Annotated in this window: 48 protein-coding genes, 2 tRNA genes and 1 pseudogene (2 of these 51 only partly in view); 23 read left to right on the top strand and 28 right to left on the bottom strand. The window is 63.1% G+C overall.

The features are described 5' to 3' along the window. From hflX to DNK06_RS00490, 6 genes and pseudogenes are all read left to right on the top strand, one after another. Positions 1-15 (top strand): annotated as a pseudogene (hflX, locus tag DNK06_RS00515) (ribosome rescue GTPase HflX); it begins 1,288 nt to the left of the window's first position. 97 nt (positions 16-112) lie between these two features. Beyond that, positions 113-1,300: an FtsH protease activity modulator HflK gene (gene hflK / locus DNK06_RS00510; protein WP_131178095.1), complete on the top strand. Its 1,188-nt coding sequence runs from the start codon at positions 113-115 to the stop codon at positions 1,298-1,300. Continuing rightward, positions 1,300-2,169 (top strand): protease modulator HflC, encoded by an 870-nt coding sequence (hflC, locus tag DNK06_RS00505; RefSeq protein WP_131178094.1) that lies wholly within the window; start codon positions 1,300-1,302, stop codon positions 2,167-2,169. Before hflK ends, hflC begins: the two co-directional genes overlap by 1 nt. A gap of 347 nt (positions 2,170-2,516) precedes the next feature. Beyond that, complete coding sequence (locus DNK06_RS00500) at positions 2,517-3,701, top strand: ATP phosphoribosyltransferase regulatory subunit (protein WP_131178093.1); 1,185 nt, start codon at positions 2,517-2,519, stop codon at positions 3,699-3,701. 79 nt (positions 3,702-3,780) lie between these two features. After that, the gene (locus tag DNK06_RS00495) at positions 3,781-5,073 is read left to right on the top strand and encodes an adenylosuccinate synthase (protein WP_131178092.1); all 1,293 of its coding nucleotides are present in this window, start codon (positions 3,781-3,783) and stop codon (positions 5,071-5,073) included. Between the two features lie 189 nt (positions 5,074-5,262). Continuing rightward, complete coding sequence (locus tag DNK06_RS00490; protein WP_131178091.1) at positions 5,263-7,197, top strand: methyl-accepting chemotaxis protein; 1,935 nt, start codon at positions 5,263-5,265, stop codon at positions 7,195-7,197. A gap of 243 nt (positions 7,198-7,440) precedes the next feature. Here DNK06_RS00490 and DNK06_RS00485 read toward each other — a convergent pair. After that, positions 7,441-7,527: transfer RNA gene (locus DNK06_RS00485), tRNA-Leu, on the bottom strand. Between the two features lie 75 nt (positions 7,528-7,602). Next, positions 7,603-7,689, bottom strand: a tRNA-Leu gene (locus tag DNK06_RS00480). A 201-nt stretch (positions 7,690-7,890) separates the two neighbouring features. On the opposite strand from DNK06_RS00480, the gene rnr reads away from it, so the two are divergent. From rnr to DNK06_RS00440, 8 genes are all read left to right on the top strand, one after another. Beyond that, positions 7,891-10,383, top strand: a complete 2,493-nt coding sequence (gene rnr / locus DNK06_RS00475) for a ribonuclease R (RefSeq protein WP_131178090.1) — start codon at positions 7,891-7,893, stop codon at positions 10,381-10,383. Then, positions 10,380-11,147 carry a 23S rRNA (guanosine(2251)-2'-O)-methyltransferase RlmB gene (gene rlmB / locus DNK06_RS00470; RefSeq protein WP_131178089.1) on the top strand — a complete coding sequence of 256 codons (768 nt, stop codon included), beginning with the start codon at positions 10,380-10,382 and terminating at the stop codon, positions 11,145-11,147. The genes rnr and rlmB overlap by 4 nt, the downstream gene beginning before the upstream one ends. Positions 11,148-11,477: 330 nt before the next feature. Next, positions 11,478-11,900, top strand: coding sequence for a 30S ribosomal protein S6 (gene rpsF / locus DNK06_RS00465; protein WP_070880841.1), 423 nt, complete (start codon positions 11,478-11,480; stop codon positions 11,898-11,900). A 28-nt stretch (positions 11,901-11,928) separates the two neighbouring features. Further along, positions 11,929-12,159 (top strand): 30S ribosomal protein S18, encoded by a 231-nt coding sequence (rpsR, locus tag DNK06_RS00460; RefSeq protein WP_003246847.1) that lies wholly within the window; start codon positions 11,929-11,931, stop codon positions 12,157-12,159. A 36-nt stretch (positions 12,160-12,195) separates the two neighbouring features. Next, a complete protein-coding gene (locus DNK06_RS00455) occupies positions 12,196-13,089 on the top strand; it encodes a YybS family protein (protein ID WP_131178088.1) in 894 nt (297 codons plus the stop codon). Positions 13,090-13,110: 21 nt separating this feature from the next. Beyond that, positions 13,111-13,557, top strand: a complete 447-nt coding sequence (gene rplI, locus DNK06_RS00450) for a 50S ribosomal protein L9 (protein WP_131178087.1) — start codon at positions 13,111-13,113, stop codon at positions 13,555-13,557. 115 nt (positions 13,558-13,672) lie between these two features. Then, complete coding sequence (dnaB, locus tag DNK06_RS00445) at positions 13,673-15,067, top strand: replicative DNA helicase (protein WP_084308384.1); 1,395 nt, start codon at positions 13,673-13,675, stop codon at positions 15,065-15,067. 370 nt (positions 15,068-15,437) lie between these two features. Next, positions 15,438-17,771 carry a YgiQ family radical SAM protein gene (locus DNK06_RS00440; protein WP_131178086.1) on the top strand — a complete coding sequence of 778 codons (2,334 nt, stop codon included), beginning with the start codon at positions 15,438-15,440 and terminating at the stop codon, positions 17,769-17,771. Between the two features lie 203 nt (positions 17,772-17,974). Here DNK06_RS00440 and DNK06_RS00435 read toward each other — a convergent pair whose 3' ends face one another. The 5 genes from DNK06_RS00435 to DNK06_RS00415 all read right to left on the bottom strand — a co-directional run bounded on the left by DNK06_RS00435 (position 17,975) and on the right by DNK06_RS00415 (position 22,452). Further along, positions 17,975-18,700, bottom strand: coding sequence for a class I SAM-dependent methyltransferase (locus DNK06_RS00435; protein WP_131178085.1), 726 nt, complete (start codon positions 18,698-18,700; stop codon positions 17,975-17,977). A gap of 71 nt (positions 18,701-18,771) precedes the next feature. Then, the gene (locus tag DNK06_RS00430) at positions 18,772-20,037 is read right to left on the bottom strand and encodes an Hsp70 family protein (protein WP_131178084.1); all 1,266 of its coding nucleotides are present in this window, start codon (positions 20,035-20,037) and stop codon (positions 18,772-18,774) included. Positions 20,038-20,105: 68 nt separating this feature from the next. Further along, a complete protein-coding gene (locus DNK06_RS00425; RefSeq protein WP_131178083.1) occupies positions 20,106-21,059 on the bottom strand; it encodes a lysylphosphatidylglycerol synthase transmembrane domain-containing protein in 954 nt (317 codons plus the stop codon). 211 nt (positions 21,060-21,270) lie between these two features. After that, positions 21,271-21,711: a YqaA family protein gene (locus tag DNK06_RS00420; protein ID WP_207389978.1), complete on the bottom strand. Its 441-nt coding sequence runs from the start codon at positions 21,709-21,711 to the stop codon at positions 21,271-21,273. A 12-nt stretch (positions 21,712-21,723) separates the two neighbouring features. Next, entirely contained in the window at positions 21,724-22,452 is a 729-nt protein-coding gene (locus tag DNK06_RS00415) for a VC0807 family protein (RefSeq protein ID WP_131178082.1), read from the bottom strand. Positions 22,453-22,747: 295 nt separating this feature from the next. On the opposite strand from DNK06_RS00415, the gene DNK06_RS00410 reads away from it, so the two are divergent. The 3 genes from DNK06_RS00410 to DNK06_RS00400 all read left to right on the top strand — a co-directional run bounded on the left by DNK06_RS00410 (position 22,748) and on the right by DNK06_RS00400 (position 24,972). After that, positions 22,748-23,503, top strand: coding sequence for a substrate-binding periplasmic protein (locus DNK06_RS00410; protein ID WP_131178081.1), 756 nt, complete (start codon positions 22,748-22,750; stop codon positions 23,501-23,503). A gap of 207 nt (positions 23,504-23,710) precedes the next feature. After that, positions 23,711-24,574, top strand: coding sequence for an isocitrate lyase/PEP mutase family protein (locus tag DNK06_RS00405; RefSeq protein ID WP_131178330.1), 864 nt, complete (start codon positions 23,711-23,713; stop codon positions 24,572-24,574). 131 nt (positions 24,575-24,705) lie between these two features. Further along, on the top strand, positions 24,706-24,972 hold the full coding sequence (locus tag DNK06_RS00400) for a DksA/TraR family C4-type zinc finger protein (RefSeq protein WP_131178080.1): 267 nt from the start codon (positions 24,706-24,708) through the stop codon (positions 24,970-24,972). Positions 24,973-24,984: 12 nt separating this feature from the next. On the opposite strand, the gene DNK06_RS00395 is transcribed toward DNK06_RS00400, so the two are convergent. Continuing rightward, positions 24,985-25,515, bottom strand: a complete 531-nt coding sequence (locus tag DNK06_RS00395) for a GNAT family N-acetyltransferase (RefSeq protein WP_131178079.1) — start codon at positions 25,513-25,515, stop codon at positions 24,985-24,987. After that, on the bottom strand, positions 25,512-26,030 hold the full coding sequence (locus DNK06_RS00390) for a GNAT family N-acetyltransferase (protein ID WP_131178078.1): 519 nt from the start codon (positions 26,028-26,030) through the stop codon (positions 25,512-25,514). Before DNK06_RS00390 ends, DNK06_RS00395 begins: the two co-directional genes overlap by 4 nt. Positions 26,031-26,257: 227 nt before the next feature. Here DNK06_RS00390 and DNK06_RS00385 point away from each other — a divergent pair, with 227 nt between their 5' ends. Then, positions 26,258-28,252 (top strand): methyl-accepting chemotaxis protein, encoded by a 1,995-nt coding sequence (locus DNK06_RS00385; RefSeq protein ID WP_131178077.1) that lies wholly within the window; start codon positions 26,258-26,260, stop codon positions 28,250-28,252. Positions 28,253-28,343: 91 nt separating this feature from the next. Further along, on the top strand, positions 28,344-29,069 hold the full coding sequence (locus tag DNK06_RS00380; RefSeq protein ID WP_131178076.1) for a sulfite exporter TauE/SafE family protein: 726 nt from the start codon (positions 28,344-28,346) through the stop codon (positions 29,067-29,069). A 93-nt stretch (positions 29,070-29,162) separates the two neighbouring features. On the opposite strand, the gene DNK06_RS00375 is transcribed toward DNK06_RS00380, so the two are convergent. From DNK06_RS00375 to DNK06_RS00355, 5 genes are all read right to left on the bottom strand, one after another. Then, complete coding sequence (locus DNK06_RS00375; RefSeq protein ID WP_131178075.1) at positions 29,163-29,924, bottom strand: SDR family NAD(P)-dependent oxidoreductase; 762 nt, start codon at positions 29,922-29,924, stop codon at positions 29,163-29,165. A 60-nt stretch (positions 29,925-29,984) separates the two neighbouring features. Beyond that, a complete protein-coding gene (locus DNK06_RS00370) occupies positions 29,985-30,746 on the bottom strand; it encodes an amino acid ABC transporter ATP-binding protein (protein ID WP_131178074.1) in 762 nt (253 codons plus the stop codon). Further along, complete coding sequence (locus DNK06_RS00365) at positions 30,739-31,401, bottom strand: amino acid ABC transporter permease (protein ID WP_131178073.1); 663 nt, start codon at positions 31,399-31,401, stop codon at positions 30,739-30,741. The genes DNK06_RS00370 and DNK06_RS00365 overlap by 8 nt, the downstream gene beginning before the upstream one ends. A gap of 12 nt (positions 31,402-31,413) precedes the next feature. Next, positions 31,414-32,055: an amino acid ABC transporter permease gene (locus DNK06_RS00360; RefSeq protein WP_131178072.1), complete on the bottom strand. Its 642-nt coding sequence runs from the start codon at positions 32,053-32,055 to the stop codon at positions 31,414-31,416. 94 nt (positions 32,056-32,149) lie between these two features. After that, positions 32,150-33,049 carry a transporter substrate-binding domain-containing protein gene (locus DNK06_RS00355; protein ID WP_165493605.1) on the bottom strand — a complete coding sequence of 300 codons (900 nt, stop codon included), beginning with the start codon at positions 33,047-33,049 and terminating at the stop codon, positions 32,150-32,152. Between the two features lie 191 nt (positions 33,050-33,240). Here DNK06_RS00355 and pdxR point away from each other — a divergent pair, with 191 nt between their 5' ends. Beyond that, positions 33,241-34,728 (top strand): MocR-like pyridoxine biosynthesis transcription factor PdxR, encoded by a 1,488-nt coding sequence (pdxR, locus tag DNK06_RS00350; protein WP_131178328.1) that lies wholly within the window; start codon positions 33,241-33,243, stop codon positions 34,726-34,728. A gap of 177 nt (positions 34,729-34,905) precedes the next feature. On the opposite strand, the gene DNK06_RS00345 is transcribed toward pdxR, so the two are convergent. After that, positions 34,906-36,231 (bottom strand): aspartate aminotransferase family protein, encoded by a 1,326-nt coding sequence (locus DNK06_RS00345; RefSeq protein ID WP_131178071.1) that lies wholly within the window; start codon positions 36,229-36,231, stop codon positions 34,906-34,908. Between the two features lie 213 nt (positions 36,232-36,444). Here DNK06_RS00345 and DNK06_RS00340 point away from each other — a divergent pair, with 213 nt between their 5' ends. Then, a complete protein-coding gene (locus tag DNK06_RS00340) occupies positions 36,445-37,236 on the top strand; it encodes an aldolase (RefSeq protein ID WP_131178070.1) in 792 nt (263 codons plus the stop codon). 259 nt (positions 37,237-37,495) lie between these two features. Here DNK06_RS00340 and urtE read toward each other — a convergent pair whose 3' ends face one another. From urtE to yrfG, 9 genes are all read right to left on the bottom strand, one after another. Then, positions 37,496-38,194 carry an urea ABC transporter ATP-binding subunit UrtE gene (gene urtE, locus DNK06_RS00335; RefSeq protein ID WP_131178069.1) on the bottom strand — a complete coding sequence of 233 codons (699 nt, stop codon included), beginning with the start codon at positions 38,192-38,194 and terminating at the stop codon, positions 37,496-37,498. A 144-nt stretch (positions 38,195-38,338) separates the two neighbouring features. Next, the gene (urtD, locus tag DNK06_RS00330) at positions 38,339-39,178 is read right to left on the bottom strand and encodes an urea ABC transporter ATP-binding protein UrtD (protein WP_131178068.1); all 840 of its coding nucleotides are present in this window, start codon (positions 39,176-39,178) and stop codon (positions 38,339-38,341) included. Next, complete coding sequence (gene urtC, locus DNK06_RS00325; RefSeq protein ID WP_131178067.1) at positions 39,175-40,263, bottom strand: urea ABC transporter permease subunit UrtC; 1,089 nt, start codon at positions 40,261-40,263, stop codon at positions 39,175-39,177. The genes urtD and urtC overlap by 4 nt, the downstream gene beginning before the upstream one ends. 112 nt (positions 40,264-40,375) lie before the next feature. Continuing rightward, on the bottom strand, positions 40,376-41,947 hold the full coding sequence (gene urtB / locus DNK06_RS00320; protein WP_131178066.1) for an urea ABC transporter permease subunit UrtB: 1,572 nt from the start codon (positions 41,945-41,947) through the stop codon (positions 40,376-40,378). 134 nt (positions 41,948-42,081) lie between these two features. Further along, a complete protein-coding gene (urtA, locus tag DNK06_RS00315) occupies positions 42,082-43,347 on the bottom strand; it encodes an urea ABC transporter substrate-binding protein (protein WP_131178065.1) in 1,266 nt (421 codons plus the stop codon). A gap of 66 nt (positions 43,348-43,413) precedes the next feature. Beyond that, a complete protein-coding gene (locus DNK06_RS00310) occupies positions 43,414-44,136 on the bottom strand; it encodes a GntR family transcriptional regulator (protein WP_131178064.1) in 723 nt (240 codons plus the stop codon). 1 nt (position 44,137) lies between these two features. Continuing rightward, entirely contained in the window at positions 44,138-47,764 is a 3,627-nt protein-coding gene (uca, locus tag DNK06_RS00305) for an urea carboxylase (protein ID WP_131178063.1), read from the bottom strand. A gap of 195 nt (positions 47,765-47,959) precedes the next feature. After that, complete coding sequence (gene atzF, locus DNK06_RS00300) at positions 47,960-49,756, bottom strand: allophanate hydrolase (RefSeq protein WP_207389979.1); 1,797 nt, start codon at positions 49,754-49,756, stop codon at positions 47,960-47,962. A 348-nt stretch (positions 49,757-50,104) separates the two neighbouring features. Then, positions 50,105-50,764 carry a GMP/IMP nucleotidase gene (gene yrfG, locus DNK06_RS00295; RefSeq protein WP_131178061.1) on the bottom strand — a complete coding sequence of 220 codons (660 nt, stop codon included), beginning with the start codon at positions 50,762-50,764 and terminating at the stop codon, positions 50,105-50,107. Between the two features lie 405 nt (positions 50,765-51,169). On the opposite strand from yrfG, the gene nudE reads away from it, so the two are divergent. Beyond that, complete coding sequence (nudE, locus tag DNK06_RS00290) at positions 51,170-51,736, top strand: ADP compounds hydrolase NudE (RefSeq protein ID WP_131178060.1); 567 nt, start codon at positions 51,170-51,172, stop codon at positions 51,734-51,736. Then, a complete protein-coding gene (cysQ, locus tag DNK06_RS00285; RefSeq protein WP_131178059.1) occupies positions 51,733-52,554 on the top strand; it encodes a 3'(2'),5'-bisphosphate nucleotidase CysQ in 822 nt (273 codons plus the stop codon). The genes nudE and cysQ overlap by 4 nt, the downstream gene beginning before the upstream one ends. Before the next feature lie 24 nt (positions 52,555-52,578). Here cysQ and DNK06_RS00280 read toward each other — a convergent pair whose 3' ends face one another. The 4 genes from DNK06_RS00280 to dctP form a co-directional block, all read right to left on the bottom strand. Further along, a complete protein-coding gene (locus DNK06_RS00280; protein ID WP_131178058.1) occupies positions 52,579-54,495 on the bottom strand; it encodes a beta-ketoacyl synthase in 1,917 nt (638 codons plus the stop codon). A gap of 288 nt (positions 54,496-54,783) precedes the next feature. Beyond that, positions 54,784-56,064: a C4-dicarboxylate TRAP transporter large permease protein DctM gene (dctM, locus tag DNK06_RS00275; RefSeq protein ID WP_131178057.1), complete on the bottom strand. Its 1,281-nt coding sequence runs from the start codon at positions 56,062-56,064 to the stop codon at positions 54,784-54,786. Continuing rightward, positions 56,061-56,693 carry a TRAP transporter small permease gene (locus tag DNK06_RS00270; protein ID WP_131178056.1) on the bottom strand — a complete coding sequence of 211 codons (633 nt, stop codon included), beginning with the start codon at positions 56,691-56,693 and terminating at the stop codon, positions 56,061-56,063. The genes dctM and DNK06_RS00270 overlap by 4 nt, the downstream gene beginning before the upstream one ends. Positions 56,694-56,871: 178 nt before the next feature. Next, positions 56,872-57,144 carry the final stretch of a C4-dicarboxylate TRAP substrate-binding protein DctP gene (gene dctP, locus DNK06_RS00265; protein WP_131178055.1) on the bottom strand. Its footprint extends 723 nt past the window's final position, so only the last 273 of its 996 coding nucleotides appear in the window; its start codon lies off the right edge, out of view; it ends in the stop codon at positions 56,872-56,874.

The raw sequence follows: 57,144 nt of genomic DNA, 5'->3' as shown, positions 1-57,144 counted from the left end.
CACACTTTGCAATAAAGCCTGCAGCGGTGATTTTGCCGCTGGAAGCGGGCATTCTGTAGCATTGGTGGGCGCGCCGTTGGCGCGTCTTTGCTTTATCAGTATGGAGAGCGCTATGGCTTGGAATGAGCCGGGTGGCAATTCGAACAATCAGGATCCCTGGGGTGGCGGCGGCCGTCGTGGTAACGGCGGCGGTGGCGGCGGTGACCGCAAGGGACCACCGGATCTCGACGAAGCCTTCCGCAAGCTGCAGGACAGCCTCAATGGTTTGTTCGGTGGCGGCAAGAAACGCGGCAGTGACAACAATGGTTCCAGAGGCAAGGGGGGCGGTTTCGGCCTGCTGTTCGTTGCGCTGGCCGTAGTGGGCGCCTTTTGGCTGTACAACGCTATCTATGTGGTCGATGAGCAGGAACAGGCCGTCGTGCTGCGTTTCGGTAAATACCACGAGACGGTCGGTCCGGGTCTGAACATCTATTTCCCGCCGATCGATCGCAAGTTCCAGGAAAACGTCACCCGTGAGCGTGCTTACAGCAAGCAAGGGCAGATGTTGACCGAAGACGAAAACATCATCGAAGTACCGCTGACGGTGCAGTACAAGATCAGCAACCTGCAGGACTTCGTACTCAACGTCGACATGCCGGAAACCAGCCTGCAGCACGCGACCGACAGTGCCGTGCGCCACGTGGTGGGTTCCACCGAGATGGATCAGGTGCTGACCGAAGGCCGTGAGCAGATGGCTGGTGATGTGCGCGAGCGTCTGCAGCGTTTCCTCGACACTTATCGCACCGGTATCACCGTGACTCAGGTGAACCTGCAGAGTGCCGCGGCGCCGCGTGAAGTGCAGGAAGCTTTCGATGACGTGATTCGTGCCCGTGAAGACGAGCAGCGCGAGAAGAACCAGGCAGAAACCTATGCCAATGGCGTGGTGCCGGAAGCCCGTGGTCAGGCTCAGCGCCTGATCGAGGATGCCAGTGGTTACCGCGATGAAGTGATCTCCCGCGCCCAGGGTGAGGCGGATCGTTTCACTGCGCTGGTGGCCGAGTACCGCAAGGCGCCCGAGGTGACGCGTGAGCGTCTGTATCTGGATACCATGCAGCAGATGATGAGCAACACCAGCAAGGTGCTGGTGACTGGCGACAAGGGGCAGAACAACCTGCTTTACCTGCCGCTGGACAAGATGATCGATAGCCGTGGTGGCAGCAGCTCGTCCAGTAGCGTTTCTGGCGCTGGCGCGGCTGATCTCGGCGCGCGCGTAGGTAACAATCTGGGGCAGGCCGACCTGCGCACAAGGGAGAGCCGTTGATGAGCAATAAATCACTGGTGACCCTGATCGTAGGGGTGGTGCTGGCGCTGATCGCCTGGAGCAGCTTCTATATCGTGGCGCAAACCGAGCGTGCAGTGCTGCTGCAGTTCGGTCGGATTGTCGAGCCGGACGTGCAGCCTGGTCTGCACATGAAGATTCCGTACGTCAACCAGGTGCGCAAGTTCGATGCCCGTTTGCTGACGCTCGATACCGTCAACTCGCGCTTTCTGACGCTTGAGAAGAAAGCGCTGATGGTCGATGCCTACGCCAAATGGCGTGTGCTGGATGCCGAGCGTTACTACACCGCGACGTCGGGTATGAAGCAGATCGCCGATGAGCGCCTGTCGCGTCGTCTCGAGGCATCGCTGCGTGACCAGTTCGGTAAACGCACCTTGCACGAGTCGGTATCCGGCGAACGTGATGCGCTGATGGCTGACGTGACGGCATCGCTCAATCGTGCGGCGCAGCGTGAGCTGGGCATCGAAGTGGTGGACGTTCGCGTCAAGGCCATCGACCTGCCCAAGGAAGTCAACCGCAGCGTATTCGATCGTATGAGTTCGGAGCGTGAGCGCGAGGCTCGTGAGCATCGCGCCAAGGGTAAGGAGCTGGCAGAAGGTATTCGCGCAGACGCCGATCGTCAGCAGCGTGTACTGCTCGCTGAAGCCTATCGGCAGGCCGAGGAGCTGCGTGGTGAGGGTGATGCCCAAGCCGCTGCTATCTACTCCAGGGCCTACGGTCAGGATCAGGAGTTCTACTCCTTCTATCGCAGCCTGAACGCCTATCGCGAGAGCTTCTCCGACAAGCGTGACGTGCTGGTGCTGGATCCGAGCAGCGACTTCTTCCGTTACCTGGAAAAATCGCGACCCTGACAAGGCGGCCGCGGGCCACAGGCAACAGGCGACAAACAGGGCGGGTGACCGCTTGTAGCCTGAAGCTTGTGGCCTGTGGCCTCAGCCGTGGTATGATGCAGCAGCCGGGAAAATCCCGGCTTTTTTGCGCCTGTGGGAATCATGCGGCACGAACTGAGCGTTACGTTCTGTCTTTCAAGGTTCATGACCTTGCCTCTTTCCGCGCCCCTGGCGTGGGGGCTTCGTGCAATCAATTCACTGATCGTCTCGATGCCCGTTCCTGGAGCTGACCGGCCTGTTGCCGGGTTCGGCTTTCCATCCGCTTCACTGAAGGCTTGTGCCGCCCGAATCAAGAGGGAAATGGCGAAATGGCAACGGTAGACCGCTGGCTGCTGCCAGATGGGATCGAGGAAGTATTGCCTCCGGAGGCGGCGCGCATCGAAGTCGCGCGTCGTCAGGTGCTGGATCTGTTCCAGCGCTGGGGCTATGAATTCGTGGTAACCCCCCATATCGAGTACCTGGAGTCGCTGCTGACCGGTGCTGGCCAGGATCTGGATCTGCGCACCTTCAAGGTGACCGATCCACTGTCCGGCCGGCAGATGGGCTTTCGCGCCGACATCACCCCGCAAGTGGCACGCATCGATGCGCATACGCTGCGTCGTGAAGGCCCGAGCAGGCTGTGTTATGCCGGCAGCGTGCTGCATGCGCAGCCGCGTGCGCTGACCACTTCGCGTAGTCCGATTCAGCTTGGCGCCGAGTTGTATGGCGACGCCAGCCCGGCCAGCGATGTCGAAGTGATCAGCCTGCTGGTCGATACGCTGGAGCTGGCCGAGGTGCCGGATGTGCACATGGATCTTGGTCATGTCGGTATCTACCGTGGCCTGGCGCGTGCCGCCGAGCTGTCTGGCGAGGTCGAGCAGCAGCTGTTCGATGCGCTGCAGCGCAAGGCCATGGACGAGATCGATGCGCTGACCGAGGCCCTGCCCGACGCGCTGCGCCGCATGCTGCGTTCGCTTGGCGAGTTGTGTGGCGGTCGTGAAGTGCTGGATCTGGCTCAGGCTTGTCTGGTCGAGGCGCCGGATGACGTGCATGAAGCCCTGGATGACCTGTTGGCCATCGCCGATGCGCTGAGCGTGCGTTATCCGGAGCTGCCGCTGTACTTCGATCTCGGTGAGCTGCGTGGTTATCACTACCACACCGGCGTGGTGTTCGCAGCGTTCGTACCGGCCGTCGGTCAGGCGATTGCCCAGGGCGGCCGCTATGACGACATCGGTGCCGATTTTGGGCGGGCGCGTCCGGCCACTGGTTTTTCCACTGATCTGAAAACCCTGGTGAGTCTCGGCCGTATGCCGCTCGGCGAAGAGCCGGCAGGCATCTGGGCGCCGGACAGCCATGACGTTTACCTGTGGCAGGCGGTTCGCCGTCTGCGTGCCGAAGGTGAGCGAGTGGTGCAGGCATTGCCGGGACAGGCGCTGGCCGAGGCTGCAGACGCTCGCTGTGATCGCCAGTTGTTATTGCGTGACGGTCGCTGGCAAGTGCTGGCGCTGGACTGAGCGACCGCTGTGGTCGTCTATTCTGAATTACTTTCGCCGGCCGTGACCGGCTCAAGCTTGCGCGAAGAGGACAAGTGTTATGGGTAAGAATGTCGTCGTCCTGGGCACCCAGTGGGGTGATGAGGGCAAAGGCAAGATCGTCGATCTGTTGACCGAGCATGCTGCCGCCGTAGTGCGTTACCAGGGCGGCCACAATGCTGGTCACACCCTGGTGATCGACGGTGAGAAGACCGTGCTGCACCTGATCCCGTCGGGCGTGCTGCGTGAAGGCGTGCAATGCCTGATCGGCAACGGCGTGGTGGTTGCGCCCGATGCGCTGCTGCGCGAGATCAACAAGCTGGAAGAAAAAGGCGTGCCGGTGCGCGAGCGTCTGCGTATCAGCCCGTCCTGCCCGCTGATCCTGTCCTATCACGTCGCTCTGGATCAGGCGCGCGAGAAAGCCCGTGGCGAACTGAAGATCGGTACTACCGGTCGTGGCATCGGCCCGGCCTACGAAGACAAGGTCGCACGTCGTGGCCTGCGTATCGGTGATCTGTTCCACCGCGAGCGTTTCGCCGCCAAGCTGGGCGAGCTGCTGGACTACCACAACTTCCAGCTGGTGAATTACTACAAAGAGCCGGCCATCGACTTCCAGACCACTCTCGACGAGTGCATGGAATACGCCGAACTGCTCAAGCCGATGATGCTCGACGTCACCGCCGAGCTGCACAACCTGCGTCGCGCCGGCAAGGACATCATGTTCGAAGGCGCCCAGGGTTCGCTGCTGGACATCGACCACGGTACCTACCCGTACGTCACCAGTTCGAACACCACTGCGGGCGGCATCGCTACCGGTTCTGGCGTTGGCCCGATGTACCTGGATTACATTCTGGGTATCACCAAGGCCTACACCACCCGCGTCGGCTCGGGTCCGTTCCCGACCGAGCTGTTCGATGATATCGGTGTCTTTCTGGCCAAGCGTGGTCACGAGTTCGGTGCCACCACTGGCCGCGCCCGTCGTTGCGGCTGGTTCGATGCCGTGATCCTGCGTCGCGCCATCGACGTCAACAGCATCTCGGGCCTGTGCCTGACCAAGCTGGACGTGCTCGACGGTCTGGAAACCATCCGCATCTGCGTGGGTTACAAGAACGAGAACGGCGCGGTCATCGATGCACCGACCGATGCCGACAGCTACATCGGCCTCGAGCCGGTCTACGAAGAGATGCCGGGCTGGAGCGAGTCGACCCTGGGTGCCAAGACTCTGGAAGAGTTGCCAGCCAACGCTCGTGCCTATATCAAGCGTGTGGAAGAGCTGGTCGGTGCGCCGATCGATATCATCTCCACCGGGCCGGATCGCAACGAGACCATCGTACTGCGTCATCCTTTTGCCTGAGCAATGGCGGCTCCCCATGGAGCCGTGAGTGGGTAACGAAAACGGGTCGCCTTTGTGCGGCCCGTTTTCATTTGACGGGCACTCTTGCTCGGGCGCAATCTGGCAATATGCCGTCATTCGGCACGCGCCTTGCTTTGTCTTGATCCTACCTTGAAGTTGCCGCTTCCCTGGCGGTCGGAGGATTTGCCCGTGGTTGCTGTTCTGTCGCTATTTCGTAGTCGTCTGTTGCTGCCAGTGTTCATTGCGCTGGGTATTGCGCTGTTCGTTCAGGTGCTGCTGGTGCTGGCGCTGACCCGCAGTACGGTAGACGGCCTGGTGACCGATCTGGAGCGGCAACTGGGCAACGATGCCGGGCGCCTTTCCAGCGAGCTGGAGCAAGCCAATCAGGAAGTTTCCGCCAGCCTGGGTGGTCTTTCGGTGCGCACCCGTGAAAGCCTCTCCGCGGGCCTGTCGAGCCGATTGGGTGAAGAGCGCGTGCAGATGCGCGCCAGTCTGGAGAAGAGCCTGAAGGATTCCGCCAATGATCTGGCGCAGTTGCTCGCGGCTGTCGCGCCACGGGCCATGTGGGATTCCGATACTCCGGCGCTGTCCGAATTCGCCCGACGTGCGCAGCGTAATCCCAATGTGTTGTTCGTCGTCTACGACGATGCCGAAGGTAACCATCTGACCCGCTACCTCAACCGACAGAACGAGCAGATCAAGACCATGCTCGAGAAGGGGGCGGGTGAGCGCGCGCTGGACAAGGTCATCGACGCTGCCAAAAGCGATCCCACCGTGTACTTCGTCGAGGCCGGTATCAGCCCCAACGGCGTGGAAATCGGCAAGGTGCTGATGGGCGTGTCCACCTCAGCCATCGATGCCGAACTGGCGGCCATCGATTCGCGCTTCGAGGCGCTGCTGGCCAGTGGCGGGCAGCTGGTCGCCGATAGTCTGGCGGGTGCGTCCACCGAAAGTGCCGCGGCGTTGTCGGCACGCCTGGCGGCGGCGCAACAGGCGGCGCAAGGTATGTCGGCCAATACCGGGGCGGCGGTCGATGCGGCTGCCTCGAACCTGCGCTGGCGTATTGGCCTGGGGTTGGCGGTGGTCGGTTTCGGTGTGCTGCTGGCGTTGGCTATCGTGCTCGGTCGCAGCGTGGTGGTGCGCCTGCGCACCTTGATCGCGGCCCTCGACGATCTGGCGGCGGGTGAGGGTGACCTGACCCGGCGTATCGAGATCGACAGTCGCGACGAAATCGGTGAAATGGCCTCGGCGGTCAATCGTTTCGTCGCCAAATTGCAACCCATCGTGCGTGAGGCTGGCGAAGTGGCGGTGCGTACCGGCCAGGAAATCAGTGCGTTGACGACCCGTAGTGCTGCGGCGGAATCGGCGGCCAAGAGGCAGCGTGATGAAGTGGCCGCCAGCCTGCAGGCGCTGGCGGCGATGGCGGACGAGGCGCAAGCCGAGAGTCGCGCCATGCAGGAGGCCTTGCAGCGGGTCGAGGCGATCCGCCAGGCGACCCAGGAAAATGCCACCATCGCCAATCGTGTGGGCAGCTCCATTGAAGAGCTGGTGCAGCGTGTCGATGCCGGTTCAGCCGTGATCGAGCGATTGGCCAAGCAGAGTGAGCAGATCGAGGTGGTGCTGACCGTTATCCGCTCGATTGCCGAGCAGACCAATCTGCTGGCGCTGAATGCCGCCATCGAGGCGGCGCGGGCAGGGGAGAGCGGCCGCGGTTTCGCCGTGGTCGCTGACGAGGTGCGGGCGTTGGCCAGCAAGACCCAGCAGTCGACCGGCGATATCCAGTCGCACATCGTTGCCCTGCAGCAGGGGGCTCGTGAGGCGGTCGGCGCGATTGGTCAGGCTGGTCAGCAGGCTGATCAGGGCCTGGCGGCGCTACGTGAGAGTGCGCGCCTCCAGCAGGCGGTGCAGCGTTCGGTGGAGGATGTACACGGTGCGATCAATGCAGCGACTCAGGCGGCGGCTCATCAGGCCGAAGGCGCCGATGCGGTGCGCGGGCGGGTCGAGGTGATTCATTCCGAAGCTCAGCGCGCGGCCGAGGCGGTGGCGGCAACGGCGAACAGTGGTCGTGTGCTCGACGGTCTGGCGGGGCAACTGAAGGCCAGCCTGGGGCAGTTCAAGGTCTGAAAGGGCAGCGGCAAGCTACAAGCCATAAGCTTCAAGTGAAAGCAGAGGCTTGACTGACGGGCTGCGGGGCGCTGCATGCTAGCTTGCAGCTTGCAGCTTGCAGCTTGCAGCTTGCAGCTTGCAGCTTGCAGCTTGCAGCTTGCAGCTTGCAGCTTGCAGCTTGCAGCTTGCAGCTTGCAGCTTGCAGCTTGCAGCTTTATTGCAGGCAATAAAAAACCGAGCCATTGGCTCGGTTTTTTGAATTGGTGCCCAGGAGAAGACTCGAACTTCCACGACCGTAAGGTCACCAGCACCTGAAGCTGGCGTGTCTACCAATTTCACCACCTGGGCGTGCAATCTTCGTCGTTTCCGACACGGAGCATTGCGTCCGTTATCCGAAGCACGATCAGATCATGCTTCTAAATTTGGTGCCCAGGAGAAGACTCGAACTTCCACGATCTTGCGATCACTGATACCTGAAACCAGCGCGTCTACCAATTCCGCCACCTGGGCACTGAAACGGATGATTGCTCATCTGTTCCGTGTTACAACGTCTGCTCGACGCTGTGGGCGCGAACTATACGGTCGTGCTTTTACCTTGTAAACCCCCGTCAGCGAAAAATTATTCGCGTCGAAAGCTGACCCGAAGGGCGCTTTCGCGCTTCAATAGACACATGGCAAAACCGACTCTATAGATAAGGTGAACAGGTTCTAATGGCCGATTGGCAATCCCTCGATCCCGAGGCCGCTCGTGAAGCGGAAAAGTATGACAACCCCATTCCTAGCCGCGAGCTGATTCTTCAGCACTTGGCCGAGCGCGGCTCGCCCGCCAACCGTGAGGAGCTGCTCGACGAGTTCGGGCTGACTACCGAAGATCAGGCCGAGGCGCTGCGCCGCCGACTGCGCGCCATGGAGCGCGATGGCCAGTTGATCTACACCCGTCGTGGCACGTACGCGCCGGTGGATAAGCTCGATCTGATCCTCGGTCGCGTCAACGGTCACCGCGATGGCTTCGGCTTCCTGGTGCCGGATGACGGCAGTGACGATCTGTTTCTCAGCCCGGCGCAGATGCGTCTGGTGTTCGATGGCGACCGGGCGCTGGCCCGGGTTTCCGGTCTCGACCGTCGTGGTCGCCGTGAGGGCGCTATCGTAGAAGTGATCTCCCGTGGTCACGAGACCATCATCGGTCGTTATTACGAAGAGAGCGGTATCGGCTTCGTGATTCCCGACAACCCGAAGATCCAGCAGGAAGTGCTGGTCACGGCGGGACGCAACGGTGGCGCCAAGCAGGGGCAGTTCGTCGAAGTGGCTATCACTCACTGGCCGACGCCGCGCTTCCAGCCCCAGGGCGACGTGACCGAAGTGGTTGGCAACTACATGGCGCCGGGCATGGAAATCGACGTGGCGCTGCGCAGCTACGATATTCCTCACGTCTGGCCCGAGGCCGTGGTCAAGGAAGCGCGCAAGCTCAAGCCGGAAGTCGAAGAGAAGGACAAGGAGCATCGCGTCGACATGCGCCATATCCCCTTCGTCACCATCGACGGTGAAGATGCGCGGGATTTCGACGACGCGGTGTACTGCGAGAAAAACGGCAGCAACTGGCGGCTGTTCTCCGGCGGCTGGAAGCTTTATGTCGCCATCGCCGACGTTTCTCATTACGTGAAAGTCGGTTCGGCGCTGGATGCCGAGGCGCAGGTGCGTGGCAACTCGGTGTACTTCCCGGAGCGGGTCATCCCCATGCTGCCGGAAGAGCTGTCTAACGGTCTGTGCTCGCTGAATCCGAAAGTCGACCGTCTGGCCATGGTCTGCGAGATCACCATCTCCAAGACCGGCAAGATGACCGACTATCAGTTCTACGAGGCGGTGATCCACTCCCATGCACGGCTGACCTACAACAAGGTCAGCGCCATGCTCGAGCAGCCGAAGAGCAGCGAAGGCAAGGCCCTGCGTAGCGAATACAAGGAAGTGCTGCCGCACCTCAATCAACTGTACTCGCTGTATCAGGTATTGCTCGCTGCACGTCATGAGCGTGGCGCGATCGATTTCGAGACCCAGGAAACCCGCATCATCTTCGGTTCCGGCCGCAAGATCGCGGAGATCCGCCCGACTCAGCGCAACGATGCCCACAAGCTGATCGAGGAATGCATGCTGGCGGCCAACGTGGCCACCGCGGCGTTCATGCAGAAGCACGGCATTCCTGCGCTGTATCGCGTGCACGACGGCCCGCCGCCGGAGCGCCTGGAAAAACTCAAGGCCTTCCTCACCGAGCTGGGCTTGTCCCTGCACCGCGGCAAATCCAAGGACGGCCCGTCGCCCAAGGATTACCAGGCACTGCTGGAAAGCATTCGTGAGCGCCCGGACTATCACCTGATCCAGACCGTGATGCTGCGTTCGCTCAGCCAGGCCGTCTACAGCGCCGACAATCAGGGTCACTTCGGTCTGAATTACGAGGCGTACGCGCACTTCACTTCGCCGATCCGCCGTTACCCGGATCTGCTGATCCACCGTGCCATTCGCAGTGTGATCCGCTCCAAGCAGGATACGCCTCATGTTCAGCGTGCCGGTGCCGTCAGCATGCCCAAGGCGCGTATCTATCCGTACGACGAGCCGACCCTCGAGCAGCTCGGCGAACAGTGCTCGATGTCCGAGCGGCGTGCCGATGAAGCCACCCGTGACGTGGTCAACTGGCTCAAGTGCGAGTTCATGAAGGATCGCGTCGGCGAAACCTTCCCGGGCGTGATCACCGCAGTGACCGGCTTCGGTCTGTTCGTCGAACTCAAGGACATCTATGTCGAAGGTCTGGTGCACGTCACTGCGCTGCCGGGCGATTATTACCACTTCGACCCTGTGCATCACCGCCTCGCCGGTGAGCGCAGCGGCCGCAGCTTCCGCCTCGGCGACAGCGTCTCGGTGAAGGTGATGCGCGTCGATCTGGACGAGCGCAAGATCGATTTCGAGATGGCTCAGGGCGTTGAGGAAGCACCGGCGACACGCAAGCGTCGCGACTCCGGCAGCGACAGTCGTAGCGGCAAGGGTTCGCGCGGCGGTGCAGCCAGCAACACCGATGTGCAGAAAAGCCGTGATGTCAAGAAGGCGCTGCTCGCCGAGTCCAAGTCGTCTGGCAAGGGCGCCAGCAAGACAGCGGACAAGGGCGGCAAGCCGAGCCGGCATCGCAAGGGGCCATCGAAGAGCAAGGCCAAGTCATGAGTCAACTGGAAAAGATCTACGGCGTGCATGCCGTGGAAGCGCTGCTGCGTCATCACCCCAAGCGGGTGAAGCAGATCTGGCTGGCCGATGGTCGCAGTGATCCTCGCGTTCAGCCGCTGCTCGAACTGGCTGGGCAGGCGCGTGTTGCCGTCGGCCAATGCGAGCGTCGCGAGATGGATGCCTGGGTCGAGGGCGTGCACCAGGGCGTGGTTGCCGAAGTCAGCCCCAGTCAGGTGTGGGGCGAAGCGATGCTCGAAGAGCTGCTCGACCGTTGCGAAGGCCCGCCTCTGTTGCTGGTGCTCGATGGCGTGACCGATCCGCATAACCTTGGCGCCTGCCTGCGCACCGCCGATGCGGCGGGCGCGCTGGCGGTGATCGTGCCGAAAGACAAATCCGCGACGCTGACGCCGGTGGTGCGCAAGGTGGCTTGTGGTGCTGCCGAAGTCATCCCGCTGGTGGCGGTGACCAACCTCGCGCGCAGCCTGGAAAAGCTCCAGCAGCGCGGTCTGTGGGTCGTCGGTACGGCGGGTGAGGCCGAGCAGGAGCTGTTCCAGCAGGACATGACCGGCCCGACCGTGCTGATCATGGGCGCCGAGGGCAAAGGCATGCGTCGCCTGACCCGCGAGCACTGTGATTACCTGGTGAAGCTGCCCATGGCCGGCAGCGTCAGCAGCCTCAACGTGTCGGTGGCCACCGGTATCTGCCTGTTCGAAGCGCTGCGCCAGCGGAGCAGCCGCAAGCGGCAAGCTACAAGCCTCAAGTAAGAGCAAAAGCTTGGCGCTTGCACCCAGGTAGCTCGGGTCGAGCGAGGCGGCACCCGGGAAGGCGCGGGTATCGCTGCGTTCAACCCAGGCTACGAGGCTGCGGTGCTTGACCGCGATGGTGAGGCGTCAGCCACTGGAGCTTGGAGCTTGGAGCTTCTTGCTCAAATTTTCACCAGTTCACCTTGCGTGCGGTGGGGGGCTTCTCTAGAATGTCGCCCCTTGCCGTTATGGCAGGCGCCTGTGCGCCTCCTCGTTTCAGCAAGTCAATAGTGTCATTCACTCCTTGCCTGACCGCATTTCGCGGCAGGCTACAACCCGTAAGGAGCATTCATGCGTCATTACGAAATCATCTTTCTGGTTCACCCGGATCAGAGCGAGCAAGTCGGCGGCATGGTCGAGCGTTACACCAAGCTGATCGAAGAAGACGGTGGCAAAATCCACCGTCTGGAAGATTGGGGCCGTCGTCAACTGGCCTACGCCATCAACAACGTTCACAAGGCTCACTACGTGATGCTGAACGTTGAGTGCAGCGGCAAGGCCCTGGCCGAGCTGGAAGACAACTTCCGCTACAACGATGCCGTGATCCGTAACCTTGTCGTCCGTCGTGAAGAAGCCGTTACCGGCCAATCCGAGATGCTCAAGGCCGAAGAAAACCGCAGTGAGCGCCGTGAGCGTCGTGAGCGTCCTGAAAATGCCGAGTCCAATGACGGCGATGACAGTGACAACAACGACAGCGACAACGCTGACGAGTAATCCACGGATCTTTTGAGGAGCCAATCCCATGGCACGTTTCTTCCGTCGTCGTAAATTCTGCCGTTTCACCGCTGAAGACGTGAAAGAGATCGATTTCAAAGATCTCAACACTCTGAAAGCCTACATCTCGGAAACCGGCAAAATCGTTCCTAGCCGTATCACCGGTACCAAGGCTCGTTATCAGCGTCAGCTGGCTACCGCTATCAAGCGTGCCCGCTTCCTGGCCCTGCTGCCCTACACCGACAGCCACGGCCGATAAGATCGGACGATCGACAAGTAGTAAGGGATAAATCGCATGCGCGCCTTGGCAGAATTCATTATGCGCGGCCGTATGCAGGCCACCCTCGTGGTGGTCGGTTCTGCGGCATTGCCGCTGCTGTTCTGGTTGAGTGCTGCCGCGGGATGCCTGGTGCTTCTGCGGCGTGGTCTGAGTGATGCCATTGGCATCCTCGCCTGGGCTTTGCTGCCGGCCATTGGCTGGTGGTACTTCGGCGAGCCGCGCACCTTGTTGGTGCTGTTGGGCGCGTTGGGGCTGGCGTGTGTGTTGCGCGCCAATCAGTCCTGGAGACGGGTGCTGTTGTTCAGCATCGCACTGGGCCTGGTGTATGGACTGGTATTGGGGGCGACGTTCCGCGAGCCCATCGAAGCCATGGCGCAGGAGCTGAGTAAGCTGCTGCCGCAGATGTTCGATGGCGTTCACCAACAGATGTCGGTGGATGATCAGGCGCGTCTCCAGAGTCTTATTGCACCGGTTCTTACCGGATTGCTGGCAGCTTTGCTGCAGGTGGTCAGCTTGCTGAGCCTGATGCTTGGGCGGTTCTGGCAGGCGGCGTTGTACAACCCAGGAGGTTTCGGTTCCGAATTCCGCGAACTGAGATTTCCGCCGATGCTGGCGATGTTACTGCTGGTCGGTATGCTGCTCGGGCCCAGTCTGGGTGTCGAGATGGCAATGCTGACGCCGTTGTGCAGTGTTCCGCTGGCGTTCGCGGCCATCGCCCTGTTGCATGGGTTGGTGGCCAAGGGCCGACTGTCGAAGTTCTGGCTGGTCGGGCTGTACATCACGCTGCTGCTGTTCATGCAACTGATCTTTCCCTTGCTGGTGGTATTAGCCATCGTCGACAGTCTGTTTGATTTTCGTGGTCGTCTGGCGGACAAACCCGGTTCGGGCCCCGCCAACGGTGAAGGTTAAAAGTTAAGAGGTAACACCCAAATGGAAGTCATCCTGCTGGAAAAAATCGCCAACCTGGGCAACCTGGGCGATAAAGTGAACGTTAAAGCCGGTTACGGCCGTAACTTCCTGCTGCCGCAAGGCAAAGCTACCGCTGCCACCGAAGCCAACGTCGCTGCTTTCGAAGCTCGTCGCGCTGACCTGGAAAAAGCCGCTGCCGACAAGAAAGCTTCGGCCGAGTCGCGTGCTGCTCAGCTGGCCGAGCTGGAAGTCACCATCACCGCTACCGCGGGCGATGAAGGCAAGCTGTTCGGTTCCATCGGTACTCACGACATCGCTGATGCCCTGACCGCCTCCGGCGTTGAAGTGGCCAAAGCTGAAGTTCGTCTGCCGAACGGTACCATTCGCCAGGTTGGCGAATACGACGTAGCCGTGCACCTGCACAGCGATGTCGAAGCTACCGTAAAGGTAATCGTAGTAGCCGCTTAATCGCGCTGCTCAGCGGGTTTGCACTCCGGTGCGTTCCCGCTAACATCGGGCACGGCATTGCGAAAGCGATGCCGTGCCTTTTGTTTTTCAACGCAAGCATTCTTTCCAGGCTCCCATGAACGACATCAGCATCACTGAACAGTACGACCTGCAAACCTCTGCCCTGAAAGTGCCGCCGCACTCGATCGAGGCCGAGCAGGCGGTGCTCGGTGGTCTGATGCTCGATAACAATGCGTGGGAGCGGGTACTCGACCAGGTTTCCGATGGCGATTTTTACCGCCACGATCACCGCCTGGTGTTTCGCGCCATTCACAAGCTTGCTGAGCGCAATCAACCGTTCGACGTGGTGACCCTGTCTGAGCAACTGGACAAGGAAGGGCAGCTGCCTCAGGTTGGTGGCCTGGCCTACCTGGGCGAACTGGCGAAGAACACGCCGTCGGTGGCCAACATCAAGGCCTACGCGCAGATCATTCGCGAGCGCGCCACGCTGCGCAAACTGATCGGTATCAGCAACGAGATCGCTGACAGCGCCTATGCGCCGGAAGGCCGTACGGGCGAGGAAATTCTCGACGAAGCCGAACGACTGATCTTTCAGATCGCCGAGGCGCGACCGAAGACCGGTGGTCCGGTGGGCATCAACGATATTCTGGTCAAGGCCATCGACCGTATCGACGAGCTGTTCAATAACGGCGATGCGATTACCGGCTTGTCCACCGGATTTTCCGATCTGGATGATCTGACCAGTGGCCTGCAGCCAGCCGACCTGATTATCGTCGCCGGTCGTCCGTCGATGGGTAAGACCACGTTCGCCATGAACCTGGTGGAAAACGCGCTGATGCGCAGCGACAAGTCGATCCTGGTGTACTCCCTGGAGATGCCCTCCGAATCCATCGTGATTCGTATGCTGGCGTCCCTTGGTCGTATCGATCAGACCAAGGTGCGTGCCGGTCGCCTGGATGACGACGATTGGCCGCGGCTGACCTCGGCGGTCAACCTGCTCAACGACCGCAAGCTGTTCATCGACGATACCGCCGGTATCTCGCCTTCGGAGATGCGCGCACGTTCCCGGCGCCTGGCGCGTGAACATGGCGAGATCGGCCTGATCATGGTCGACTACCTGCAACTTATGCAGATTCCCGGCTCCAGTGGCGACAGCCGGGTGAACGAGATTTCCGAGATATCGCGCTCGCTCAAGGCGCTGGCCAAAGAGTTCAACTGCCCGGTGATCGCGCTGTCCCAGCTCAACCGGGGGCTCGAGCAACGCCCGAACAAGCGCCCGATCAACTCCGACTTGCGCGAGTCCGGTGCGATCGAGCAGGACGCCGACATCATCATGTTCGTGTACCGGGACGAGGTCTATCACCCCGAGACCGAATACAAGGGCGTGGCCGAGATCATCATCGGCAAGCAGCGTAACGGCCCACTGGGTACGGCACGTCTGGCGTTCCTCGGCAAATACTCGCGCTTCGAGAACCTGGCGCCGGGCAGCTACCAGTTTGAGGACGAATAACCCTCACCGTGTTTTTTAGGGTTTCAGCACGCTCGCGCCGGAGTTCGTTCTGCCGCTAGACAAGGCACAAGCTGCGAACTCCAGCTTGCACGGTTGGAACTCTGACCGGTGTTTGCCTGGAACGAATGTTGCCGTTTGAGAGGCGAGTTGAGCTCCAGTTCAGTGCTACTGGCTCAAGAGTGATGACTTCGGCCCAGGCGCCAATGCTCAGGTCTGGGCGCATCAATAGCGAGGTCAGAAAATGGCTGGGCCAGCATGCCGTCAGATAGACCGCCAAGCGACGTTTTACCCCAGCGGTACAGTCGGGTTTGGTTAAAATTTGTGCTATATTCCGCGCCCCGTGAAATTCCTGATTAAATCGGTTATCGCCATGCAAGCCGCCAAGCCGCTGTTCGACTATCCAAAATACTGGGCCGAGTGCTTCGGCCCGGCGCCTTTCCTGCCGATGAGCAGGGAGGAGATGGATCAGCTTGGCTGGGATTCCTGCGACATCATCATCGTTACCGGTGATGCCTACGTCGACCACCCGTCGTTCGGGATGGCGATCATTGGCCGGTTGCTGGAGTCCCAGGGTTTTCGCGTCGGGATCATTGCCCAACCCAACTGGCAGTCCAAAGACGACTTCATGAAGCTGGGCGAGCCAAACCTGTTCTTCGGCGTCGCGGCCGGCAACATGGACTCGATGATCAATCGCTACACCGCGGACAAGAAAATCCGTTCCGACGACGCCTACACGCCTGGCGGTCTGGCGGGCAAGCGCCCGGATCGTGCCAGCCTGGTCTACAGCCAGCGCTGCAAGGAAGCCTACAAGCACGTACCGATCGTGCTCGGTGGCATCGAAGCCTCGCTGCGCCGCATCGCCCACTACGACTACTGGCAGGATCGGGTACGTAACTCGATCCTGATCGATGCCTGCGCCGACATCTTGCTCTACGGCAACGCCGAGCGTGCCATCGTCGAAGTCGCCCAGCGTCTGTCCTATGGCGAGAATATCGAAACCATCACCGATATCCGCGGTACCGCCTTCATTCGCCGTGACACGCCGAAAGACTGGTACGAAGTCGACTCCACGCGCATTGACCGTCCGGGCAAGATCGACAAGATCATCAACCCGTACGTCAACACCCAGGATACCCAGGCCTGCGCCATCGAGCAGGACAAGGGTGCGGCCGGCTCAGGCCCGGTCGAGGATCCGAACGAAGCGAAAGTTGTGCAGATCCTCGCCAGCCCGAAGATGACCCGCGACAAGACGGTGATTCGCCTGCCGTCCATGGAGAAGGTGCGCAACGATCCGGTGCTCTATGCCCACGCCAACCGTGTACTGCACCTGGAGACCAACCCGGGCAACGCCCGCGCGCTGGTGCAGAAGCACGGCGAAATCGATGTCTGGTTCAACCCGCCACCCATCCCGATGACCACCGAAGAAATGGACTATGTGTTCGGCATGCCGTACATGCGTGTCCCGCATCCGGCGTACGGCAAGGAGAAGATCCCGGCCTACGAGATGATCCGTTTCTCGGTGAACATCATGCGCGGCTGCTTCGGCGGCTGTACCTTCTGCTCGATCACCGAGCATGAAGGCCGCATCATCCAGAACCGTTCGGAAGAATCGATCATTCGTGAGATCGAGGAAATTCGCGACAAGGTGCCGGGCTTTACCGGTGTCATTTCCGACCTCGGCGGCCCGACTGCGAACATGTACCGCATCGCCTGCAAGAGCCCGGAAATCGAATCCGCGTGCCGTAAGCCGTCTTGCGTGTTCCCCGGCATCTGCCCGAACCTGAATACCGATCACTCCTCCTTGATCCAGCTGTATCGCAGTGCCCGCGCGTTGCCGGGGGTGAAGAAGATTCTCATCGCTTCCGGCTTGCGCTACGACCTCGCGGTCGAGTCGCCGGAGTACGTCAAGGAGCTGGTCACCCACCACGTCGGTGGCTACCTGAAGATCGCCCCGGAGCACACCGAGGAAGGCCCGCTCAACCAGATGATGAAACCGGGCATTGGCAGCTATGACAAGTTCAAGCGCATGTTCGAGAAGTATTCCAAGGAAGCGGGCAAGGAGCAGTACCTGATCCCTTACTTCATCGCCGCTCATCCTGGCACCACCGATGAAGACATGATGAACCTGGCCCTGTGGCTCAAGGGCAACGGCTTCCGCGCCGACCAGGTGCAGGCGTTCTACCCGTCGCCGATGGCGACCGCCACGGCCATGTACCACTCGGGCAAGAACCCGCTGCGCAAGGTCACCTACAAGAGTGACGGCGTGACCATCGTCAAGAGCGAGGAGCAGCGTCGTCTGCACAAGGCGTTCCTGCGTTACCACGATCCGAAGGGCTGGCCGATGCTGCGTGAGGCGCTGCAGCGCATGGGGCGTGCCGACCTGATCGGTGACGGCAAGCAGCATTTGATCCCGACCTATCAGCCGAAGGCTGATGAGTACCAGAGTGCCCGCCGCAAGAACTCCACGCCTGCCGGCAGCAAGAAGGTTGCGGGTAATTCCGGCAGCAAGCCTGCTGGTGGGCGCATCCTCACCCAGCACACCGGTCTGCCACCGCGTGGCAGCGACGGCAGCAAGCCCTGGGACAAGCGCGAGCAGGCCAAGGCGGCTGCCGAAGCGCGCAACCAGCAGGCCGCCCGCGAGCGCGCGGGGGCCGGCAAGGGCAAAGGCAAGAAGCCGGCGAAGAAGCCCGCCGTTCCGCGTTGATCGCGCTGCCTGGCGCTTTCCTGCCAGGCAATCACCGTTTGTGATCTCTATGGTGGGCCTCGGCCCACCCAATCGCGATATCCCCTTTGCAATCGGCCATGAGTTGTAGGGTGGACAACGCTCTTTTTGTCCACCATTGCGATCGCAAGGTGGTGGACGGTAAAGCGTCGTCTACCCTACGAGCGACCGCTTACGTTGCACGCTCAGTCGACGCTGAAACGGCAGGTCAGATAGCGGTTGCTGGCGCCATAGCGCAGGATCGAGAAAAGCCGTTTGAACAAGTACAGCGGGTGGCTGCGGTAGTACGCCAGCACGGCGTTGCCGACGCCTTCCGAGCGGTGCTGGCGGGCGGCTTTCCTGGGCTTCTTGAACAACCCGGAAAACTCCCAGCGCTGGATCTGCTCGAAACGTTCCTGAGGTTCAAGGCCGTGGCGGCGGAACAGCGCGAAGAAGCTGCGCGGGCTGAAATCGTGAAGGTGATGGGGGTTGCCATCCAGGGTCGGCGTGGTCGGCACCGAGGCGATGATGCGGCCACCCTTGGCCAGCAGGCTGGCGTAGTTCTCCACCAGGCGAACCGGGTCGGGCAGATGCTCGATGGTTTCCAGGCTGACGATACTGTCGAAGCCCTCGCTGTCGGTGAAGGTTTCTGCGTTCGCGCACAGGTAGCGCAGATTGGCTTTCTGGTAGTTTGCCTGGGCATAGGCAATCGCTTCGGGATCGATGTCGATGCCGGTGATCTGCTTGTCAGGGTGCTGTTCGGCCAGCAGCGCACTGCCGTAGCCGCAGCCGCAGGCCATGTCGAGCACGCGTTGGCCATGCAGTGAGCGGCTGGCGAACGCGTAGCGCTGCATATGCAGGTCGAGAGTTGCCTGGTCGGCCGCCAGCCTTTCGTCCATCTGCAGCGGGTAGATACGTTCGAGTGTGTGCACGGCTGACCTTCCATGGAGAAATATCGCGAAATATAAAGCAGCCGCGACCCCTTGTCCCCATTCGTTCAGCGTCAGCCGTAACGTTTCTTCGCCTCGATGGCCAGCCCGCTGCCGATGCTGCCGAACGTATTGCCTTCCACGTGTCGGGCATTGGGCAGCAGGGCGGCCACACTCTGGCGCAAGGCCGGCACGCCGCTGGAGCCACCGGTGAAGAATACCGTGTCGACCTGCTCCAGCCCCACGCCTGCATCGGCGAGCAACCCGGTAACACTGGCGCGGACGCGCTCGAGCAGCGGGGCGATACTGCCTTCGAACAGCTCTCGAGTCAGCTCGGCGACCAGACCGGCCTCGATGCGCTGCAGGTCGATGGGATGCTGAAGATGCTCGGTCAGAGCGATCTTGCTGTCTTCCACCTGCATCGCCAGCCAGTGGCCGGCGCGCTGCTCGATCAGGCGGAATAGTCGATCGATGCCGGTCGGGTCGACGATGTCGTAACGCATGTTCTGCAGCGCCCGCTGCGAGGCGGCCGAATAGACCACGTTGATGGTGTGCCAGGTCGCCAGGTTGAGGTGGAAGCTGGTGGGCATCAGCGCGTCGCTCTTCATCCGGCTGCCGTAGCCGAACAGCGGCATCACGCCCTGCAGGCTGAGCTGCTTGTCGAAGTCGGTACCACCGATATGCACACCGCCAGTGGCCAGGATGTCGTTCTGCCGCTCGGCCTGCTGCCGGCGTTCCGGTGCCAGGCGCACCAGGGAAAAGTCCGAGGTACCACCGCCTATATCGACGATCAGCACCAGCTCTTCACGCTCGATGGTGGATTCGTAGTCGAAGGCCGCGGCAATCGGCTCGTACTGGAAGGATACGTCCTTGAAACCCAGCTTCTGGGCCACGGCGATCAGGGTCTTCTCGGCTTCCTGGTCGGCTTGCGGATCGTCATCCACGAAGAACACCGGGCGGCCCAGTACCACGGCGTCGAACGGGCGCTCGGCAACCGCTTCGGCGCGTTTCTTCAGTTCGCCGATGAAGAAACCGAGCAGATCCTTGAACGGCAGGGCGCTACCCATCACCGCGGTTTCGCTCTTCAGCAGCTTGGAACCGAGCAGGCTCTTCAGCGAGCGCATCAGGCGGCCTTCGTAGCCTTCCAGGTACTCGTGCAGGGCCAGGCGGCCATAGACCGGGCGGCGTTCTTCGAGGTTGAAGAACACCACCGAGGGCAGGGTGATCTTGCCGTCTTCCAGCGGGATCAGCGTTTCGCCGCCCGGGCGCAACCAGCCAACGGTGGAGTTGGAAGTGCCGAAGTCGATACCGCAGGCGCGGGCAGGTGTGGAAAAGGACATTGACGCGCGGCTCCTGAAAAAACGGCCGCGCATTCTAGGCGAAATGCAGCTGGAGTGCTGCCGCTTCGTCAGGGTAATGGAGGATTTTGTGCTTCGCTGCGCTTGAGGCGCCATTGGCCCCATTCGAAGCCCAGCACCACGATCAGCGACAGGGCGAAGGGCAGTAGCAGGTAGAAGCCGCGGAACACGATCAGCGCGGCCAGCACGTCCGAAGGGGGGATCTCTGGCAGCGCGGCGAGAAAGCTGACCTCCAGCACGCCCAAGCCGCCCGGAGCGTGGGACAGCAGGGCGAGCGAGAAGGACGCGAGGAACACGCCGAGAACGACCAGGTAGCCGGGATTATAGGCTTCCGGCAGCGCGAAATAGATGATCGCCGCGGCGCAGGCCAGCTCCAGCGGGCCTGCCAGCAACTGGCGACCGACAATGCGCAGGCGTGGGTATTCGACGTGCAGCTTGCCGAAGTTCCAGGGTTTGAACTGCAGCCACGAGCCCAGCACGTACAGGCCGACCAGCAGCAACAGGAACGAGCCGACGGCGATGGAAACCAGCGGGGTGACGTCCAGCACGCGGTGGATCAGATTCGGCTGAAGTACCAGTACGCAGCCGCTGGCCAGCAGGGTGCCGAGGGCGAAGGTGAACGAGCAGAAGACGATCAGGATGCCGATTTCGTGGGGCGTCAGGCCCTTGGTGCGATAGGCGCGGTAGCGAACCACTGCACCGGAGAACACCGACGCGCCGATATTGTGGGCCAGGGCGTAGGTGGTGAAGGAGCACAGGGTGATGAAGCGCCAGGAAATCTTCTTGCCCAGGTGGGCGATGGCGATGCGGTCGTACCAGGCCAGGGCGCAATAGGCGCCGAAGGTGGCGGCACCCGCGAGCATCCAGTTGAGGTGCGGAATGGCCCTGAGGCTTTCAGCGATCTCGTCGAGAGAGATGTTGCGTACTTCGCGGTAGAGCAAGAAGCAGGACGCCACCACGGCACACAACCCGATCAGCGTCCAGATCAGGTCACTGCGTTTCATCGTGGGTTTGGTACCTTGCAACTGCGATCCCCTGTTTCACGTCTCTACGGACAGTTGGCTCTGCATTCGATGAGCTGTCGCAGCCATCGTTCATACCTTATCCCGAGGGTATATCCCGTCGCGATGTAGGTGTACAGGGTGCGCAGTATCCCGGAGGCGGGCCGGTTGCTCAACTGGCACCGCTTTACAGGCCGTTACCGAGTGTGTCCTTTCAACTGCTCAAACCCAGTGTCAGCGCGGCCAGCACGGCATAACGGGTAGTTTTTGCGAGGCTTACGATCAGCACGAAACGCCACAGTGGTTCGCGCATGATGCCCGCCACCAGCGTCAGCGGGTCGCCGATCACCGGTAACCAGCTGAGCAGCAATGACCAGCGCCCATAACGGCCGTACCAGGCCTGGGCCTGCTGCAGGCGTTTGTCGCTGACCGGAAACCAGCGACGCCCGCGAAAGCGTTCCAGATAGCGGCCGAGCCACCAATTGACCAGCGAACCGAGCACGTTGCCCGCGCTGGCGGCCAGCAGCAGTGCCCAGACCGGCTGGGCGGCACCGAGCAGCAGCGCCACCAGCAACGCCTCGGACTGCAAAGGGAGCAGCGTCGCCGCGCCGAACGCGGCGACGAACAGCCCCAGGTAGGCGTAGATATCCAGCAAGACGAGGCGGCGTCAGGACTTCTTGTCCTGCTCGGTGTTGGCCATGATCTCTTCCAGTTTGAGGCCGGTGAGACCATGAATGGTGCGCCACAGGTAGTAGAAGATGGCCATCAGCATGATCATCGACGGAATGGCGATCATCGGATAGCTGAGCAGCGTCATGCGCCCCAGCTCGTCGTTGAAGGCTTCGCTGCCGGCCGGGCTGGTGACGATCCACTTGGCCAGTATGTAGTTCATTGCCGACGAGAAGAAGAAGGTACCGCTGAGCCAGTAGGTGGCGAGCATCAGGCGCGATTCGAAGCGCTCGGTATGGCCGCCCTGTTCCAGGCGATCATGGATCTTGTCGACGTTGAGTACCGTCTTGTTGAACAGCAGCGTGCGGATCAACGGGTAACGGGTACGCGTCGACGCCAGCACGGCGATGCCGATCAGGCCGGGGATGGCCGCTTCCTTGATCGCCAGCCACTGGTTGTCCAGGTGCAGCAGGCCGATGCCGCCGGTGAGCATTACGCTGACCAGGCCGAGCAGGGCGACGAAGTTGAATTTGCGATACTTGAGCAGCTCGAACGCGCCCCAGCCCAGTGGGAAGGCCAGAGCCAGCACCAGTGCGCCATCCGGGCCCAGTCGGGCTTCGCCGCTGAGCTTCATGAGGATCAGCGAAGGAATCAGGATACTGATCAGCAGATCGATGAATGGGCGAGGTTTGTGTGTAGCGGGGGGCGTCTGCGTGGTGTCGGTCATGTCATTGCGCGTAGGTGGACGAGCCCCGATGATCGCCTGCCTGACGCTCGGGCGCCAGCCCGATTGTCGGCGCAATCACCACAAAGTCCTTCGGCGTCGCCACTGCCTGGCTCAACGGTGCCGTGAGCGACAATTTGTCCGCTTGTAGAGGCTTTGACACGGTGCTAGCTGAAATTAGCCAGGCACTGCGGTAAAATTGACGGTCATCGCCGTCAGGTTTGCGTCGACAAAACCGAGGTGCCGAGCTTCGGTACAGGGTTCACTGATCTCGTTGCAGTATTTATGGGGATGGCCAATGGGCCTGTTGCGTCGCTACGGTGTGCTGTTTCTCGCGTTGCTGTCCTGTGCACGTGCGGACGCTGAGCTGCGCATCCTTACCGAGCCGGGGCCACCCACGGCCTTCATGAAGGGCGCCGAGCTGCAGGGTTTTGGTGTCGACGTGGTGCGCGAGCTGATCACCCGCACCGGGTCGCAGGCGCAGATCGAGATGATGCCCTGGACGCGGGCCTACACCATCGCCCAACGTGAGCCGGATGTAGGGCTGTTCGCCATGGTGCGTACACCTGACCGGGAGAAGCGCTTTCAGTGGGTGGGGCCGATCCTGCATGGCAAGGTGCGGTTCTACTCGCTGAAGTCGAGCAACCTGCAGATAGAGAGCATCGAAGATGTCGCGGCCAGTGGCCCGCTGGCGGTGCCCAAGCAATGGTACAGCTACGAAGTGCTGAAAGGTCAGGGCCTGCAGAACCTCTATGGCGTACCGACGCCGGAGACCATGGTCACCATGTTTGGCCATGGGCGGGTCAGTCTGATCATGCTGGAAGACATCCTGCTGCGCGACATGCTCGCCCCGGCAGGGCTGACGCCGGCGGATGTACAGCCGCAGATGGTGTTCATGGAATCGTCGTATTACATCGCCTTTTCCCTGGATACCGACCCGGCGATCGTTGCCGCCTGGCAGAACGAGTTGGCGGAAATGCGCCGCGACGGCAGCTTTTCGGCGATTTTCCGCCAGTGGCTGCCTGATGTAGAGCTGCCTGACGCTCTGCGCTGAGTTGGCGGGATAATTGCTGCTGGGTGCGAGGATCCGTCGCTGGCCGGCGGCATGAAACCTCCCGAATGGCGCGCAGGCAGCCCAAGCGACTGCCCGCCCGTGTTCGTGCCGGTAGCTGCAAGACACGAGAATTCGCTCGAGGTGGCCGGCACAAGGCCGCTGAGCACCCGATTCATCTGACGTTCTGGACAATGCCTTATGCCGAACATGCAACGTGCTTCCCATCATGAACTGCGGCGTGCCTTCCGTGCCCTGCTGGCCTCGGATTCCTGCTACCACACCGCATCGGTCTTCGACCCGATGTCCGCCCGGATCGCCGGCGACCTCGGCTTCGAGGTCGGCATCCTCGGCGGCTCGGTGGCCTCGCTGCAGGTGCTTGCCGCACCTGATTTCGCACTGATCACCCTCAGCGAATTCGTCGAGCAGGCCACCCGCATCGGTCGTGTTTCCAACCTGCCGGTAATCGCCGATGCAGACCATGGCTACGGCAATGCCCTGAACGTGATGCGCACCGTGGTCGAGCTGGAACGCGCCGGTATCTCCGCGCTGACCATCGAAGACACCCTGCTGCCCGCACAATTCAACCGCAAGTCGACGGATCTGATCAGTGTCGCCGAAGGCGTCGGCAAGGTACGTGCAGCCCTCGAGGCGCGGGTCGACCCGGACTTGGCGATCATCGCCCGTACCAACGCCGGCGTGCTCAGCGTCGATGAAGTGATCAAGCGTACCGTCGCCTACCAGAAGGCCGGTGCCGATGGCATCTGCATGGTTGGCGTCGAAGACTTCGACCATCTTGAGAAGATCGCCGAGCACCTCAGCGTGCCGCTGATGCTGGTGACCTACGGCAACCCACAACTACGTGACAACGCGCGTCTGGCCAAGCTGGGCGTACGCATCGTGGTCAACGGGCATGCCGCCTATTTCGCCGCGATCAAGGCCACCTACGATTGCCTGCGCGAGCAGCGCAGTGCGATCGCCAGCGACCTCAGCGCCTCCGAGCTGGCGCACAAATATACCCAGCCCGAAGACTACGTGGCCTGGGCCGACGAGTTCATGAACGTCAAGGAATAGCCCCCGCTTCACCCGCCACGCCGGACAGCGGCCGCGCAACGTGAGCCGATTCGTCCGCCGTCGGCCACTGCTTGCCAATCGCGCCCGAGTGCTCCTATCTTCCAGTCAGCACCACTAATTGGGAGAGCGATATGGCTACCGGTTGGGCGCAAGACGGCGCCGTGCAGGAACAGATCGACAGTACCATCGAGGATGCGGTGCAGCGCGCGCGCAGCCAGATGCCCAAGGGCGAGAGCCTGAGCCACTGCGAAGAGTGCGATGCGCCGATTCCCGAAGCGCGACGCAAGGCCGTTCCCGGTGTGCGGCTGTGCGTGAACTGCCAGGCGCAGGAAGACAAGGAACAGGCCAAGGCCGGCGGTTTCAATCGCCGCGGCAGCAAGGACAGCCAGCTGCGCTGATGAGCGCGCCGGTTAGCTCGGGCGAAACAGCGTCTTGTAGTAGATGGCGTTGGCGCGATACTGGCCGTCCGGCCCGCAGGCATAGTCGGGCAAGCCGCCGATGCAGGTGTAGCCAAGGTGGCGATAGAGGTTTTCCGCTTCGCTGCCGGCTTCGGTGTCCAGGTACAGCAGGCCGCGTTGCAGCGTATCGGCATGGGCTTCGAGGTGCTGCATCAGCAGGCGGGCGATGCCCCGGCGCCGGGCGCTGTTCAGTACCAGCAGCTTCTGCACTTCACCGCGATTCAGCCCGTTGGGTTTCAGGCACAGGCTGAGCTGCACCGAACCCAGTAGCTGCCCCTCGTCCTCGGCGATCCAGATCGCCAACGCGCCGCTGCTCAGATTATGGCGAACCTCGCCGAAGTAGCGGTCAGCCTCCGCCGCGTCGATATCGGCGAGAAAGCCTACCGATGCGCCGTTCGCCACGGCATCGAGCAGCAGTGCGATCAGCCCTTGTCGGTGTTCGCTGAAGTCAGCTTCCTCGAGCTGGCGGATCTGCAGGGTCATGGTGTGCTGCGCTGTGGCGTCAGCAGCAATTGCATGAAGGTCAGATCCAGCCAGCGGCCGAACTTGCAGCCGACCTGGGGCATCTGCCCGGTGATGGCGAAGCCCAGGCGCTCATGCAGACGGATCGAGGCGCTGTTGCCGCTTTCGATGGCGGCTACCATCACGTGTTTGCCGGTGCCTCTCGCCCGTTCGATCAGCGCCTGCATCAGCAGCGGGCCGAGGCCCTGGCCGCGCTGATCGCTGCGGATGTACACGGAGTGCTCGACCGTATTGCAGAAACCCTCGAACGGGCGCCAGTCGCCGAAGGAGGCATAGCCCAGCACCTCCTCCCGTTCGTTCACCGCCAACAGAATCGGATAGCCCTGGCGCGCGCGCGCATCGAACCACTCCTGGCGATTAGCCAGGTCTACCGGTTGCTCGTTCCAGATCGCGGTGGTGTTGAGTACGGCATCGTTGTAGATGGCGAGGATGCCGGGCAGGTCGGCGGGCGTGGCGTTGCGGATGGTGGTGGGCATGGACGGTCTCGGTTGGCGGGTGTGGTCTGGAGCAACTGAAGTATCACGCGGCGGGGCATCCCGGGACAACGTTCGGATCGATCCGCCCGTGCCTGCGTTGGTCGAGGTATACCGCTGATCGCCGAAGGCTCTATGGCGGGCGCCGCCCGTACGAAACCGTTTGCGATGCCGCTTGCCCGGCTATGATGGTTGGAAGGTGTTACCCATCAACCGAGCGAGGGCCTGTCATGGCATTACTACCTGTGAGCGTGGCCAAACGGATGACATGGGGAGTCTTGCTGCTGTTGATCCTGACCAGCCTGGCGGTGTATTCGGTGATGACCTTGCGCGGCAAGCCGCAATTGATGGCGGTGGGGGTCACCGCCGCCGAGCAGGCGGCTGCTGCGCTGGCGCGCCAGCTCGCCTTGCAGCTGAGCGAGATACAGGGCACCACTGCGGCCCTGGCGCATCTGGCCGAAGCGTTGCCGCGTGACGAGCAACTGGTGCGTGATAGCCTGCCTGGCGTTATCGACAGCCAGGGAGACCAGGCCATCGCAGGGGGCGGGCTTTGGCCGGAGCCGGGGGCATTCGAGCCAGACGTGCAGCGGCGCAGTTTCTTCTGGGCGCGTAACGCAGGTGGCCGCCTCGATTACAGCGATGATTACAACGCGGCCGAAGCCGCTGCCTATCAGGATGAATCCTGGTACAGCGACGCCCGCTCGGCCGCTCCAGGGCGCTGCGTCTGGTCCGAAGGCTATCTCGACAGCGTGACTGGCGTGGCCATGACCACCTGCAGCGTGCCGTACCGGATCGCCGGGCAGTTCGCCGGTGTGGCGACGCTCGATTTGCGCCTCGATGGCCTTGCGCAGTTCCTGCAGCGCGAAGGTAACGTCACTGGTGGTTATGCCTTCGTCGTCGACCAGGCGGGTAACCTGCTGTTCTTCCCTGGTGTCGAGGCGAGCAGCGAATTGCCGACCCTGGCGGGCCTGATCGCCCGGCAGCCGGCCATCGGGCCGTTGCAGGTGGCATTGCAGGCTGCTCGCTCCGGGCAGCAGACCACCATGCTGGAGCATGACGGGCAGTTGCAGGGGCCCGCCTACGTCAGTTTCCAGGCCCTTGGCGATACCGGCTGGCAGCTCGGCCTGGTCACGCCGGAGCGTCAGGTGACCGGCCTGGCCCAGCGCCTGACCGGCGAGATCCTGCTGTTCCTGCTGCCGTTGCTGGCACTGTTGCTGGGCCTGGCCTGGCTGGCGGGCCGTCGCCTGCTCACCCAGATCGAGGAAACCACCGGGCAGATCGAGCAGCTCGGTCAGGGTGGTGGCAGCGCCCAGTTGCAGGTGCAGCGGGCCGACGAGATTGGCGCCCTACGCGGCGCGGTGAACCGCTATGCCGGTTCCCTGCGGGCCATGTTGCTCGATATCGCCGGGGAGTCGCGGGTACTGGAACGCCAGGCATCGGAGCTGGCTCACCTGTCGGTGATGATCGCCGAGCGTGCCGAGACCCAGCGTGAGGACAATGCCCTGCTGGCCACTGCGATTACCGAGATGTCGGCCAGCGCGCAGGAAGTGGCGGGTAATACCACCGATTGTTCGGACACCGCGGATCGCTCGCTGGCATCGGCGCGCCAGGGCCAGGGCAACGTGCGCGGCAACAGCGAGTCGATCCAGACACTGGCCCAGGAGATCGGCCAGGCCGAGTCGGCCATCAGCCGGCTGGGCTCGGATATCGAGCGCGTCGGTAGTGTGCTCGCCGTGATCACCTCGATTTCCCAGCAGACCAACCTGCTCGCGCTGAATGCCGCCATCGAGGCGGCTCGTGCCGGAGAACAGGGTCGTGGCTTCGCCGTGGTGGCGGACGAGGTGCGCACGCTGGCCGGGCGAACCCAGGCCTCGGCCAACGAGATCCAGGTGATGATCGGCCAGTTGCGCGATGCCTCCGTACAGGCGGTCGCGACCATGCAGGCCGGTGTCAGGCGAACCCAGGAGGCGGTCGAGCAGGCCAACGGCGTTGCGGTCACCCTGGAGGGGACGGTGAGCGGTTTCGAGGATATCGTCCAGCGCGCCCAACAGATCGCGGTGGCCGCTCAGCAACAGAGCCACGTGACCCACGAGATCAGCGAACTGGCGGTACGCATTCATGGCGCCAGCGAGGAAGGCGCGCGCGACTCCGGGGTTCTGCGTGAGCTGGGGCGCACTATCGAGGAACTGTCCCAGCGCCTGGCGCGGATGAGCCGCCACGGCTGATTCGCCGTGGCCCGGATGCTTGCGGCATCTGGCCCTGCCGTGATTGAAAGGTGCTGGATAGAGTGGCGGCAGTTTTCCTGGAGAGGCCGCCATGTTCATGCTTCTGGCCGCGTTCGCCGGCCTGGTTCGCGGCTATAGCGGTTTCGGTTTCGCCATGATCCTGGCCCTGGGCCTGCTCATCACCAAGCCTCCGGCCGAGGTGCTTCCCGTGGTGCTGCTGCTCGACCTGCTGTGCAGTGCCAGTCTGTGGCCGCGTGCGCTGCGCGATGTGCAGCGGCCGCTGGCGGCGCGCCTGATAGCCGGCATGTGGCTGGCGGTGCCCATCGGCGTGCTGGCGTTGTCCTGGGTGCCGGCGGCCTGGCTGGCGCCGGTGATTGCCTTGCTGTGCCTGATCGGCGGTGTGCTGGTGCTGCGCCAGCCGCAGGCACGGTTGGCTGCGCGCATGCCGGCTTTGCGCCCGGCGTTCTGGGCGGGCCTGGGCTCTGGCCTGGCGACTACCCTGGCATCTGCCGGCGGGCCGCCGCTGATGCTCTATCTGCTGAGGTGCGGGCTTGCACCGCTGGCCTTGCGCGCCACGGCGATCCTGTTCTTCGCCGCCAGCAGTGCCACGGCATTGCTTGGCATGTGGGCGTTTGGCCTGGTCGGCACGGCTCATCTGCACCTGGCCGCGACCCTGTTGCTACCGGCGCTGGTCGGCAACCTGCTGGGGCAGTGGCTGCAGCCGCGCTGGCAGCCGTTCGCCTTGCACCGCGCGGTTGGCGTGTTGCTGGTGGTTTTGTCGGCAGTGTCGTTATGCGCCAGCCTGCTCAAGCCATGACCGCGAGAGGCCGGGCGCAGGGTGCGCCCGGCCTAGGAGCTGTTGACGTTTCGGCAACTCGGCTTGCGCTGAAACGTCAACAGGCCCTAACCATCACTTGTCGCGGTCGACGGCGAAGGCCGACCAGGCCTGGCGGCTGGGCATGATTTCCAGGCGGTTGATGTTGATATGGTCGGGCAGAGTGGCGACGTAGAAAATCTGCTCGGCGATATCCTCGGCGGTCAGCGGCGTGGTGCTGCCGTACAGCGCGTCGGAAGCGGCCTGGTTGCCCTTGGTGCGCACCAGGGTGAACTCGGTTTCCGCCATGCCTGGGGCGATGTCGGTGACGCGCACGCCGGTGGACACCAGGTCGCAGCGCAGGTTGAAGCTGAACTGTTTGACGAACGCCTTGCTGGCGCCATACACGTGGCCGCCCGGGTACGGCCATTCACCGGCCACCGAGCCGATGTTGACGATGCTGGCGCCCTTGCCGGTTTCCAGCAGTTTGGGCAGCACGGCATGGGTGACGTTGACCAGGCCAGTGATGTTGGTGTCGATCATGGTGTGCCAGTCTTCCAGCGCCACTTTCTGCGCCGGTTCCGGGGCCAGGGCCAGGCCGGCGTTGTTGATCAGCGCGTGAATCTTGTCGAATGGTGCAGGCAGGCTGTCGACCAGGGCCTGGACGGCGCTGGAATCACGCACGTCGAGGGTGGCGATGTGCACCGGCACCTTGCCTTCGAGCTCGGACTTGAGCGCCTCCAGGCGCTCCAGGCGCCGGCCGCTGAGTACCAGTGCCCAGCCTGCTTCGGCGAAACGGCGGGCGGTGGCGCGGCCGAAACCGGAGGTTGCACCGGTGATGAAAACTACCTTGGTCATGTTCTGCCTCTTTTCAGAATGTCAGTAACGGCCGCTGCGTCAGGCAGCTGACCTGGTTCGTCAGGCTTCGAGCTCGAGGAACTTGCGTACCCGCTCGGTCTCCGGGTTGCTGAAGAATTTCTCCGGGGCGGATTTTTCGATGATCTTACCTTTTTCCAGGAACACCACCTGATCCGATACCGCTCGGGCGAACTCCATTTCGTGGGTGACCACGATCATGGTGTAGCCCTCGGCGGAGAGGTTCTTCATCACCGTCAGCACTTCGCCGACGCGCTCCGGATCGAGTGCCGAGGTAGGCTCGTCGAACAGGATCACCTCCGGACTCATGGCCAGTACGCGGGCAATCGCCACACGCTGCTTCTGGCCGCCGGAGAGGGTATAAGGATAACTGTCCCGCTTGTCGCCCATGCCGACTTTTTCCAGTAATTCGATGGCAATGGTACGGGCCTGTTCCTTGGCCATGCCCTTGACCTGTACCGGCGCCTCCATGACGTTCTGCAGCACGCTGAGATGTGGCCACAGGTTGAAGCCCTGGAACACCATGCCGGTCTTGGCGCGGATCGCCGCCAGTTCTCGGTTGGTCATCCTGCGCCCGGCCTCTTCGTTGACCCCGATGCGTTGGCCGGCGATGTAGATGCTGCCGCGATCCGGCTCCTCCAGCCAGTTGATGCAGCGCAGCATGGTCGACTTGCCCGAGCCGGAGGAGCCCAGCACGCTGACCACCTCGCCCTTGTTCACGGTCAGTTCGATATCGCGCAGTACCTCGATGTCGGAGAAGCTCTTGGACAGGTTGTGAATGCGTACCGCCGGGATGTCAGCCATGTTCGAATCCTCGTTTCGCGCCGAAGCGTGCGGCCCATTTGAGCGCCAGTTCCAGGCAGATGCTGATGAGCCAGTACAGAACGATCACCACCACGAAGGCTTCGGTGGGAATGAAATAGGTGGCCTGCACCGAGTTGGCGGCGGCGGTCAGCTCCTGCACGGTGATGATGGTCAGAAAGGCGGTGTCCTTGAGGGCGATGATCAACTGGTTGCCCAGCAGCGGCCGGGTCTTGATCACCAGTTGCGGCAGGATGATGCGCATGAACAGCTTGAACGGCGTGAAGCCATGGGCCTTGGCCGCCTCGACATAGCCCGCCGGCAGTACCAGGCGGCTACCGCGCAGGATCTCGGCGAAGTAGGCGCCATGGTAGACGATCAGCGCGATCAGGCCGGCCGTCCAGGCATCCAGGCGCAATCCCAGGCGCGGCAGGCCGTAGTACAGCAGGTAGGCGAGGATCAGGAACGGCAGCATGCGCATGCCGTTGACCAGCCAGCGCACCAGGATCGACAGCGGTGTACGTTCTTCCAGGCTGTAGAGCATCGCGCAGCCAAGCACGAAGGCGAAGACGATGGATAGGGCGAATAGCGCCAGGGTGTTGAGGAAGCCGTTGAAGAAGGCTTCGCGGGCGTCCCAGATAATGCTCCATTCGGTCATGCTGAAATTTCCTTACATGGCCAGCCGGTTGGCTTTCTTCTCGGCAATCGCTTGCAGCTTGAGCAGTACGCCGATGATCAGCATGTACAGCAGCGCGGCAGCGAGAATCGGCGGCAGTGGGTCGTAGGTGACGGCGGCGATGCGGTTGGTCACCCGCGTCAGGTCGACGATGCCGATGATGGCGATGGCCGGGCTGCCCTTGATCAGGAAGGACATTTCGTTGACCAGGCCGGGCAGGCTGCTGGTGAGCATCTGCGGCAGCATGATGCGGCGGAAGAACACGCCCTGGGTCATGCCGCAGGCCAGTGCCGCTTCCTTCTGGTCGCGGGAGAAACTGATGAATGCCGAGCGCCAGATCTCCGCGTTGAAGGCGGTGGTATTGAGCGTCAGGGCGAGGATGGCTGCGGTGTTGCGATCGAGGTTGACGCCGAACATCGGTGCGGAAAGGAAGATGAACAGCACCAGGGTCACCAGCGGTGTGGCGCGGGCCAGGCTGGTGTAGAGGATCAGCAGCTGTTCCAGGAAGGGGATGCGTGCCATGCGCAGCAAGGCGATGCCGAGCCCGGTGAGCACGCCGATGGCAATGGCGATGCCGGATATCCACAGGGTCGTCCAGGCGCCCTCTAGCAGCAATAGCCAGGCTTGTCCGTTCATGGCGGCTCCTTTGGGGCGAGATAAATGAGGCGAGCGAGTCAGGCGGGGTTGGCAATCCCCGCGCCTGCTCGTTGTCTGCCGTGACGCGCCGGGATTACTTCATGCCGGCCAGGGTGTGGAACTGCTCGACATCGGTAATCGGTTCCTTGGGCATGGCCGGGAAGGACTCGCCGAACCACTTGGTCTGCAGCTCGGCCAGACGGCCGCTGTCGCGGATCTGATCCATGAAGCCGGTGACCAGCTTCAACAGTTCGGGGCTCTTCTTCGGCACCGGCCAGGCGGCGAAACCGTCGCCGGATACCGCGATGCCCTTGGCGAAGGTATCGCCGCGGGTCTTGACCAGGTCGTTGACCGAGATCAGCGCGTTGATCACGTAGTCCAGGCGGCCGTTGGCGAGATCCGCATAGGCTTCCGGATAGGACTGGTACTCGACCACTTCGCCGATCTTGCAGTCGGCATCGGCCATCATTTTCTTCAGCTCCGGCAGGCGTGCGAGCAGGGCGCTGCCGGCCTGCAGACCGGCGGTCTTGCCACACAGGCTGGCGATGTCACCAAGGCGGTCGTCCCCGGCACGCTTGACGTAGAAGTGCTGGGCCGAAGCGAATGGCGGGGCGAAGTTGAATACGCGCAGGCGGTCATCGGTGACCAGCGCGCCGGTGAAGGCCATGTCGTACTGACCGGAAGATACCGAGGCGAGCAGACCTGTCCAGGGCAGGATTTCCTGGCGTACGTCGAAGCCTTTTTCCTTGGCGTAGGCCTTGAGGTCTTCCAGCAGCTCCTTGTGGAAACCCTCGGGCTTGCCGTCGACGATGTAATTGAACGGCGCGTAGTCGTCCTCGGTGGCCACGCTCAGGTAGCCGCGCTTTTCCACGTCGGCGATATCGGCGTGGACGATCATGCTATTGGCCAGCAGGCAACCTGCCAGACCTGCGAGCGCCAGTTTGCGCAATTGGGCGAATCCGTTCGTTGGGGTTGGGTTGCCGGTGTGGGTCATGGTGAGCGCTCCAGAGGTCGACATATCGATTGGCTTGCGATGGGCGTGCCAGGTGGCTGTTTTTCACCATAGAGAGCGCAATGCCTCGGGCAATAGGTGCAGTTTGGCGCATTCGCCTGGCCAGCCTGGAACGGGGGCCATGGCTCACTAATTGCTTCGTGGTGAGCACATCGCATGGAGCGGCAGTGACCATGATCGACCACTTCTTCCATCTGGATTTCGACCAGCAGCGCGGATTGCAGGAGCAGCTGCGTGAGTCACTGGTGTCCGCCATCCTCGCGGGCGGCTTCCCCCAGGACGAGGCCTTGCCGTCCTGCCGACGTCTGTCCCAGCAACTGTCGATTTCCCGCAACACCGTGGCGCTGGTCTACGAAAGCCTGCTCGACAACGGCTATCTGGTCAGCCGACCGCGCAGCGGCTATTACCTGCACCCTGACTACTGCGGCAGCCAGCGCGAAGTCGCCCTGGCACGTCTGGCGCCGGCCCATAGCGATGCCAATCCGCACGCCGTCGGCGCACCAGGATGGAGCGGTCGCTTCAAGATGCAGCCGAGTTTGAGGCATGGCGTGCTGCGCCCTAGCAACTGGCGGCGTTTCACCTACCCCTTCATTTACGGCCAGCCGATTGCCGACCTGTTTCCCCTGGAGCGCTGGCGCGAGGTGTCGCGTAGCAGCATGCGCAACGAGCGCAACCCGGAGTGGCTGCGTGACAGCCACGACCAGGACGACGCCATGCTGATCGAGCAACTGCGTACCCGGGTACTGCCCAAGCGCGGCATCTGGGCTGGCGCCGATGAAATCCTCATCACCCTCGGTTCGCAGAACGCTCTCTACCTGCTGGCGACCCTGCTGATGAGCAAGGGCACCCGCGTGGCGCTGGAAAATCCGGGATTCGGTGATGCCTGGAACGTTTTCGACCTGCAGGGTGCGGACATCCATTTACAGGATGTCGACGAGCAGGGCATGCGCGTCGACGAGCGCCTCAACGACTGCGAATATCTCTATGTCACGCCTGGCCACCAAGTGCCCACCGGCGTGAGCATGAGCGCAGCGCGGCGCAGCCAGTTGCTGCAGCAGATCCGCCAGCACGATCAGATCGTCATCGAGGATGACTACGACGCCGAGCTGAATTTCGACAGCCACGCGCAGCCGGCTCTCAAGGCCAGCGACAGCAGCGGTCGGGTGGTGTACATGAGTAGCCTGTCCAAGGCGTTTTCACCGGGGTTGCGGCTGGGCTATCTGGTCGCCGATGCCGAGCTGGTGGAGGAATTGCGTGCCTTGCGCCGGCTGATGTATCGCCATCCGCCGCTGAACAATCAGCGCATGCTCGCCCAGTTTCTTGCCCAGGGGCATTACGATGCGCACCTGCGGCGTTTTCGCGAGGAGTACGGGCGCCGTCGCGAGGCGCTGCATGGCGCGCTGGATAGCATTCTGGATGGCTGTCGGCATGTCAGCAGCGCTGGTGCAGGCGCCTTCTGGCTCAGCGCGCCAGCAGGCGTCGACAGCCAGAGGCTGGCCTGGGCAGCCGCTCAGCAGAGTGTGCTGATCGAGCCGGGCGCGCAGTTCTTCTTCAACGAAGAGCCGCCGCAGCGCTATTTCCGAATGGGCTTTCACGCCATCGACGTGCCGCTGATCGAGCCGGGCATCCGTATCCTCAATGAGGTGCTGCAGGAGCAGTGATGCCGCTGCAATCTGTGATAACCCACGATCTGCACCGCCACGGATATCGCTCGTGGGTTACGCGGCGCTCCATCACCGTGTTGCCAGGGCTTACAGAGCCCTGCGCCGCTAACCCACCCTACGGGATCTGTGCTCGGCGCCTAAGCTGCGCAGTCCGGCCCATCCGGTTTTCGTCTGTTACAGGTACTTGGCGCTGAACTCGCCGATCACTTCGTCGAAGATCGCCAGGGCCTGCTGCACCTGGGCCGCGTTGACCATGCACGGCGGCACCACGTGGATGCGGTTTTCCACCACGAAGGCCAGCAGCCCGCGATCCAGCAGCGCGGCCTTCATCTGCGCCATGATTGGCGCCGCCAGTGGCGTTTTCTTCACCGGGTCGGCGACGAATTCCAGCGCCTGGAACAGGCCGATGCCGCGTGCCTCGCCGATCAGCGGGTATTTGCCGGCAAGTGCCTTGAGGCCCGGGCCGAGCAGTTCCTGGCCTATCTGCCGGGCGTTGTCGACCATGCCTTCCTCGGCCATGGTGTCGAGGGTGGCGACGATCGCCGCCATGGCCAGGGGGTGACCGGAGTAGGTCAGGCCGCCGGGGAAGAAGTGGCTGTCGAAGTACTCGGCGATGGGCTGGGAGATCATCACCCCGCCAGCCGGTACATAGCCGGAATTGACGCCCTTGGCGAAGGTGATCAGATCCGGCACCACCTCGAAGTTGTCCAGTGCCAGCCAGCTGCCGGTGCGGCCGAAACCGGCCATCACTTCATCGAGAATCACCAGAATGCCGAACTCGTCGGCCAGGGCGCGTACGCCCTGCATGTAGCCTTTCGGCGGCACCAGAATGCCGGCGGTACCGGGAATGGTTTCCAGCAGAATCGCGGCGATCGAGGCCGGGCCTTCGCATTCGATGACTCGGCGCAGGTGCTGCAGCGCGCGGGCACATTCCTCTTCCTCGCTGGTTGCATTGAATTCGCTGCGAAACAGGTACGGATTGAAGAAATGCACATGGCCGCGGGCGAATTCGTTGGGCACCCGGCGCGGATCGCCGGTGGCGACGATCGCCGAGCCGGTGCTGCCGTGGTAGGAGCGATAGGCCGAGAGGATCTTGTCGCGACCGCTGTAGGTACGCGCCATGCGCATGGCGTTTTCGTTGGCGTCGGCACCGGCGTTGGTGAAGAACACCTTGCTGAAGTTGGCCGGTGCGTGGGAAAGGATGCGCTTGGCCGCCTCGCCGCGCATCAGGTTGGCGGTAGCCGGGGCGATGGTCACCAACTGCTCGGCCTGGGCCTTGATCGCGGCAATCACCCGGGGATGCTGGTGGCCGATATTGGTGTTGACCAACTGGCTGCTGAAGTCCAGGTACTCGCGCCCATCGTAGTCCCACAAGGTGCACCCGGCGCCACCGGCGATCACCAGCGGGTTGAGCGCGCCCTGGGTCGACCAGGAGTGGAAAACGTACTGGCGATCCAGGGCGTGGACATAGTCGTTGCTGATCTGCGTTGGGCTGCTCATGGCGACCTCGTGAGTGCGAAGTGGGGCCGGCCGTGCGGTCGGCGTGGTATGACAGGTCACTCACCATAGGAATAAAGCGATGTGCTTCCGTAGTGCCAGATGCCTGGAGTCGCTGAGTCAGCTATCTGGCCCGTCGACCGCCGGTAACTGTCCCTGGCGCCGTTGGGGCAACTTGCTAGGGTGATGTGATCTACGTACTTGGAGATCACCACCATGGCACATGCATTCGAGGTCAACGCCACGCCACTTGACCGGCGTCTCGCCGACAGCCTGGACAGCCCGGCGATCCGTCAGGCGCGTATCGACCTGGCGGCCTGTTTTCGTATGGCCGCGCGGCTCGGTATGGGCGAGGGGATCTGCAATCACTTTTCCTTCGTGGTGCCCGGCCATGACGACCTGTTCCTGGTCAATCCCTATGGCCTGGCCTTCGCCGAGGTGACCGCCTCGTCGCTGCTGATCTGCGATTTCCACGGCCGTGTGGTGGCCGGGGAGGGCACACCGGAAGCCACGGCGTTCTTCATCCACGCGCAGCTGCATCGCCTGCACCCGCGGGCCAAGGCGGCGTTCCACACCCATATGCCCAACGCCACGGCGCTGTGCATGCTCGAAGGCGACCCGTTTATCTGGGCGGGGCAGACGGCTCTGAAATTCTATGACCGCATGCGGGTGGACGAGCATTACAACGGCCTGGCACTGAACAATGCCGAGGGCGAGCGTATTGCCAGCGCGGTGGGCGAGGCGGATGTGCTGATGCTGAAGAATCACGGCCCGCTGGTGCTGGGTGCCTCCATCGCCGAAGCCTGGGACGATCTCTACTACCTGGAGCGTGCCGCCGAGGTGCAGCTCAAGGCCATGGCCAGCGGCCGGCCCCTGAAAGCCGTGCCCCATGAACAGGCGCGCAAGGCCTGTCGGATCATGCTCGAAGGCAATGCCGAGAGCGCCCATCTGCATCTGCAAAGCATCAAGCGCCAGATCGCCCGGCTGGAGCCGGATTTCACCGATTGAAGGGCTGCTGTAAGGCGCAAGCAGACGTAGGGTGGATGACGCTCTTTTCATCCACCATCGCGATTGCAGAGCGGTGGACGGGTCGGGCCGCGTAGGTGAAGCGTCGTCCACCCTACGAACGGCCGTTTGCGCCTTTAAGACCGTAGAACGTAGCCTGGATTAGCCGCAGGCGTAATCCGGGGCCGAAGGCCGTGATCCATGGTTCAACGCGGGTCACCGACCGGCTTCTTTCGCCTTTACGCCGACATGATGGCGGGGCTTAGATCGCCACCAACCCGCGCACGCCATCCGCCTCCATGGTCTCGCCACGGCCCTGCTGGACGATCTCGCCGCGGCTCATCACCAGGTACTGGTCGGCCAGCTCGGCGGCGAAGTCGTAGAATTGCTCGACCAGCAGGATGGCCATATCGCCACGGGCGGCGAGCTTCTTGATCACCACGCCGATTTCCTTGATCACCGAAGGCTGGATGCCTTCGGTGGGTTCGTCGAGGATCAGCAGGCGTGGCTGGCTGGCCAGGGCGCGGCCGATGGCCAGCTGTTGCTGCTGGCCGCCGGAGAGGTCGCCACCGCGGCGGTGTTTCATCTCCAGCAGCACCGGGAACAGCTCGTAGATGAAGGCCGGCACTTCCTTGGCCTGGCTGGCGGGGAAGCGCGACAGGCCCATCAGCAGATTTTCCTCCACCGTAAGGCGGCCGAAGATCTCGCGGCCCTGGGGCACGTAGGCGATGCCGGCGTGTACCCGCTGGTGCGGCTTGAAGCCGGTGATCGGTTTGCCTTCCCAACTGACTTGGCCTTCCTTGGATGGAAGCAGGCCCATCAGGCATTTGAGCAGGGTGGTCTTGCCTACGCCGTTGCGCCCGAGCAGGCAGGTGACTTCACCCACCCTGGCCTCGAACGACAGGCCGCGCAGGATATGGCTGCCGCCGTAGTACTGATGCAACTTTTCGACTTGGAGCATGACTTACCCCTCTGAGCCGCAAGCCTAAAGCGGCAAGGGCGTAGGGTGGAGCGGGGCGCGTAGCTGACGCGTTATCCATCCACCGTGTGGATTCCTGGTGGATGAAAAAAGCGTCATCCACCCTACAATTTTCCAGCTGGCGCGTCAGCGCCCCAGGTAAACCTCGATCACCCGTTCGTTGGCCTGCACGCTGTCCAGCGAGCCTTCGGCCAATACCCGGCCCTGGTGCAGCACGGTGACGTGGTCGGCGATGGTGCCGACGAAGCCCATATCGTGCTCGACCACCATCAGCGAGTGCTTGCGCGCCAGGGACTTGAACAGCTCGGCGGTGAATTCGGTTTCCGCGTCGGTCATCCCGGCGACCGGCTCGTCGAGCAGCAGCAACTGCGGATCCTGCATCAGCAGCATGCCGATCTCGAGGAACTGCTTCTGACCGTGGGACAGCAGGCCTGCCGGGCGCTGGCGTGAAGCGTCGAGACGGATGGTGGCGAGTACCTCGTCGATGCGGTCGCGCTGCTCGCCGCTGAGTCTGGCGCGCAGGCTGGCCCACACGGACTTGTTGGTCTTCTGCGCCAGCTCCAGGTTTTCGAACACGCTCAGTGCCTCGAATACCGTTGGCTTCTGGAACTTGCGACCGATGCCGGCCTGGGCGATCTCGACTTCGCTCATCTGGGTCAGGTCGAAGGTTTCGCCGAAGTAGGCGACGCCACTGTTCGGCCGGGTCTTGCCGGTGATCACGTCCATCAGGGTGGTCTTGCCGGCGCCGTTGGGGCCGATGATGCAGCGCAGTTCGCCGACGCCGATGTACAGCGTCAGGTCGGTCAGCGCCTTGAACCCGTCGAAGGCGACGTTGATGTCCTCCAGGGTCAGGATGGTGCCATGGCGCACGTTCAGGCCACTGCCCGCACTCTGGCCCAGGCCGATGGCATCGCGGCTGCTGCCGGCTGGATCGATCATCGCTTCCGGGATGGGGGCGATTCTCATGATTTATCCCCTCGCTTGATGAGGCCGATTACGCCCTTGGGCAGGAACAGGGTGACCACGATGAACAGCGCGCCGAGGGCGAACAGCCAATACTCGGGGAAGGCCACGGTGAACCAGCTCTTCATGCCGTTGACCAGACCGGCACCGAGCAGCGGGCCGATCAGTGTGCCGCGCCCACCGAGCGCCACCCACACGGCGGCCTCGATGGATTGGGTCGGCGCCATCTCGCTGGGGTTGATGATGCCGACCTGAGGCACGTACAGCGCACCGGCCAGGCCGCAGAGCACTGCCGAAAGCACCCAGATGAACAGCTTGTAGCCGCGCGGATCGTAGCCGCAGAACATCAGTCGGTTCTCGGCGTCGCGCAGGGCGGTCAGCACCCGGCCGAACTTGCTGCGCGCCAGGCGCCAACCCAGGTACAGGCTGCCTACCAACAGCACCACGGTGGCCAGGAACAGGGTGGCGCGGGTGCTCGCCGCGGTGATCTCGAAACCGAGGATGCTGCGGAAGTTGGTGAAGCCGTTGTTGCCGCCGAAGCCGGTCTCGTTGCGGAAGAACAGCAGCATGCCGGCGAAGGTCAGTGCCTGAGTCATGATCGAGAAATACACGCCCTTGATCCGCGAGCGGAAGGCGAAGAAGCCGAACACCAATGCCAGCAGCCCTGGCGCCAGCACCACCAGGCACATGGCCCAGAGGAAATTGTCGGTGCCGTACCAGTACCAGGGCAGCTCCGTCCAGGCGAGGAAGCTCATGAACGCTGGCAGGCCGTCGCCGGCGGCTTCGCGCATCAGGTACATGCCCATGGCATAGCCGCCGAGGGCGAAGAACAGCCCGTGGCCGAGAGACAGCAGGCCGGCGTAACCCCAGACCAGATCGAGCGCCAGGGCGACGATGCAGTAGCAGAGGATCTTGCCGACCAGGGTCAGCGTGTAAGCCGAAACGTGCAGGGCGTGGTCGCCGGGCAGCAGGTGCAGCAGCGGCATGGCGATCAGCACGGCGAGCACCAGCAGGCCGATGACGATGCAGACCTGCGGGCCGAGCTTATGGCTGGCGCGGGCCAGCAGCGTTTGGTTGGCGGCGTTCATCGGTGAATCCCCTGTAAGCCGACCTGTGGGAGCGCGCCATGCGCGCGAACGATGGTGGTGATGCAGTCGCTGGCTTGGCCAGCTCCCACGGTGTTGCGGTCGAGGATCCGGTTCAATCGATCACCCTCCCTTTCAGGGCGAACAAGCCTTGCGGACGCTTCTGGATGAACAGAATGATCAACGCGAGGATGAGGATCTTGCCCAGTACGGCGCCGATCTGCGGTTCGAGGATCTTGTTGGCTAGCCCTAAGCCGAAGGCCGCCATCACGCTGCCGGCCAGTTGGCCGACGCCGCCGAGCACCACCACCAGGAACGAATCGATGATGTAGCTCTGGCCCAGGTCGGGGCCGACGTTGCCGATCTGGCTGAGGGCCACGCCGCCGAGGCCGGCGATGCCCGAGCCGAGGCCGAAGGCCAGCATGTCCACGCGGCCGGTGGGCACGCCGCAGCAGGCGGCCATATTGCGGTTCTGGGTGACGGCGCGCACGTTCAGGCCGAGGCGGGTCTTGTTCAGCAGCAGCCAGGTGAGCACGACGACGAACAGGGCGAAGCCGATGATGACGATACGGTTGTACGGCAGCACCAGGTTGGGCAGCACCTGGATGCCGCCGGACAGCCAGTAGGGGTTGGCCACCTCGACGTTCTGCGCACCGAACAGCACGCGCACCAGCTGGATCAGGATCAGGCTGATGCCCCAGGTGGCCAGCAGGGTTTCCAGCGGGCGGCCGTAGAGGTGGCGGATCACCGTGCGCTCCAGCGCCATGCCGATGGCGGCGGTGACGAAGAACGCCACCGGCAGCGCCACCAGCGGGTACAGCGCCAGGGCCTCGGGGGCGAAGCGCTGGAACAGGATCTGCACCATGTAGGTGGAGTAGGCGCCGAGCATCAGCATCTCGCCGTGGGCCATGTTGATCACCCCGAGCAGGCCGAAGGTGATGGCCAGCCCCAGGGCGGCGAGCAGCAGGATCGAGCCCAGGCTCATGCCGCTGAAGGCCTGGCCGAGCAGTTCGCCGACCAGCAGCTTGCGCTTGACCTGGGCCAGGCTGGTTTCCGCAGCGGTGCGCACCCCAGCGTCACTCTCCACGCCGGGCTCCAGCAGGTTCTCCAGGCGGGTACGCGCCAGCGGCTCGCCGGTTTCACCGAGCAGGCGCACGGCAGCCAGGCGTACCGCCGGGTTGGGGTCGACCAGTTGCAGGTTGGCCAGGGCCAGGGTCAGGGCGTCGTGTACGCTGCTTTCCTCTTCGGCGGCGAGCACCTGGGACAGCAGCGGCAGTTGTGCTGGCTGAGCGCTCCTCTGCAGTTGCCGCGCGGCGCTCAGGCGCAGCGCCGGCTCTTCGGCAAGCAACTGGTGGCTGGCCTGGGCGTTGGCGACCAGGCCACGCAGGCGATTGTTCAGGCGCAATTTGCGCGGAGTGTCGGTTGGCGTTGCTTCGCCTTCGGCGGCTTGGTAACCGTCCTCGGTTTCGATAAAGGCGGTCTTGTCGCTATCCGCGGTCACGCGGCCCTGCTGCAGGGCGTCGATCAGTGGCTGACGCGCCGGGTCGGGTGCGGCGGCCCAGCTTTCCAGCAGTTTGGCTTGCTGCGCTGGGCTGGCGGCAACGAAGTCGTTGGCGTCGCCGGCCTGAGCGGCGAACGGCAGCAGGAGCAGCAGGCTGAGAAAGAGTCGGACAAAGGTGTTGTGCATGGGGATGTCCTAGGTTGCCCGGCAGAACCGGGGAACTGTAGGAGCTGGCTTGCCGGCGATCAGTCTTCAATAGCGAGTTGCTCTGAAGATCGATCGCCCGCAAGCGGGCTCCTACCGATAGGTAGCGCTGTGGATCAGTTCGACTTCACCGGGGTGTCGCCTTTCTTGTCGTTGCCTTCGATGTACGGGCTCCACGGCTGGGCGCGAACCGGGCCGTCGGTTTCCCAGACCACTTCGAACTGACCGTCGTCCTGGACTTCGCCGATCATCACCGGCTTGTGCAGGTGATGGTTCTTCTCGTCCATCTTCAGGGTGAAACCGCTCGGCGCGGCGAATTCCTGGCCGGCCATGGCCTCACGCACCTTGTCGACGTCGGTGGTGCCGGCCTTTTCGACCGCCTGGGCCCACATGTGCAGGCCCACGTAGGTGGCTTCCATCGGGTCGTTGGTGACCACGGTATCGGCGTTCGGCAGCTTCTTGGCCTTGGCGTAGGCTTTCCAGTTGGCGACGAACTGCTCGTTGACCGGATTCTCCACCGACTGGAAATAGTTCCACGCGGCCAGGTGACCGACCAGCGGCTTGGTGTCGATGCCGCGCAGTTCTTCTTCGCCTACCGAGAAGGCCACCACCGGTACGTCGGTGGCTTCGATGCCCTGGTTGGCCAGTTCCTTGTAGAACGGCACGTTGGAGTCACCGTTGACGGTGGAGACCACCGCGGTCTTGCCGCCTGCGGAGAACTTCTTGATGTTGGCGACGATGGTCTGGTAATCGCTGTGGCCGAACGGCGTGTAGACCTCTTCGATGTCCTTGTCCTGAACGCCCTTGCTGTGCAGGAAGGCGCGCAGGATCTTGTTGGTGGTGCGCGGGTAGACGTAGTCGGTGCCAAGCAGGAAGAAGCGCTTGGCGGCGCCGCCGTCTTCGCTGAGCAGGTATTCCACCGCCGGGATCGCCTGCTGGTTCGGCGCGGCGCCGGTGTAGAACACGTTCGGCGACATTTCCTCGCCCTCGTACTGCACCGGGTAGAACAGCAGGCCGTTGAGTTCCTCGTAGACCGGCAGTACCGATTTACGCGATACCGAGGTCCAGCAGCCGAAGGTCACCGCGACCTTGTCCTGGGTCAGCAACTGGCGGCCACGCTCGGCGAACAGCGGCCAGTTGGAGGCCGGGTCGACCACCACCGGCTCGAGCTGCTTGCCGAGCACCCCGCCCTTGGCGTTGATCTCGTCGATGGTCATCAGCGCCATGTCTTTGAGCGATGTTTCTGAAATGGCCATGGTGCCGGACAGCGAGTGCAGGATGCCGACCTTGATGGTCTCGGCTGCCTGGATGCTCCAGCTCAGGCCCATGGCGGCGATGGATGCGGAGAGGGTGAAGGCCTTGATCAGGCTGCGACGTTGCATAGGGCGATCTCCATTCACTAACAATTAAGTGGTTGTGTTATTGGCAGTTGGTCAAGGGACATCGGATCAGCCCTGTGCCTGCACGGCCCGCTGGCGGGCGCTGTGCAGCATGTGCAGGGTGATCTTGCGCACTTCCGCCTTGCTGACCTCGATATGGGTCTTCAGCAACAGCTGTGCTTCTTCGCAACGGCGCGACAGGATCGCGCCGAGAATGCGTGCGTGCTCTTCGTAGGTGGCTTCCACCCGTGGCGTCTTGGTGAAGTCGAGGCGGCGGATGATGCGGATCTTCTCGCTGACTTCGCCGTGCAGGCGGGCCATCTCGCGGTTGCCGGTGGCTTCCACCAACTGGCAGTGGAAGCGTTCGTCCAGCCGCGAAACCTCGCGGCCGTCGTCCAGGCGCTGCTCGGGCTGCACCATCCAGATGCGCTGCAGCTCCTCCAGCGGTTCGGGGGTCTCGCCGGCGCTGCGATCACAAAGGCGCTTGACCGCCGCCAGTTCGAGGACGATGCGCACGTCGTAAAGCTCCTCGAAATGGTGGAAGTCGAATGGCTTGACCTGCCAGCCGCTGCGGAAATACACCTCCAGGTACCCCTCGCGCTCCAGGCGATACAGCGCCTGGCGCACCGGCGTGCGGCTGGCGGCCATGCGCTCGGCCACTTCGCCCTCGCTGAAACGGTCGCCCGGCAGCAGACGAAACTCGAAGATGTCGTCCTTGAGCTGTTGGTAGATGCGCTCGGCGAGGTTCTCCGGGCGCTCCTTGCCACGCTTGATCGGGTCGACCAGTTGCATGTCAGGCCGCCTCGCTCGGGTCGAGGATCAGCAGCACATCGCCCGGGGTAACCGCCTTGCCCGGCTGGCAGCGCACCGCCTTGACCGTACCCGCCAGCGGTGCGAGCACGGCCAGCTCCATCTTCATCGCCTCGACCACCAGCAACGGCATGCCGGCCTCGATGTACTGGCCGGGCTCGACCAGCACCTTCCACACGCTGCCGCACATGTCGGCACTGACCACCTGGCCGTCAACGGCTTCATCGTCCTCGGCGCTGGCGGCTGGCGCGGTGTGGCTGTCGGCATCATCGTCGCGCCACAGTTGCACTTCGGAATCGAAGGCCTGTTTCTGGCGCTGCTGGAAGTCGTTGATGCTGCTGGCATTGTCCGCCAGAAAGGTCTGGTATTCGGCGAAGTCGAAGGTACTCTGCTCGATGCGGATCTGCGCACGGCCTTCGCGGAAGGCATCGCGGAACTCGTCCAGTTCGGCCTCGCTGACCGGGTAGAACTTCACCTGGTCGAAGAAGTGCAGCAGCCAGGGCTGACCGTTGGCGAACTGGGCGTTCTTCACGAACTTGTTCCAGATCGGCAGGGTGCGGCCGACCAGCTGATAGCCGCCGGGCGAATCCATGCCGTAGATGCACATGTACATGCCGCCGATGCCCACGGTGCCTTCTGCAGTGTAGGTACGTGCCGGGTTGTACTTGGAGCTGAGCAGGCGGTGGCGCGGGTCGAGCGGCACGGCGCAGGGCGCATCGAGGTAGACGTCGCCGAGGCCGAGGATCAGGTAGCTGGCCGCGAAGAGGATGTCGCGTACTTCCTCGCGGCTGGCCAGGCCATTGGTGCGCTGAATGAAATCGACGTTGTTCGGCAGCCAGGGCGCCTGGCTGCGCACGGTCTCGCTGTAACGGGTGACGGCAGCGAGCGTGGCACTGTCTTCGAAGGCCATGGGCAGGTGGACGATACGGGTCGGCACCTTGAGCGTGCTGACGTCGCCCAGCTCGCGCTCAAGACGCAGCAGATGATCGAGCAGCGCCTGCTGGTGCAGTACGCGGCTGTCGTAACGCAACTGCAGCGAGCGGACACCCGGCGCCAGTTCTTCCAGGCCGGCGAGTGGTGTCGCCTTGAGCGCTTCCATCAGCAGATGCACGCGCAGGCGCAGCGCCAGGTCGAGCACGTTGTCGCCGTACTCCAGCAGGATGTAGGCATCGCCGGCCTGCCGGTAGACCGCGCGCGGGCGGCTACCATCGGCCGGCAGCTCCGCCAGTACGCTGGCCGACACGGTGTCGCCCGGCTGCAGACTGGGCACCGGCAGCTGTACGGCGCTGACCGCGCTCAGCCGTTCGAGGCTGCCCAGTTGCGCCTGTTCCAGCGCCTGAGCCTGCTCGAAGCTGATCGGGTGAAAGCGCAAGGTGTCGCCCGGCTTGACCTGGCCGACCTTCCACAACTCGGCCTTGGCGATGGTCACCGGGCAGACGAAGCCGCCCAGGCTCGGACCGTCCTTGGTGAGGATCACCGGGAAGTCGCCGGTGAAGTTGATGGCGCCGATGGCGTATTCGCAATCATGCACGTTGGACGGATGCAGGCCGGCTTCGCCGCCGTCGGCGCGTGTCCAGCTCGGCTTCGGCCCGCTCAGGCGCACGCCCAGGCGGTTGGAGTTGTAGTGCACCTGCCAGTCGGCGGCGAAGAACTGCTCGATCGCATCAAAGGTGAAGAAATCCGGCGCACCGTGAGGACCATAGAGCACACCGATGTGCCAGGTGCTGCCGTACTCGGGAATCAGGCTGGCATCCAGCGCCCGTGGCTCGCTGACCGGAGCCGGCGTGGTGCAGGCGGGCAGATCCTGGGAGATCGCCAGCATGTCGGCGGTACGCAGGGTACGCCCGGCATGGCCGCCGAACTGGCCGAGAGCGAAGGTCGAGCGACTGCCCAGGTACAGGGGCACATCGAAGCCGCCGCGCACCGCCAGATAGGTGCGGCAGCCGCTGGTCGCGCGGCCGAGCTTGAGCACCTGGCCGGCCTTGACGGTGATCGGCGTCCAGTAGGGCACGCTTTCACCGTCCAGCTCGGCGGGGCAGTCAGCACCGGCGAGGGCGATCAGCGCATCGCTATGGAAGCGCAGGCCCGGGCCCTGCAGGGTGAACTCCAGCCCGGCGGCGCTCTCGTGGTTGCCGACGATGCGGTTGGCCAGGCGGAAGGCGTAATCGTCCATCGGCCCGGACGGCGGCACGCCGATGTCCCAGTAACCGAGACGGCCGGGGAAATCCTGCACGCTGCTGTAGGTACCGGGCTCCAGTACTTCGACCACCTGGGCCGCATAGCTGAAGGTGTCGAGCAGGCGTGTCCAGATCTGCGCGTCGTGGAAGCGCGGCTCGGCGACCACCTGGCGCAGGTAATCGAGGTTGCTGGCGATACCGTGCAGACGGGTTTCGCCCAACGCCTTCTGCAGCTTTGCGATGGCCTCGTCGCGGGTGGAGGCGTGAACGATCAGCTTGGCGATCATCGGGTCGTAGAAGGCCGACACGATGCTGCCGGTGCTGACCCAGCCGTCGACGCGCACATCGTCCGGGAAGTGCACGTCGGTCAGCACGCCGGGGCTGGGCTGGAAGTTCTTCAGCGGATCTTCGGCATAGATGCGCACTTCGATGGCGGCGCCCTCGGGGGCTCGGCTCAGGGCGGGCCAATCCAGCTCGTCGCCAGCGGCCACACGCAGCATGCACTCGATGAGGTCGAGGCCGGTGACCATCTCGGTCACCGGGTGCTCGACCTGCAGGCGGGTGTTCACTTCGAGAAAGTAGAAATCGTCGCGGGCGGCGTCGTAGATGAACTCCACGGTGCCGGCGCTGCGGTAGCTCACCGACTCGCCCAGCTCGACGGCGGCGGCATGCAGGCGTTCGCGGGTCGCCTGTGGCAGGTTCGGTGCCGGGGTCTCCTCGACCACCTTCTGGTTGCGCCGCTGCAGCGAGCAGTCGCGTTCTCCCAGGGCGGCCACGCGGCCTTTGCCATCGCCGAATATCTGCACTTCGACGTGGCGCGCCTGATCGACGAAGCGTTCGAGGAACACGCCCGCATCGCTGAAGAACTGCTCGCCCATGCGCTTGACGCCGTCATAGGCGCTGGCCAGGGCTACGGCGTCGGCGCAGCGGGTCAGGCCGATACCGCCACCGCCCGCGGTGGTCTTGAGCATCACCGGGTAACCGATGCCTTCGGCCGCGGCCAGGGCTTCGTCGAGATCCTGCAGCAGGCCGGTACCGGGCGCCATCGGCACCTGCGCTTCGCCGGCCAGCTCGCGAGCCCGGTGCTTGAGGCCGAACTCGCGGATCTGCGTGGGCGTCGGACCGACGAAGGCGATCCCGGCGCTTTCGCAGGCCTCGGCGAATTCGGCGCTTTCCGAGAGGAAGCCATAACCGGGATAGATCGCCTGAGCGCCGGTTTCCCTGGCCGCCGCGAGAATCTTGTCGATACGCAGGTAGCTGTCGGCGGCCTTGTCACCGCCCAGGGCCACGGCCACATCGGCATCACTTACATGTTGGGCATTGCGGTCGGCGTCGGAATACACCGCCACGCTCTTCACGCCTAGGCGCTTGAGGGTGCGGATAGCGCGGACGGCGATCTCCCCGCGGTTGGCGATCAGGACTGTTTCAAACATGGTGGTTCTCCGTGGCGAGATCGCCGTGACGGGCTACGCCCGCCCGGCACTTTGACTTCGTCGCTGCGCCGCTGCGCGGCTGGTCACCGCGATTGGCGATCAGTACGGTCTGGAACATGTTCGTTGCCTCGTCGTAGGGTGGAAAACCGCGAAGCGTTTTCCACCGGCGTGTTCATTGGCGGCAGGAAAAAGGCTTCAGGCCTTGGTGCTGGCGATAAAGGCGCGCCAGCCACCGAAAGAGGTGATGTCACGGGCATCACTCAGCGCCCAGGGCTCGCAGATGAAGCCCTTCACGCTGCGCCCGTCGGCCAGGGTCAGGTTGCCGATACCCAGAGGCGCGGGGATCTCGGCGACGAACTCGCCGAAACGCGCCAGGGGGATGTCCCACAGCTCGACGATGATCGAGGTGCCGTCCGCACTGCGCGCCAGCCCCGGTTTGGGCGGCACGGTGCCGGCCAGGGCGTAGAGGCGATAGTCCGGAGAGGTCAGGGTCTGCTCGACCAGCACTGCGTTGCGGGTGGTCAGCTGGAAGTTCAGCGGCATACCGGTCAGGTGCGCGCCCACTACCGCTACCCGCACGCTGCCGGCAGGTACCGTTTTTGAAGGCGTCTGCGTCGGCAGGGCACGGCCGGTGGCGCCGAGCGGCAGCTCCAGGCTGGCTTGCCAGCGTTTGCAGAAGGCCGCCAGAGCCAGGTCATGCCAGGCTGGCGCGAGCAGGGTGATGCCGGCGGGCAGGCCGTCGTCGCGCAGGCCAGCCGGTACGGCCAGGGCGCAGAGATCGGCGAGATTGGTGAAGTTGGTGTAGATGCCGAACTGGCTGTTGAACAGCACCGGCTCCTGGCGCATCTCGGCGAGGCTGCGGATGGTTGGCGAGGTGGGCACCACCAGCGCATCGAAGCCCGCCAGGGCATCGTTGATCCTGCGGCTCAGTTCAGCGCGCAGGTACTCGGCCTTGTAGGCGTCGCAGGCGCTGTACTTGTGGCCGTTGTCGACGATGCCACGCACCACCGGGTCGAGATGCTCCGGCGCCACGCCCTCCACCGCGACGGTGCGCTCGGCGACCCAGGGGCCGTAATACAGCTGCTCGGCCAGTTCACGGAACGGGCTGAAATCGATGGGCTGCAGGGTGACGCCCAGGGCACGCAGTTTTTCCAGCGCCTGCTCGAATACCGCCTGGGTCTGCGTATCGCCGAAAAACTCCAGGCTGTCCGGCACGGCGAAAGTCGGTGCGGACTTCATGCCGACGGGGGCGCTGTTGGGGTTGATGCGTGAGTAGGCGTCCTTTGTGTCGTAACCGCCAGCGAGACGGGCGACGGTTTCGGCGTCGCTGACCGTGAGGGCGAACACCGAGATGCAATCGACCGTACGGCACGCCGGCACCAGGCCGGTGTTCGGTAACCAGCCCTTGGTCGGCTTGAGCCCGACGATGTTGTTGAAGCCCGCCGGTACACGGCCCGAGCCAGCCGTGTCGGTACCCAGAGAGAACGGCACCAGGCCGCGCGCGACCACGCTGGCCGAGCCGGAGCTGGAGCCGCCGCTGACGTAATCGGGGTTGAAGCTGTTGCTGACGGCGCCATGGGGCGAGCGGGTACCGACCAGGCCGGTGGCGAACTGGTCGAGATTGGTCTTGCCGATCAGGATGGCACCAGCGGCCCGCAGACGCGCGACCACCGTGGCATCGGCCTCGGCGCTGTAGGCGAACTGCGGGCAGGCGGCGGTGGTCGGCCAGCCCGCGGCGTCGATATTGTCCTTGATGGCGAATGGCACGCCGTACAGCGGCAGCTTGTCCCGTTGGCCTTCGGCCTGATCGAGCAGGGCCTGCAGGTGGTTCAACTGGGCGTCGAGTTGTGCAGCGCTGGCCAGGCTGATCCAGGCGTTGTCGTCGTGGCTCAGTTGCGCGAGCAGGCTATGCAACAGATCTGCTGGCTGCGTGGCGTCACGGTAAGCCTGTTGCCAGTCGGCGAGGGTGAAGGCGATGGGGGCGTTGGACATGCTCTGAGATTCCATCTTGTATCCAAGTTGGAATTGCTAGAGCAAGAGCGGTGCCAGTTTTTAAGTAATTGATTTTTATGTATTTAATTTATTTGTGAAGGATTTTTGAGCGGTTCTTGCACCGTGTCGGAGCCGAGGTGAAGCCTTTTGGTGCGGAAGCGGCTTAAGTGGTGTGAGATGGGATAAGGGGCAGGAATAAGGCGCAAGCGGACATTCGATTTGGTGGGCTTCATGACGTAGGGTGGACGACGCTTCATCCGTCCACCAACCTAGCGATCGCAATGGTGGATGAAAAGAGCGTCATCCACCCTACGTCTGCTTACGCCTTTGAGCAGCTGCTCTTGCTACCTACAGCCCGTTCAACAGCGCTCGATAATCCCGCACTGCCTCGAATTCTTCGGTGTCCTTCACGCCTTTGCGGCTATCCGGCTCATGCACCGCCAGCAAGTGTTTCACGCCGAACCGCTGGGCGCTGCGCAGGATCGGCACGTTATCGTCGATGAACAGGCTGCGCGCCGGGTCGAAGGGCAGATCCTGCTGCAGGGCGAACCAGAACTGTGCGTCTTCCTTGGGGAAACCGTAGTCGTGGGAGCTGATCAGGCGGTCGAAGTAGGGCGCCAGTTCGATGCGCTCCATTTTCAGCGACAGCGAGTCGCGGTGGGCGTTGGTGATCATCACCACCTGCTTGCCGGCCTTACGGATGGCGGCGAGGAAGGTGTCGGCGTCCGGGCGCAGGGCGATCAGGTCGGCGACCTCGCGCTTGAGGTCGCGGATCGACAGGTTCAGCTCACGGCTCCAGAAGTCCGTGCAATACCAGTTCAGCTGGCCGGCGTGCTTGATGAACAACGGCTGCAGTTCCGCATCGGCCAGGGCGCGACTGACGCCATGGTGTTCGGCATAGCGCTGCGGCAGGTGTTCGAGCCAGAAGTGGTTGTCGAAATGCAGGTCGAGCAGGGTGCCGTCCATGTCCAGCAGTACGGTATCGATCTCGGGCCAGGGCAGGTTCATGGCTGGGCAGCTTCCTGAGCAGGGGAGGTTGAGGCTTGCAGCGTATGCTGGTCGTCAAATGCGCACTTTAGGGCGCAGACAGCTAGGGTCTGTTGACGTTTCAGCGCAAGCCGCGTTGCCGCGAGAAATCTCGCCAGGCTAGGCGGAGGACGCAGGGAATGGTTGTTCCCTTGCCAAGTCCTCCAACGACGCATGGCGAGATTTCCCGCGCAACCCGAAGGGCCGGGCCCGTTTTGCCGCGATGCTGCGTTTCTCGCTGACTCATTTAGCCAGCTAAACTTCGCAGCTCGTGCCTTGCCTCGCGGCAAAACGGGCTCCGGCGCGGCCGTGCGTGAAACGTCAACAGACCCCAGGCAGCCGCGGTATGATAACCGTTCCGGTCAGCCCAGCAGCAGGACTTGCCCCATGCGTCAGAAGCCCACCGTCATCGCCCGAGAGATCGTCGCCAGTAGCCGCCTGTTCCGCGTCGAGGAGCTCCAGCTGCGCTTCGCCAATGGCGCCGAGCGCACCTACGAGCGTCTGGTGGGGCGCGGCACCGGGTATGGCGCGGTGATGATCGTGGCGCTGGCCGACGAGGAGCACGTGCTGCTGGTCGAGGAGTATTGCGGTGGCACCGGCGAATACGAATTGTCCCTGCCCAAGGGGCTGATCGAGCCGGACGAGGATGTGCTCGCAGCGGCCAACCGAGAACTGCAGGAAGAGGCCGGTTTCGGCGCTCGCAAGCTTGAGCACCTGACTGAGCTGAGCCTGTCGCCTGGCTACATGAGCCAGAAGATCCAGGTGGTACTGGCCCGCGATCTGTATCCGCAGAGCCTGCCCGGCGACGAGCCGGAGCCGCTGCGGGTCGACAAGATCAGTCTTCGCGAGCTGTCCAGCCTGATTCAGCATCCGCAGTTCAGCGAGGGGCGCGCCCTGGCCGCACTGTATCTGGTGCGCGACCTGCTGGAGCAGCGTGGGGAGCTGAGCCGATGAGCCACCCGTTACTGCCAGCCGTATTGGCGCTGGTGCAGCAGGCGGGCACGGCGATCCTGCCCTACTGGCGCACGGGCGTGCGGGTTATCGAGAAGGCCGATGCTTCGCCAGTGACTGCTGCCGACCTGGCCGCGCATCATGTGCTGAATGAGGGCCTGCAGGCACTCGATGCGAACATTCCGGTGCTGTCCGAGGAAGCGGCGGACATTTCTCTGGCGGAGCGCGCCGGCTGGACACGCTGGTGGCTGGTCGACCCGCTCGACGGCACCAAGGAGTTCATCGCCGACAGCGAGGAGTTCACCGTCAACGTGGCGTTGATCGAGCGTGGTCAAGTGGTCTTCGGTGTGGTTGGCATTCCCGCGACCGGGGTCTGCTACTACGGCGGCGCCGGGCTGGGTGCCCGGCGTGTCGACGCGAATGGCGAATTTCAGTCGATTTCCGTGCGTGAAACACCGGCCAGCGGCCTGACCGTGGTCGCCAGCCGCCGCCATGGCAGCGTCGAGCAGGAGCAACTGCTTACGGCTCTGGCTGCACGTTTCGGTGAGCTGGAGCGGATCAGCGTTGGCAGTTCGCTGAAGTTTTGCCAGCTAGCCGAAGGCAGTGCAGATTGCTATCCACGCCTGGCACCGACCTCGCAGTGGGACACTGCCGCTGCCCAGGGTGTACTCGAGGGCGCTGGTGGTGTGGTGCTGACCTTGCAAGGCGAGCCGCTGCGCTATGACGCCCGCGAATCGCTGCTCAATCCCTTCTTTCTGGCGCTGCCAGCCGATGCCGAATGGCGCGAGCTGCTGGTCGAGCAGGCGAAGCGCTTGCTCTAAACGCTTCGCCTCCGGACGTTGCTGTCAGTCGAGCATGTCGCGGTAGCGGTCATCCTGCTTGAACACCAGCGGCTGGGCGAAGCCCGGTACCTTGATCTGCTCGCTGTCGATATCGATCTGCGTGTCGTCGATCAGGTCGTTGCCGAAGTTGTAGATGATATCCAGCTGACCTTTCAGGGCCTGCTCGTCATAGGCACGTGCAGTGGCGCGGGTCTGTTCACGGCGCTGCTGGTAGGCGCTGAACGCGGCCTCGCCATGGCGCTTGCGCAGCATGCGTTCGACCACGTGGGGAGCGAGGATCACGCCGCTGGCGTTGTTGCCGCCGAAGCCCTTGGAGTTGATGAAGCACACATCCATGCGCTGATCCGGACGATCGACTTTGCTGATGCTCAGGTGCTGCTGGTGTACGTCCGGCGCCACCGCATCGATGGTCTTGATGCCGGGAATGATGCCGTACTTGAAGGTGCCCAGGGCCGAAATCACCTGGTCGCCGCTGGCGGTGGCCAGGGAATGACCGACATAGGCCTTGACCGCGGCCACCGGCCAGCTGTCTATGGCGAAGGCGCTAGCCACGCGATTGAGCAGCTCGGACTCGGTCACCCGGTTGGCCGGGGTGCTGGAGCCGTGGGCATGCACGAAGCTGCGCTGGCGCACGGCGTCGATGCCGAGTAGTTGCGCGGCGCTGGCCACGGCTTTGGCGACGGTCAGGTAGTTGCCTGGGCCAGGCGCGGAAATGGATTTCTTGAAGCCGTCGGCGTTGATGAACACGTCGGTGGCGGCGCCGTGGATGTCGGCACCCAGTTGCAGGGCCAGTTCATCGTCCATCAGCACCACGAACTGGCAGGCTTCCGACAGGGTGAAGCCGCAGTTGTCGCCGAATGGGCGGCTGGCGCGACGGAAATCCACTTCAGCCTGGGCCGGCTCGGTCTTGCCTTCGATCAGGCGCAGACCGTCTTCGGTGGCCAGTGCGCCCATGGCGCCATAGCCCTCGATGCATTCGGCATTGATCGGCGCCTCGCTGTTGCCAACGATCACCACCCGCGCGTTGCCGGCATTGATCTGTTCGATGCCTTTCTGCAGGTTGTAGAGGAAAGTGGCGCAGGCGCCGGTGACGCTGCCGGTGGTGCCAACGCTGCCCAGTACGTAGGCGTTGATGAAGTCCGCCGGCATGGTGTTCAGGCCCAGGGCCAACTGCTTGGAGCTGACGCGGTGGCCCTTGAGGCGTGACTGCATCAGGCCGCCAAAACCGTTCTCGTCGAGCTGGCTCATGATGCTGCCGGCGAATACCGCGATTTCGTCCGGCGCTACCTGATCAACGATGGTCTGCCACGGCACGCCGGTGGCGCGCAGGGCATCGGTGACACCGACCACGGCCATCTGCAGGCCGCGCGGATGGAAGCGCGAGTTATACAGCTCTCCGGGCTCGAAGCCGGTCGGCAGCTGGCCGGCGGATTTCACCGGCAGGGCACGGTAGCTGTCGACCTTGAATTCGCAGCTGTCATGCAGGGTGACGCGCACTTCGTTGCCATCCAGTTCCTCGACGAACCAGTTGGCCGGCAGCGGCTCCGGCAGCTGCTTGCGGTTGCTGACGAACGTCAGGCTGCCGCCTTCGCCATTCAGGGCGATGCTCTTGTGCCAGTGTGCAGCGTCGGGGTCGAGGTGCTGTTTCTCGATGCGGCGTACCAGGGTTGAAGCGAGTACCTTCTCGCCGTAGCGATGCTCGATGTCGGCGGCAGACAACGGCTCGCCATCGTGGCTCTGATAGGCGCCGTCGACCACGCGCACCAGCTTGGTCATCACGGCCAGGCCGATGAGGGTTTCGCGGCGTGCCTGGTCGTCCAGCGATTCGATCACCGTGCGGCGGAAACCGTGATGGAAGGAGCTGCGGCCAGCGGCATTGTAGCCACCGAAACCGACGATCACAGGCAAACGAGACTTCACGCGGACACTCCTTCAACTAATTAGATCGACACGCGCCATTATCGAGCGGGTGCCGGGTCAGCGGATCGAGGCGAGGCGCGCAATTCTGACGAAGAAAGGCGCCATGACGGCTATTCGGATGCCTATGTTGACGCGATCCATGACCCACAAGTCACGACTTGATACAAGGTTACCCGTTATCGACGATCGCGGCACGACCCGGATGGCTATCGCCAGTGACCCTATGGGTAGAAATGAAGAAGCCCGGCACTGAGGCCGGGCTTCTTCGTTTACGCAACGAACGTCAGATCACATGCCCAGCCAGTTCGGCAGGCCCAGCGAAATGAACGGCACGTAGGTCACCAGGATCAGGAACGCCAGCATCACCAGCAGCCATGGCGACACCGCGCGCACCACGCGGGTCAGCGGCATGCCGGTGACCGCCGAGGTGACGAACAGGTTGAGCCCGGTCGGCGGCGTGATCAGGCCGATCTCCATGTTCACCACCATGATGATGCCCAAGTGGATCGGGTCGATGCCCAACTGCATGGCGATCGGGAACAGGATCGGCGCGAGGATCAGGATGATCGCCGACGGCTCCATGAAGGTACCGGCGACCAGCAGCACGATGTTCACCACGATCAGGAACTCGATCGGGCTGAAGCCCTGCTCCACCACCCAGGCGGTGATCGACTGCGGGATCTGCTCGGTGGTCAGCACGTGGGCGAAGAGCATGGCGTTGGCGATGATGAACATCAGCACCACGCTCAGCTTGCCGGCCTCGATGAACACCTTCGGGCATTCGCGAACGGTCATGTCCTTGTAGATGAAGATCGCCACGAAGGCCGCGTACACCGCGGCCACTGCAGCGGCTTCGGTCGGCGTGAACATGCCCGAGTAGATGCCGCCGAGGATGATCACGATCAGCGCCAGGCCCCAGCCAGCCTTGCGCCCGGCCACCATGATCTCGGCGAAGGAGGCACGCGGCAGCGACGGCATGTTCTTCACGCGGGCGATGATGTAGATGGTGACCATCAGGAACACGCCCAGCAGCAGGCCCGGCACCACACCGGCCATGAACAGCTTGCCTACGGACGTTTCAGTTGCCGTTGCGTACACCACCATGACGATCGACGGTGGAATCAGGATGCCCAGGGTACCGGCGTTACAGACGATGCCGGCAGCGAACTCCTTCTTGTAACCCGAGCGCACCATGCCGGCGATGACGATCGAACCGACCGCCGCCACCGTGGCCGGCGACGAGCCGCTCAGGGCGGCGAACAGCATGCACGCCAGGATCGCGGCAATGGCCAGGCCACCCTTGATGTGACCGACGCAGGCGTTGGCGAAATCGATCAGCCGGCGGGCCACGCCGCCACTGGTCATGAAGGCGCCGGAGAGCAGGAAGAACGGAATCGCCAGCAGCGTGTAGTGCTCGCTGGTCTCGAACAGCTTGATCGCCAGCGAACGCACCGAGTCGTTGCTGAAGAGCAGGATGGTCATGGCCCCGGACAAACCCAGGGAAATCGCCACCGGAATGCCGATGAACATCAGCGCGAACAGGGCGACGAACAGAAATGCGATGGTCATCGTTTAGCCTCCGTTTCTTCGGCAAGTTTGATGGCGTCTTCGACTTCGCCGTGGCCACCAAAACCCAGTTGCTTGTTCTGAATCACACGCACCAGCACCTGGGCGAAACGCAGGAACATCAGGGTGAAACCGATCGGCACGATGATCACGATGTGCCACTGCTGGACGCCGAAACGATCCAGATCCTCGGCGCCAATACCGGCGCGCATCAGGGTGGCGACCCATTGCTCGCTGGAGTAGGCCATCAGCACGCAGTAGGCCAGGCAGATGACCAGCGCGAGGATCGCCACGGCCTTTTGCAGGGAGGGCTTGAACAGGCGCACCAGCAGATCGACGCCGATGTGCGCGCCGATACGTACGCCCCAGGCCAGGCCGACGAAGATCAGCCAGCCGAACATGGCCTTGGTCAGGGCCACGCTCCAGGTCATTTCCTGGGCGACATAGAGGATGCCGTCGCCGATGCTGAACATGGCATCGTTGGCGAAGGGCAGCGCATCGCCCAGGGAATAGAAAATTCCGTAGAGATTGTTGAATATCACGTACGAGAAGGTGACCAGGGTCATGCCTGCAAGCAGGAATGCCACCATTACTTCCTCGAGCTGGTTCCAGACACGAGCGACAGCGTGCATGGGATTATCTCCGTCAATAGAGCGGTCGCGAAGCGACGTAAGGGACAGCGACACCCAGGGCTCGGCAGCGAAGCTGCAGCCATGCGATGAATGTCGTTATCGGTAAAGCGGGCGGCGACTCCGCTCTGGAGTCGCCGCCAGATAGGCGCGGCCGGATGATCAGGCCGTTGGCCCGGCCTTAGTTGGCCTGGTTGGAGTTCTCTGCAGCCTTGATCAGATCAGCACCGATCTCGCCTTCGAACTTCTTCCACACCGGACGCATGGCTTCGCGCCACAGTTCACGCTGCTCGGGAGTCAGGGTGACGATTTCGGTGGTGCCGGCATCGATGATGCGCTGCTTGTCTTTCTGGTTCAGGGCTTCAGCCTGCTTGTTCACCTCGACGGTGACCTCGGCGAGGATCTCGGTCAGTTCGGTGCGGATATCTTCCGGCAGACCTTCCCAGAACTTGGT

The sequence above is a fragment of the Phytopseudomonas daroniae genome (assembly GCF_004327285.1).
Classification (GTDB): domain Bacteria; phylum Pseudomonadota; class Gammaproteobacteria; order Pseudomonadales; family Pseudomonadaceae; genus Aquipseudomonas; species Aquipseudomonas daroniae.
The sequence above is the reverse complement of the archived record's forward strand: the minus strand, read 5'-3'. Positions and strand labels throughout refer to the sequence as shown.

What these genes read in the sequence shown, in the direction of transcription:
- dctM (WP_131178057.1), bottom strand. Translation starts at nt 56,064, where the DNA reads ATGACCATCGCATTTCTGTTCGTCGCCCTGTTCGCGCTGATGTTCATC.
- DNK06_RS00375 (WP_131178075.1), bottom strand. Translation starts at nt 29,924, where the DNA reads ATGACCAAGGTAGTTTTCATCACCGGTGCAACCTCCGGTTTCGGCCGC.
- DNK06_RS00380 (WP_131178076.1), top strand. Translation starts at nt 28,344, where the DNA reads ATGTTCATGCTTCTGGCCGCGTTCGCCGGCCTGGTTCGCGGCTATAGC.
- DNK06_RS00390 (WP_131178078.1), bottom strand. Translation starts at nt 26,030, where the DNA reads ATGCCCACCACCATCCGCAACGCCACGCCCGCCGACCTGCCCGGCATC.
- urtD (WP_131178068.1), bottom strand. Translation starts at nt 39,178, where the DNA reads ATGAGAATCGCCCCCATCCCGGAAGCGATGATCGATCCAGCCGGCAGC.
- urtC (WP_131178067.1), bottom strand. Translation starts at nt 40,263, where the DNA reads ATGAACGCCGCCAACCAAACGCTGCTGGCCCGCGCCAGCCATAAGCTC.
- DNK06_RS00400 (WP_131178080.1), top strand. Translation starts at nt 24,706, where the DNA reads ATGGCTACCGGTTGGGCGCAAGACGGCGCCGTGCAGGAACAGATCGAC.
- DNK06_RS00455 (WP_131178088.1), top strand. Translation starts at nt 12,196, where the DNA reads ATGCGCGCCTTGGCAGAATTCATTATGCGCGGCCGTATGCAGGCCACC.
- urtB (WP_131178066.1), bottom strand. Translation starts at nt 41,947, where the DNA reads ATGCACAACACCTTTGTCCGACTCTTTCTCAGCCTGCTGCTCCTGCTG.
- yrfG (WP_131178061.1), bottom strand. Translation starts at nt 50,764, where the DNA reads ATGAACCTGCCCTGGCCCGAGATCGATACCGTACTGCTGGACATGGAC.
- DNK06_RS00425 (WP_131178083.1), bottom strand. Translation starts at nt 21,059, where the DNA reads ATGAAACGCAGTGACCTGATCTGGACGCTGATCGGGTTGTGTGCCGTG.
- urtA (WP_131178065.1), bottom strand. Translation starts at nt 43,347, where the DNA reads ATGCAACGTCGCAGCCTGATCAAGGCCTTCACCCTCTCCGCATCCATC.
- DNK06_RS00365 (WP_131178073.1), bottom strand. Translation starts at nt 31,401, where the DNA reads ATGACCGAATGGAGCATTATCTGGGACGCCCGCGAAGCCTTCTTCAAC.
- DNK06_RS00415 (WP_131178082.1), bottom strand. Translation starts at nt 22,452, where the DNA reads ATGACCGACACCACGCAGACGCCCCCCGCTACACACAAACCTCGCCCA.
- rnr (WP_131178090.1), top strand. Translation starts at nt 7,891, where the DNA reads ATGGCCGATTGGCAATCCCTCGATCCCGAGGCCGCTCGTGAAGCGGAA.
- urtE (WP_131178069.1), bottom strand. Translation starts at nt 38,194, where the DNA reads ATGCTCCAAGTCGAAAAGTTGCATCAGTACTACGGCGGCAGCCATATC.
- cysQ (WP_131178059.1), top strand. Translation starts at nt 51,733, where the DNA reads ATGAGCCACCCGTTACTGCCAGCCGTATTGGCGCTGGTGCAGCAGGCG.
- uca (WP_131178063.1), bottom strand. Translation starts at nt 47,764, where the DNA reads ATGTTTGAAACAGTCCTGATCGCCAACCGCGGGGAGATCGCCGTCCGC.
- DNK06_RS00355 (WP_165493605.1), bottom strand. Translation starts at nt 33,049, where the DNA reads ATGACCCACACCGGCAACCCAACCCCAACGAACGGATTCGCCCAATTG.
- rlmB (WP_131178089.1), top strand. Translation starts at nt 10,380, where the DNA reads ATGAGTCAACTGGAAAAGATCTACGGCGTGCATGCCGTGGAAGCGCTG.
- DNK06_RS00410 (WP_131178081.1), top strand. Translation starts at nt 22,748, where the DNA reads ATGGGCCTGTTGCGTCGCTACGGTGTGCTGTTTCTCGCGTTGCTGTCC.
- DNK06_RS00395 (WP_131178079.1), bottom strand. Translation starts at nt 25,515, where the DNA reads ATGACCCTGCAGATCCGCCAGCTCGAGGAAGCTGACTTCAGCGAACAC.
- hflC (WP_131178094.1), top strand. Translation starts at nt 1,300, where the DNA reads ATGAGCAATAAATCACTGGTGACCCTGATCGTAGGGGTGGTGCTGGCG.
- DNK06_RS00370 (WP_131178074.1), bottom strand. Translation starts at nt 30,746, where the DNA reads ATGGCTGACATCCCGGCGGTACGCATTCACAACCTGTCCAAGAGCTTC.
- dnaB (WP_084308384.1), top strand. Translation starts at nt 13,673, where the DNA reads ATGAACGACATCAGCATCACTGAACAGTACGACCTGCAAACCTCTGCC.
- DNK06_RS00270 (WP_131178056.1), bottom strand. Translation starts at nt 56,693, where the DNA reads ATGCACGCTGTCGCTCGTGTCTGGAACCAGCTCGAGGAAGTAATGGTG.
- DNK06_RS00345 (WP_131178071.1), bottom strand. Translation starts at nt 36,231, where the DNA reads ATGAGCAGCCCAACGCAGATCAGCAACGACTATGTCCACGCCCTGGAT.
- DNK06_RS00340 (WP_131178070.1), top strand. Translation starts at nt 36,445, where the DNA reads ATGGCACATGCATTCGAGGTCAACGCCACGCCACTTGACCGGCGTCTC.
- DNK06_RS00430 (WP_131178084.1), bottom strand. Translation starts at nt 20,037, where the DNA reads ATGTCCTTTTCCACACCTGCCCGCGCCTGCGGTATCGACTTCGGCACT.
- DNK06_RS00440 (WP_131178086.1), top strand. Translation starts at nt 15,438, where the DNA reads ATGCAAGCCGCCAAGCCGCTGTTCGACTATCCAAAATACTGGGCCGAG.
- DNK06_RS00360 (WP_131178072.1), bottom strand. Translation starts at nt 32,055, where the DNA reads ATGAACGGACAAGCCTGGCTATTGCTGCTAGAGGGCGCCTGGACGACC.
- DNK06_RS00500 (WP_131178093.1), top strand. Translation starts at nt 2,517, where the DNA reads ATGGCAACGGTAGACCGCTGGCTGCTGCCAGATGGGATCGAGGAAGTA.
- DNK06_RS00495 (WP_131178092.1), top strand. Translation starts at nt 3,781, where the DNA reads ATGGGTAAGAATGTCGTCGTCCTGGGCACCCAGTGGGGTGATGAGGGC.
- rplI (WP_131178087.1), top strand. Translation starts at nt 13,111, where the DNA reads ATGGAAGTCATCCTGCTGGAAAAAATCGCCAACCTGGGCAACCTGGGC.
- DNK06_RS00385 (WP_131178077.1), top strand. Translation starts at nt 26,258, where the DNA reads ATGGCATTACTACCTGTGAGCGTGGCCAAACGGATGACATGGGGAGTC.
- DNK06_RS00310 (WP_131178064.1), bottom strand. Translation starts at nt 44,136, where the DNA reads ATGCAACTGGTCGACCCGATCAAGCGTGGCAAGGAGCGCCCGGAGAAC.
- atzF (WP_207389979.1), bottom strand. Translation starts at nt 49,756, where the DNA reads ATGTCCAACGCCCCCATCGCCTTCACCCTCGCCGACTGGCAACAGGCT.
- pdxR (WP_131178328.1), top strand. Translation starts at nt 33,241, where the DNA reads ATGATCGACCACTTCTTCCATCTGGATTTCGACCAGCAGCGCGGATTG.
- rpsF (WP_070880841.1), top strand. Translation starts at nt 11,478, where the DNA reads ATGCGTCATTACGAAATCATCTTTCTGGTTCACCCGGATCAGAGCGAG.
- hflK (WP_131178095.1), top strand. Translation starts at nt 113, where the DNA reads ATGGCTTGGAATGAGCCGGGTGGCAATTCGAACAATCAGGATCCCTGG.
- DNK06_RS00405 (WP_131178330.1), top strand. Translation starts at nt 23,711, where the DNA reads ATGCAACGTGCTTCCCATCATGAACTGCGGCGTGCCTTCCGTGCCCTG.
- rpsR (WP_003246847.1), top strand. Translation starts at nt 11,929, where the DNA reads ATGGCACGTTTCTTCCGTCGTCGTAAATTCTGCCGTTTCACCGCTGAA.
- nudE (WP_131178060.1), top strand. Translation starts at nt 51,170, where the DNA reads ATGCGTCAGAAGCCCACCGTCATCGCCCGAGAGATCGTCGCCAGTAGC.